This window comes from Novosphingobium sp. HR1a, assembly GCF_015594425.1.
GTDB classification, from domain to species: domain Bacteria; phylum Pseudomonadota; class Alphaproteobacteria; order Sphingomonadales; family Sphingomonadaceae; genus Novosphingobium; species Novosphingobium resinovorum_A.
Map to the genome: position 1 here is coordinate 1 of NZ_JABXWS010000110.1, position 53,809 is coordinate 53,809.

The window sequence follows — 53,809 nt, forward strand, 5'->3', positions numbered from 1 at the left end:
GGGAAATGCCTGCCAGCCTCTCCCTTCGTGGTTGACCCCCAGAAGCTGCTCTTCTCGCTCAGCAGCTTGCTGGCGGCGGCCGCTACGCTGGCTATCGCCTTCTCGGCCAGTCTGCCCCGCCCCTGGTGGGCTCTGTTGACGGTCTACGTTACCGCTCAACCCATGGCCGGTGCCTTTCGGCCCAAGGTTCTCTACCGTCTGGGCGGCATACTAACCGGTGCCGCTGTCACGATCCTGCTCGTTCCCAACTTGCAGAACTCGCCCGAACTCCTGGTCTTGTGCCTCGCGGCCTGGACAGGTTTCTGCATCTATCTTGCGGTTCTTGATCGCACTCCGCGTGCTTTCCTGTTCCAGATGGCGGCATTCAGCTCGGCGGTGATCAGCTTTCCCTATCTCGATGATCCGGGGAATATTTTCGAGACCACGGCCGCGCGGGTGCAGGAGATGACGGTTGCTATCCTGTGCGTGACGGCGGTTCATGCGCTGCTGCAACCTTGGAGCGCAACGCCGGCTATTCGCGCCCGTGTCCAGTCTTTTTTGGGCCACGCCCGCCGCTGGACCTCAGAGGCGCTTGGCAGTCACCATACCCGTCTCGAAGACGCACATCGCCGCGCACTGGCGGCGGACGTCACCGAACTCGGCATGATCGCGGTCCATTTGCCGTTCGATCAGCGCTGGGCTCCCGCGACCCGGCGACGGGTTACGGCCTTGCAACAGCAGCTCGCCACCATCCTGCCACTTGCCTCGGCTGCGGCGAACCGGCTCGACCGCCTGCGTGAAAGCGCCGATCTTCCGCCAATGCTCGAAGCTTTGCTGGCCGACGTCACCGACTGGCTGGATGATGAGCAAAGCGAGCTGCACCGGGTGGGATCGCTGGTGCGACGGTGCGAGGCGCTGGCGGCCGCCGCTGAGGCGCGCGGCGACTGGAACGACCTGCTGACCGCGAGCGCCTGCATCCGCATCGCCGAGTTCCTGACCGCATTGGCCGCGAGTCGAAGGCTGGCGGACAGGATCGGGTCACCGGGTCCGCCCAGCGCTAAAATTCTTGCCGCAGAATCCTTTTCGCTTGCCCGCGATCATGGCGTCGCTGCGCTCGCGGGCCTGGCGACCGCCACGGCAATCGGACTCTATTGCGCCGTCTGGATCCTGCTTGCCTGGCCTAATGGATCGGCGACCGCGGCCTTTGCCGCGCTCATTACCTGTTCTTTTGCCGCACAGGACGATCCGGCGCCGGTGATCGGTCGCTATCTCGTGGCTACGCTCAAGACCTTTCCGTTGGGGGCTCTCTACCTTTTCGTGATCATGCCTCGGGTCGATGGCTATGAGATGCTGATCGTCACCCTGGCCCCGGCCTTGCTGTGGATGGGCTATATCCAGGCCGATCCCGCACGTTCGCCGCAGGCCTTGCCGATGTTCTCCTGCTTTATCGTCGCCATGGGCTTTCTCGCGCGTTTTCAGGCGGATTTTGCACTGTTCATCAACACGGGGTTGGCCCAGCTCGGCGGAATTGTAGCGACGCTTGCCGTCACCCGCATGTTCCGATCGGCCAATGTCCTGTGGACCGCCCGGCGCATCCTGCGCGCGAACTGGGGTGAACTGGCCCTGCTTGCGGACATTCGCCGGCCTTTCCGTCCGGACCGCTGGACGGCAAGAGCGGTCGACCGGCTCGGGCAGGTGGCTGCACGAATGGCGGTGGCGACCGCCGGCGATAGACTCCATGCCGCTGACGGTCTGGCGGACCTCAGGATCGGCCGCAATATCATTCCGATCCGCCGGGCGTTGTCTCATGTCCCGCATAATGTGCGGCACCGCCTGGGCGCGGTACTTGCCGGGCTGGCGGTGTTTTATCACGAGCGCTGGCGCCATGGCCATGCGGATGCCCCGCCGCCAGGGTTGCTCGAGCCAATCGACCGGGCCTTGGAGGCGCTTCTGAGCCTGCCGCTCGATGAGCATCGTCGGCCTGCCTTGCGTGCGCTGGTAGGAATGCGCTGCAATCTCTTCCCGACCGCCGCTGCGCCCCATATCGTTTCATCAAGAGCTGGGGAAAGCGCATGATCGAGGAGATCAATGTGCTCGGCATTTATATGCCGGCGGCGCTCGCCTGGGGCGTGCTGGCCGCGGTGCTCGTCTATATTGTGCGCGGGCTCCTGCAGCGCCTGCCGGGCTATCGACTGCTCTGGCACCCAAGCCTGCTCGAGCTCGCTCTCTTCATTCTGCTGTGGTGGGGCCTGAGCGCGCTCGCCGATAGTTTCCTCTACCGATGGGTCGCGTCTTGACATGTTGCACCGACAAAATCTCCTGCGATCGCTCGCCACGCTCCTTGTCATACTCGTAGTTCTGGGGGGGATATATGCACTGTGGCTGCGCTATCAGGTCGAGCCGGTCACGCGTGATGGCAAGGTGCGCGCGGACATGGTGCCGGTGGCCGCCGATGTCAGTGGGCTCGTCACCGAGGTGAAGGTCGCCGACAATCAGAAGGTCCGAAAGGGCGAGATACTCTTTATCATCGACCGTCCGCGCTACCGGCTTGCGCTGGAACAGGCCGAGGCCAACGTGGCAAGCCAGCGCACCGCGCTCGCGCAAGCTGTCCGTGAGGATCGGCGCAACCGGGCCATGCCCGAAGTGATCGCCGCTGAAGTGATCGAACAAGGCACGGCGCGGGTCGAAGGACTGCGGGCGACGATTGGTCAGGCGGTGGCAGCGCGCGACCTGGCCCGCTTCAATCTGGAACGAACCATCGTGCGTGCACCGGTGGACGGGACCGTGTCCAACATGTCGCTCCAGCCCGGGGTCTATCTGACGGCCGGCAAAGCCGCGTTAGCGCTCGTCTATGACCACTCGCTCCGGGTGGAAGGTTATTTTGAGGAAACAAAATTGCCGGCGATCCGCGTCGGCGACCGTGCAAGCATCTACCTGATGGGCGTTGCTGACGAGATCGAAGGCCATGTGCAGAGTATCGCGGGCGGCGTCGAGGATCGCGAGCGGGCCGGGACTGACGGGCAACTGGCCAATGTAAACCCATCCTTCACCTGGGTGCGTCTGGCGCAGCGCATTCCGGTACGTGTCACGATTGATAAAATACCGGCTAATGTGCGGATGATTCCGGGCCAGACGGCCACGGTTGTCGTTCATCCGCGCGATGACGGACGCAGCGTGCACCGGAGCCTGCCATGGTGAGGCGCGCGCTGGTGCTGGCGGCCGCTACCGCTCTGGGCGGCTGCACGGTGGTCGGACCCGACTATCATGTGCCTGACACCGCGATGGTAAACGCGCCTGCGGCGCAAGGTGCGTTTCAGTCGATAGGCGCGGCCACGACGCAGGAACCGCTGCCCGATCATTGGTGGCGGCTCTACGAGAACCCGACCCTCGACCGGCTGATCGAACAGGCATTCGCCGCCAATACGGATCTGCGAGTGGCCGAGGCCAATCTCGAACGCAGTCTGGCCTTGCTCGACCAGCGCAATGCGGGCCGGGAAATTCAGGGCAGCGCGAACGCCGAAACAAGCTGGGCCCAGCGCTCGGCGGAAGCCGAGTTGAGCCATGTGAAGCCGCCGACGCGGCAAATCTACAATATGGGCATCGGGGCCAGCTATGATCTCGATCTGTTCGGCGGAATAAAGCGCGGGATCGAGGCAGCAAGTGCCGATGCCGACGCTGCCGTGGCGGCGCGCGATCTGGTGCGTGTGACCGTCGCGGCCGAGACGGCGCGCGCCTATGCCGACATCTGTAACGCGGGCTATCAGCGCGATGTGTTGGGTCGTGCGATTGCTGTCCTAGAGCAAAGTGTTCGATTAACCCGGATCATGGTGTCGCATGGACGCGCGGCACCCTATGAACTGGACCGGCGACAAGCGTTGCTCGAAGCGAGCCAGGCCCGGCTCCCACAATTGGTGGCGCGCCAACGCAACGCCCTTTTTCGTGTCACATCGCTGGCCGGTCGCACGCCGGGAGAAGCGGATACCAGCCTGTTGGCGTGTCACGCACCGCTTGCGTTGACACGCATGATCCCCGTTGGCGACGGTGCCGCGCTGCTCAAGCGTCGGCCCGACATCCGCATATCCGAGCGCCGTCTCGCCGCGACGACAGCGCGGATCGGCGTCGCCACGGCGGACCTCTACCCTGATATCCGTCTGGGAGCATCGATCGGCTCTACGGGGGCTGCTGCCGATTTCCTGTCACCGCTTACCAACCGTTTCGGTCTCGGCCCGCTGATCAGTTGGACGCTCAACCGACATGCTGTTCGCGCCCGCATTGCGGCGACCGAGGCACAAAGTCGCGGCGACCTGGCCGCGTTTGACGGTGCAGTGATCAAGGCATTGCGGGAGGTGGAAACGGCGCTGACCAATTATCAGGCCGGGCTTGAGCAGCAGGAAGGTCTCGATCGTGCATCCGCAGATGCCATGCGAGCAGCGATGCGGATGGGTCAGTTGCGGCGTGGAGGCAAGATCGCCGCATTGCCCGCGCTCGAGGCTGAGCGTGATCGGGTTGCGGCGGATCAGGCTGCCGCCGAAGCGCGCGCGGCGATCAATGACGATCAGATCACGCTATTCCTGGCGCTTGGCGGGGGATGGGGCAACGGAAATGCGAACGAATTGGGCGCAGATTGATTCCGCAGATCCATTCCGCGCGCATGGCACAACTGACCGATCTTAGGCCGGTTTCTGAACTTTGCTTGGCGGGCGCTTGGTTCCGACATGACGCGAGCGCCCCAGTTCCGCGTGACGGTTTGCGCTGCGGGTCTTGAGCAGATCCTGACGCGAAAGAATGCCGAGCACGCGGCGGGTTTCAGGGTCAATAATCGGGATGCGGCCAATCCCGGATTCGACGATGAGATCGGCGACTACGCCGGTCTGCGTATCGGGATAGGCAATGGGCTGCGCCGCATCTGAGATTGCATCGACGAGCGGTGTTTGATCATCGTCGCGATCGCTCTGCCAGCGCAGGGCATCGGTGCGGGAAACGAGACCCAGTAGCCTGCCTTGCGGATCGATCACCGGATAGCTGCGATGCACAGCCTCATTCGCGAAGAAGGATACCGCCTGCTCCACGGTCATCGTGCCAGGCAGGGTAGCCGGATCGCGCGTCATGATCTGACCAGCCTGGATGAGGTCGAGGGGATCGACTGTATATTCCTGCAGGATGTGGCGTCCGCGCCGCGCAATCTTCTCTGTAAGGATCGATCGCCGCATCAAGAGCACGCTGACGGCATAGGCGCTGCCCGCAGCCGCGATCGTGCATGGAATGGCGCTGAAATGTCCGGTGAGTTCGACCGCGAAGATCGCGCCGGTCATCGGCGCGCGCATAGCCCCGCTCATGATCCCCGCCATGCCGATCATGGCCCAGAACCCGGGATCGCCCGGTAGAAACTGCCCAAGCAGAAAGCCGGCGGCGCCGCCCAGGATGAGGAGCGGCGCCAGCACGCCGCCTGATGTGCCCGACCCCAGGGCGACCAGCCAGACGATGGCCTTCACGACGAGGAGCGCGGCAACGACCCGGAGCGATAGCGAGGCGTTGAGGAGAGCCTCGATGCTTGCATATCCTGCACCTAGCACATGAGCATCGATGAGACCGCCCAGACCGACGACGACCGCGCCGATTGCCGGCCACCACATCCAATGAAATGGCAGGCGATGGAAGAGATCCTCGATGCGGTAGAGGGATGTCGACAACAGCGCGGCTTCGAGACCGACGATGAGACCGATCCCACCCGAAGCGAGCAGAGCCCAGCTTGCTTGCGGGGCGATCGCCGTCATGGGGAACATCGGTCCCGATCCGAGCAGCAGTGGCCGCCAGGCGAAGGAAATAAGCGCTGCAACGAGAACGGGGACGAAGCTACGCGGCTTCCATTCGAACAGGAGCACTTCGACGGCCAGCAAGATCGCCGCGAGCGGCGTACCGAAGATGGCGGTCATGCCGGCTGCTGCACCGGCCACGAGGAGCGTCTTGCGCTCGGCCGCGCTGAGATGGAAGCATTGGGCGAACAGCGAACCGATGGCCCCGCCCGTCATGATGATCGGTCCCTCTGCGCCGAAGGGACCGCCACTGCCGATCGAGATCGCCGAGGACAGAGGTTTGAGCAGCGCGACCTTGAGCGACAGTCGGCTCTCGCCGAACAGGATCGTCTCGATCGCCTCGGGAATGCCATGGCCGCGGATCTTGTCCGACCCGAACCGCGCCATCAGACCCACGACAAGGCTGCCGACGACGGGGATCACCACCACCAGCCAGCCCACCGATGCATCGGTGATCACCGAATGATCAGCAGAAAGACGACCGAACCAGAAGAGGTTGGTGGCGATCGCAATGAGTTTGACCAGCACCCATGCGCCAAAGGCGCCGCCCGTTCCGACCACGATGGCCATGATTGCCAGCATGACCATGCGGCGATCGACACTATGGTCGGCGAGTTGGTGGCCTTCGACGGAACGTGGAGGTGTCAGCGACATGAATCAGCATTATCCTGTGAAAAGCAGTGCACGCCGACTATATCGCATTGCGATGTAATTCAATCAGTGAGGATCATTTGGGGCAAAAGGATAAATTGCTGGGCGATGCCGACTATGTGGCGCTGGCCTCTTTTCGCCATGCCATTCGCCGCTTCCAGGCGTTCAGCGAGGAAAAGGCCATCGAAGTCGGGTTGACGCCGCAACAGCACCAGGCGCTCCTCGCGATCCGGGGCTGTCCGCCGGATGAAGCCACCGTCGGTCATGTCGCGGAACGTCTGATATTAAAGCCGCACAGCGCCACGGGCCTGATCAATCGCCTCGAGGCGTTGGCGCTTATTACGCGCGAGGCGGCTGCTACCGATCGCAGGCGGGCGCTGGTGCGCCTCACACCCAAGGCCTATGCCCTGCTCGACGCCCTGTCCGCTGTCCATCGCGAGGAAATCCAGCGCTTGCGGCCGGTCTTCACCGGCATCTTCGAACAACTGGGGTGAGCAAGTGTCATTTTAATACAAATATTATGCGCTGAACCAGAAATAACATTCATTTGTCTTCTGACATTCTAACCGGCACAACGCGATGTGCAGAGTGAAGACGCTTCACGACAACAGCGCCCGGAGAGGATCCCGCGAAAGCAGGCCGGAGCGCGGGAACGGAGACGGCAGCCAAGGACGAGTGCATGACGCAGACGGAGTATCCGGGGAATCCCCTGACCCTGGAGCAATGGCGATCGGTGCAGGATATGACCGCATCGCTGACGGCAGCGCAGGCGTCTTGGATTAGCGGCTACTTCACCAGGTTAGACGCCGGCGCGCGGTCCACCTGCCGCAGCCGGCGTCTTTCCGAAGTTCGGTCAGGCCGGTCACCTACAAAATATTGGGACGCGCACGGGCCATTCGACCGAGCTGGCATCGTGCACCAAGTAACAGAGGTTCGTTGATTCAATGACTGAACCCAAAGATCAGGCCCCTCGCGCCCAGACGATCGCCGCCGCGCACGGCGTTGCCAGCGATGTGGCCTTTGGAGCTGTCGCTCCGCCGCTTTATCTTTCGAGCACCTATGAGTTTTCTGGCTACGATCAACCGCGCTCCTATGACTATGGTCGGGCGGGTAATCCCACCCGCGATCTTCTCGGGCAGGCACTTGCGAAGCTGGAAGGCGGGGCAGGCGCAGTCATCACGGCGAGCGGCATGGCCGCGCTCGATCTTCTCGTCGGGAGAATGGGTCCCGGCGATCTCATCCTCGCGCCGCATGATTGCTACGGCGGTACGATGCGTCTGTTGATGGCGCGCGCGAACCGGGGGCATTGCGTCGTCCGGTTCGTTGATCAGGGTAACGAGAGCGCCTTTGCCGCCGCGCTGGAGGACGTTCCGGCACTCGTGCTTATAGAGACGCCGAGCAATCCCTTGATGCGGGTCGTCGATATCGCGGAACTCGCCGCGAAATCGCGGGCAGCGGGGGCTGCGGTTGCCGTCGACAATACGTTTCTTTCGCCGGCCATCCAGCAACCGATCGCGCTGGGTGCGGACTATGTCATCCATTCCACGACCAAATATCTCAACGGCCATTCCGACGTGATCGGCGGCGCGGTTGTCGCGGCTGATCCGGGGCAGGTCGATGAATTGCGTCACTGGGCAAATGTCGTCGGGAGCACAGGCGCGCCGTTTGATGCCTGGCTGACCTTGCGGGGCCTTCGCACGCTATTTGCCCGGATGGAGCAGCAGCAGCGCAATGCGATGATCGTCGCCCAATATCTCGAACGACATCCGGCGGTGTCCCAAGTCCACTATCCAGGTCTCGCCGCCCATCCTGGCCACCGGATCGCCTCACGCCAGCAGCGCGGTTTCGGGGCGATGCTGAGCTTTGAACTCGCAGGAGGGGCGGACGCGGTTCGACGGTTCGTCGCCTCGGCCGGCTACTTTACGCTCGCTGAATCGCTGGGTGGGGTCGAGAGCCTCGTTGCACATCCGGCAACCATGACCCACGCCGATATGGGCGCGGAGGCGCGCGCAAGGGCGGGCATCACCGACAGCCTGCTGAGGCTTTCGATCGGTCTCGAAGCCGAACTGGATCTGATCGCCGGGCTCGAACAGGGATTAGCGGCATGCGCGGGATGAGAGCGTCCGGCAATCCTGTGAACTTCAGGAGAGAAACGTGCCCGGTTATGTGTGGGTCGTAGATGTTTTCGGACTTCTCCTTGTCTTGCTCGGTTTCAACATGGCGTTTCGGCAGGCCAGCTTCAGGCGGGCTATCGGACGTCCGAAACCGCCCGCGAGCCGGTCGCGAGCAGGAAATGATGATGAGGATCCGCTTACCTATATTCTGCGGATCTCCGGTGTCATGATGATGGTTTTCGGGATCGCGATTGGCGGAATGCTGACGCTATTCCATCTGGCGTAACCAGGATTGAAGGGCCAAGCGGAGATGCTCATTGGACGAGGCTCAAGCCCACCTCGCTCCCGATTGGCATCGCCCGCCCTTCGAACCATGGTCCAATCCCACAAACCATGGCAGCCTATGCCATGCAAGAAATGCCATCGCTGGTCTTGATCGATCAAAGCGGTCATCTGCGCCAACACAGCTTTGGAAACGAAGACGACATGAGTGTCGGCGCCGACATTGCTCTCCTCCTGGCGGAGCCGGAGCGGATTTATGACGCACGAATATGATGATCCGATAGATCCCGAAAGGGTCGCTGCGGCAGTGCGATATATCGCCGAACGTCACCGTGCTGAAGATCGACCTGTTGAATTACTTGTTGACGACGTCGTGCGCGAACGCTTCGGCGGTTGCGTGACCTCGGTCAATGAACGCCGCAGCGCTTCAATCCTGCCCGGCCTCAAGCTGGAGATCGCGCGCCAAGTGTTTGAGCTCGTCGCAAGCGGCGAACTCATTGATGAGATCGATGAGGCTTCGATCGAATCTTTCCCGGCCAGCGATCCTCCAGCCTAGATCGGACACAAGCCTGGCAACGGCAGCTGATGGCTACGATCCATTTCAAGCGGATCTATGTTGCGCTTTTTCAGCAGTGACTTCAACGATAGCTCCAGGGCGTGGCCTACTGAGTGCCAGACGGGTGCTTCACACTGGCCTGCGTCGACCAATGCGCGCGTAGCGCGGCCGTATTCAAGCGCCATCCGCAGATACCGGATGCCCAAATCACTTTCGTTGCGGGATTGCTCACGCATTGGCTTCTCCTCAGGGCTGGTGGGATCGCCGCATGCATCGTCAGTGTTGACCTGCAGCGGACGGCGACCTAGAACGAAGTTCGCTCTACGTGTCTGATATTTAACATAATTTCTATTATCGCGCCAAAGCTATGCCCGTATTGCAGGGGACGCGGGCGCGTGTGATGATCGCCCTGTCGATGCAGGAGCAACGCGGATGATGGACCCGAAACAGATGACCGACAAACAGTTGGTCGATGAATGGGATAAAGTCGAAGACGGTGAAAACCTTACAGATTTCGAACAGGCCGTGCTCGATGAAATCGAGAGGCGTAACATCGACTTGTAAAATATCGTTAGATTAGATTTAAGACGACTCGTCCAAGTGCACCGCAGGCATCTTGAACATGGACACGATAATGCTAATGGCCGCGACAGGTGCCGGGTAAACGCGACCGCCCGGCACCGCCATCATTATCGTCCAGCCCCCAAAGAAGCCTTCAGGTCCTCAGCACCGGTTGACCGATCGCCCGCTGCGACTGAGAAATTCGGTGACGATCTTCGTAAAGAACCCGGGCGTTACCATTCCGAAGCGGTAGTCGCCGTTGGCTCGCGCGCGGACATCAAAGCCCATCCAGTCGAAACTGTTTGCCTCTGAGACGACGACAAAGCTCGATTCAGGGTACGGTAGGCCCATCGCCTTCCCGACGTCGCCGGGGATCTTGATCGTGTTGGACGGGTTGATCTCGCCTTTGGTCGTAACGGCCAGGACGATGTAGCCTTTGCCATCGGCAGCGATAACGATGACAGGACGTTCCTTGACGCCCTCGTCTCGGCCTCCGGCTTGCTCGGCTGCAAAAAGGTAGACGTAGTTTATGACCTCACCGCGCCGCGGCGGCAGATCGTTACTGCTGCCAGTCGAAGCGGCCTGCTGCGATTTCGGCTTCGCTTGGGAGGCTGGCTTCAATACGCGCCGCGTCGTCATCGGTCATGGTCTCACTGGTGAACACCCGGCGATTGGCGTGCAACGCTTCAAGCGCAGCTGCAGCACGATCCAGATAGTCGATGCTGACCACGGCCGCATAGCGCCGCCTGTTCTTCGTCAGCACGACTGGACCATGCTGGCTTTGATCGACAACAGTGCCAGGGTGGTTATGGAAATCTGTAAGAGCAACGGATGCAAAGCTCTCGGCATTGGTGGCCATGATAATCTCCGTCGAAGCCTTACAGCCAATATAGCCAGAATGGCCAGAATGGCAATGCCGCCTAAAGGTCGCCGCGCACTATGAACGTCAAGTCGCGGCCTTTGCTACGCGACTCGCCATTTGCAAATCTCGCAATAAAAATCGTTCCTGATTTCCTCGGCGATCCATTTCCTTGCAGTCTGCAAACGGTAGACTAATGGTAGACCTCAAATCCGTCGCAGCCAAATCTGCCGGGATTATGATGATTTGCTCCACCGGCTGACCGCCGAGTTGATCTACCCGATAGATGTTCGGTGCCAAAAGGCAGAGGGCAAACGCGGCCGGCCCGTCGCCGGCAACTTATTTCAAGCGAGCAGCAAGCCTGCTGCGATCAAAATTACGCCCGCCAGACGCAAGGACCATTTCCCCAACGGGGTTAGGCCAAAGTTGCCGATGATCGTCGCGGCTACGACGATGATCCCGAAGGCGCTGATGGTCAGGAATGAGGCCGTTTGCATAGACCTCATTCCGTCCGGTGCGTGATCTTCACCCGGCGCGCAAGGATGTTGGCAGCGACCTGGCGGTAGATTTTCTCGGGCATGGCGCAAATTACCGGGGTGCCGTTGGCGCCGGATCGAACGTCAGGCCCTACCCATGTGAATTCATTCACATCGTTCCAGACGATACGGCTGCGCGTATCCAGGCGAAGATGCTCGATCACGCGCGGGGTAAGTTCGAGGGAGTGCTCGGGCGAATAATCCCGCGTCGTCAGCGGCACCGTGATGACGCGCAAGTGCCCATGCTTCAGGTACGTGCCAACGACCATGCATGGCCGAATTTTACGGCCCTCTTCCTCGCCCCGGTCGTGCTCGTGCCGCCAGAGGTAGAGATAATTGATGACCTCGCCGGGACGCGGCTCAGTCCAGGAGCTTGTTGGCATCGTAGGACTCGGGCACAGGCTGGGCATTGGCGATCGCGTTGAACGCATCGTCGCTCAGTTCTTCGGGAGCGAGCGCGATGTGATCAAGGCGCGCCAGGCGTTCGTACTCTCCGGCAGGAAGCATCACGACACGAGCGGCGCCATTGCGTTCGACCGCGATCGGGTGGGTCATGGCTTCATCGTAGTAGAAGCCGAAGCGCTTCGAGACTTCGCTCGAGCGGAAGGTTTCGATGGACAAGCTCATGGCCTGATCTCCTGCTATCGCGCAGATACCGCGCAATCCGTACAATTATCGGCATTCCGTATAATACGGAATGCGCGAAATTGCAATTGCTGTTCAAATGTCCTTGCGGGCGTTGATCGTTAATGCTCCGCAGCATTGAAGCGCTCGATCAAGCTGGGCATGCCCGGGTGGTCGTCTAATCCTCGCCTTCCCTTTCATCCCTTCACCCTCCCTTTCCCTTTCACTTTCCCTTTCAGGGCGTCGGCATGATTCAGGATGTCAGCAAGTGTCCGAGGTTTTGCCTCCCAAGCGCTACGGCCGAAGACGAGACGCTGCTACCTGCCCATATTTGCGCATCTGGGGGAGCTAATGTTGCAGGGCAAAAGCTTTGCTCGTTTTCGATCAAAATATTCAATTCAGCGGATAAATCCCATGCAGCACCGTATCGAAATGCTCCTCGATGGTTGTGGTGCAGTCGCACGCGGTATCGCGCAGTACCTGCTCATCCTTGACGATGAACACACCGCGGCGAGTCTCGATCGTTCCGGCCTCCCGCAGCTTTGAAATGACACGGGTCACAAATGATCGACCCACGCCCAGCATTTCCGCGAGTTGCTCGTGCGTGATGGCAAATTCAGCTGAATGCGTTCGGCTGATCGCTGCAAGCAGCCATTTTGCTGTACGCTGCGCGATTGTATGGGTGGCATTACAGGCGGCGGTCTGAAAGACCTGTGCCAGCAGACAGTCCGAGTAGCGGGAGAACCAATGGCGTAAGGTCAAAGAGTCCAGCTTGGCTTGTTCCAGCGCGGCCGTCTTGATGCGCAAAAAGCGCCCACCATACATGACCTGCGCAGTCGCAAAAGCGGGGACATTCCCATTTGACACGATGCCTCCGATAGCCCCTTCCCTGCCAACCAGCGCGACCTCGACGGCCGGACCGTCTTTCAGCCTGACACAGAAGGCCGCCATCGCCGGGCCACACGGGAACCATGTGTCCACGACTTCACCCCCTGCCTTTTGCAGCACCGCATGTGGCTTGAGGTCAAAGACCAGCATGTGCGGCATTAGACGCTCGCGATCACTATCGCTCAGAGTTGCTAGTAGGGCATTGCCTGCCAATTCTTCCGGGGTAGGCGCCGACATGGTCTCTCCTGATCAATCTGCATTAAAATTGGGCGCCTTGGTGCACTTATGCACAAAGCTCATGGTTGACCAATGTTACTCGCACGCATAACTCGCGTTCTGAGCGTTTTTCGGTGAATGGCTGTGGAGTGTGCATTCCCCTGCCCGTGGCCGGAAACGCCACCCAGCTCGGATCTAGAAGTGCCTCCTTTTACAGACAAATTTGCAGCGGCGTTTGACATCGAAACGACCTATGTCGTTTTTCGTTTCCCCGTGATGCGTATCGTAGCCAACGCGTTCCAACGCGCGCAAGGGGCCGATTGATATGGCGAAGCTACCTGCCATGACCGTCGATCTGACAAACTGTGATCGGGAACCGATCCAGATTCCCGGCAGCATCCAGCCCCACGGCGCTATGCTGGTGGTGTCACCGACAGATTTCACGCTCTTGTTTGCGTCTGTGAACGCTGGCGACCTTCTTGGCAATGGCGCAGCAATCAAGCCCGGTATGCCCCTGGCAGAGATCATTGGGGCCGAAGCTGCCCATTCGGTCCGGAATGCCAGCGCCAAGGCCGGCGGTAGCGAGATTGCCGGCGTCGAGCTTGGCATGACGGTGCTTCATGGCACCGATCCAGTCGACATGATCGTCCATAGCCATAAAGACAGGTTGATCGTAGAGTTCGAGCCCTCGCTGGATGGCGCGAAAAGCGCAAAGGACGCGCTCGACCTGACTCAAGGGCTGATGCGGCGGGTGAATGTGGAGACCGAGGTCGGCGCCTTGGCGAAATCCGGTGCCCGCCTAGTTCGGGCGATGCTCGGTTTCGACCGCGTCATGGTCTATCAGTTTTTGCATAATGGTGCCGGGCGCGTCATCGCCGAGGCGAAGCAGCCAGAGCTTGAGAGCTTTATGGGGCAGCATTTCCCCGCGTCAGACATCCCCTACCAGGCGCGGCGACTCTACAAGCTCAATACAATCCGGACCATCGCAGACGCCAGCTACGCGCCGGTGCCCTTGGAGCCGGCGATCAAGCCAGGCGAACTGCCGATTGATATGTCGTTCGCGCAGCTGCGATCCGTGTCGCCCATACACTGCCAGTATCTGCAGAACATGGGCGTTCACGCCTCCATGTCGATCTCAATTTTGATCGATGGCGAACTTTGGGGTCTCATCTCTTGCCACCATGAGAGCCCCAAAGTGGTTCCGGTTCCTTTGAGAGTCGGCGCCGAGCTGTTTGGGCATTATTTTTCCCTGCAAATCTCCGTCGCCGAGCGGCGCGCCCACATCGTTGCTTCAAGCCTAGCCCGTGAACGGCTCGACAAGATCCTCGCTGGACTGGCGGTTGATGAAACCCTGATGGAAGGGTTGCGTGACCATCTGGACGCCTTCTCCGAGCTTTTCGACTGCGATGGCGTGGGGCTGTGGGCGGAAAACCAATGGACGGCGAGTGGCGTCACTCCGACGCATGATGAAGCGCTCGAACTGGTGCGTTATCTCGCTGGGGAGGAGCAGGTGCATCCGCGCTCCGCGTCATCGCAGCTGGCCCTTTGGCATACCCAGGACTTGCGTAAGCTCACAGGACAGGTCAATTTCGGACAATCGGTTGCTGGCGTCATTGCTATTCCGCTGACCTCGATGCCGCGTGATTATCTCTTGATTTTCCGTAGCGAAGAGGCCCATGAAATTGAGTGGGCGGGCAAACCTACCAAGCTCGTCATCGATACTCCAGACGGGCAGCGGCTGACCCCACGCGGAAGCTTCGAGACATGGCGCGAAGAGGTACGGGGACAAAGCCGTCCCTGGAGCGAAACTGATTTGACTGCGGCCGATACCGTGCGGACCTATTTGCGCGATGTTTTCCTGAAGCAAAACGAAATCACTGCCGAAGAACGCGGGCGGCTCGATCAGCGGCGACGGATGCTGAATGACGAACTTAATCATCGCGTCAAAAATATCATCACGCTGATCAAGTCTATTGCGGTGCAGACTGGCGCCCATGCCGGTTCGGTCGAGGATTATTCCTCGTCGTTCGAAGGGCGCCTGCGCGCTCTTGCCTTTGCGCATGACCAGTCGCTGAGTGCTGCTGTGGGCGGCGATCTTGCAACCTTAATAGAGGCCGAGGCCGGGTTGCATCGCTATGGTTCTGAAACAGAGCGGGTGATCGCCGCAGGCGCAAAAATTCGGCTCAACGATCGGGCTTTCGGAACCCTGGCATTGGTGGTCCACGAACTGATGACCAATGCCGCCAAATATGGCGCGTTGTCAGTACCCACAGGTCGCCTCGACATTAGCTGGACGTTCTCAGAAAGCGAAGGGTGCAAGATCCGCTGGACCGAAACAGGCGGGCCGCCAACGCTCGCTCCTAGTCGCCAGGGGTTTGGCTCGAAGCTCATTCAAACGACGATGGTCTATGATCTTGGCGGTCTGGTCGATCTTGATTATCTGGAAAGCGGCCTAGTCGCTCGACTGGTCATTCCTCCGAAATTTGCTTCTCTGGTTGCCGAGGGATCTCCGCCAGCACCATCGGAAGCTGTGGACGCTGGAACGGGCGCGGCGGTACCTGGACTGGATGGTCTTTCCATCCTTCTGGTCGAGGATCAGTCTCTGATCGCGCTGGATACCGAAGAACTGTTGCGCCAGCTTGGCGCTAAAGAAGTGCGCTTATCGCCGGATGCTGCGCACGCCATGCGCAGCTTAGGTTCTTACAAACCGGATGCCGCTGTCCTGGACTTCAACCTGGGCGACGACACGTCGGAGCCGATTGCGGATCATCTTGTCGCACTGGGGATCCCATTTGTCTTTGCGACAGGTTATGGGGACAATGTCATGATCCCCGAACATCTGCGCGATGTTCCAGTTGTGAGAAAGCCTGCCGGCGCAAAAAGCCTCCTCAATCAGCTTGCGGAAGCCTATGAGAATCTTAGGACTGGCGAATAAAGTCCTTCGCGATGGCGACTTCGGCCTCGTTCCGAGCAACTAGATTTCGATAAGTTTGAGTTAGCGCCCGAGGTCTCAAGGCCGCTCTTGTCGAGGCCAGCATGGCAAGCGCGCAGTTCGTAGCACGTTGCTTCCGGAGGCGGTGCCCCGGTGCGGCCATCATCATAGTTGAGGATGGACGAGGCAGGCTGCGCGCTCTACAAGATCGGTGAAGACAGGGCATGGCGTATCAACCTCGTGGCACACCCCTTCGCGGATTGGTCAAGGGAGATCAACAAGCCCCCGCCTGCCGATTGAAACAGAAAGATCGGGGCCGGTTGAGGCCGGCCCCGATACTGTCAGTAGTCCATGGCCGGCATCGGCGCGGCCTTCTCCTCTTTCGGCAGCTCGGCGACGAGCGCCTCGGTCGTGATCAGCAGCGATGCCACCGAGGCCGCGTCTTGAAGCGCAGTACGCACCACCTTCGCCGGATCGATGACGCCCGCCTCGACGAGGTCCTGATACTCAGCGGTGGCCGCATTGAAGCCCCAATTATAGTCGGAGCTTTCGAGCAGCTTGCCGACGATATAGGCACCGTCCTCGCCGGCATTCTCGGCGATCTGACGCGCGGGCGCGCGCAGCGCCCGGCGTATGATGTCGATGCCGGACTGCTGGTCGTCATTGGCGGCCTTCAGACCATCGAGCGCCTTGATCGCACGGAGCAGCGCGATGCCGCCGCCCGGCAGGATGCCTTCTTCTACCGCAGCCCGCGTCGCATGGAGCGCGTCGTCGACGCGATCCTTCTTCTCCTTGACCTCGACCTCGGTCGCGCCGCCGACCCGGATCACCGCCACGCCGCCCGCGAGCTTGGCCACGCGCTCCTGCAGCTTCTCGCGGTCATAGTCGGACGTCGTGGTCTCGATCTGCTGGCGCAGTTGCGCGACGCGACCATCGATATCGGTCTTCTGCCCAACACCGTCGATGATGGTCGTGTTGTCCTTGTCGATCACGACCTTCTTGGCGCGACCGAGCATATCGATAGTGACGGAATCGAGCTTGATGCCGAGATCCTCGGAGACCACATTGCCGCCGGTCAGGATGGCGATATCCTCGAGCATCGCCTTGCGGCGGTCGCCGAAGCCCGGCGCCTTGACCGCAGCGATCTTGAGCCCGCCGCGCAGCTTGTTGACGACGAGCGTCGCGAGCGCCTCGCCCTCGACATCCTCGGCGATGATCAGCAGCGGCCGTCCCGACTGAACGACCTTCTCGAGCAGGGGCACGAGCGCCTGCAGGTTCGAGAGCTTCTTCTCGTGGATGAGGATATAAGGATCGTCGAGGTCGACCTTTAGCTTCTCGGCATTGGTAATGAAGTAGGGCGAGAGATAGCCGCGGTCGAACTGCATGCCCTCGACCGTCTCGAGTTCGGTCTCGAGGCTCTTGGCCTCCTCGACCGTGATCACGCCCTCGTTGCCAACCTTCTCCATCGACTCGGCGAGGATGCGACCGACTTCCTCGTCGCCATTTGCGGAAATGGTGGCAACCTGCGCGATCTCACTGTTGGCGCCGACCTTCTTGGCGTGGCTCTCAAGATCCTTGATGACCGCGCCCACCGCGAGATCGATGCCGCGCTTGACGTCCATCGGGTTCATGCCGGCGGCGACAGCCTTCGAGCCCTCGCGCACGATCGCCTGGGCGAGCACGGTGGCGGTGGTGGTGCCATCGCCAGCCTTGTCGTTCTGCTTGTTGGCGACCTCGCGCAGCATCTGCGCACCCATGTTTTCGAACTTGTCGGCAAGCTCGATTTCCTTGGCGACGGTGACGCCGTCCTTGGTGATGCGGGGTGCCCCGAACGACTTTTCAATGACAACATTGCGGCCCTTGGGTCCGAGCGTCACCTTCACGGCATTTGCCAGCGTATCCACACCGCGTAGCATACGGTCGCGTGCGTCCGACGCAAACTTCACTTCCTTGGCAGCCATCGCTGCTACTCCTTTCTATTTCCTTCCTGAATGTTCGAGGGATAAGGGCGGTCGATCAGGCCGCCTGCTTGAGAGGCACGACGGTGTCGATCACGCCAAGGATGTCGCTCTCCTTCATAATGAGCAGATCCTCGCCATCTATCTTGACCTCGGTGCCCGACCATTTGCCGAATAGGATGCGGTCGCCGGCTTTGACGGACAACTCGACCAACTGGCCGCTGTCGTCGCGGGCGCCGGGTCCGACGGCGACGACTTCGCCTTCCTGCGGCTTTTCCTTGGCGGTGTCAGGGATGATGATGCCGCCCGAGGTCTTCTCCTCGGCTTCGATGCGACGGACGACCACACGGTCGTGCAAGGGGCGGAAATGCATGGCAAAACCTCCAGATGCAAAACAGGTTGTGATGTCCCTGCCGTTCATCTGAACGACAGGTTCGCGTGAACTAGGAAATGAGATTTTTGGGGTCAAGAGGGCGAACGAAATCTTTTGGCACTCATCTCTTCTGAGTGCCAATCCGGACATTCTCAGTGACGTGCGATGACATCATCCCTCTTGACGCGACTCGGATCAGCACCAAAATCTTGAGCCGCGTGCGGGACCGCACGCATGAGAAAGGAGCGACACAAGGAAAGGAGCCACGGCCATGTCGCAGCCATTTTCGCGTTTCTTGCACCCCTTCGACGTTGCGCGCCACCCGAGCCTTGAGCCGGAGGTCAAACGCGCCATCCTCGCCTCCTGGGCATCCGACCACTCTGCGGTAAAGAACCAGCCCTCGATGCGAAAGCCTCCCGGCGCCAGGCAAGCCGTTTCGATCGATGAGGTGTTCGCCGCCATGCGATCACTTGACGAACCACGAAATGATAATCGGTCGCTTCAATGAGCGATCGCGGATTCATCGCTCAGCTGGAGGGCTACGGTCTCACCACCGCCGAGATCCATTACTACCGGCCCGATGCGCCGTCGCTTCTCCAGCTGTTCGTATGGCAGGAATACGATCTTGCGCCTGATTTCCCCATCTTGTTCGATTTCCTGGGTCACTGGCGGCTTGAAGTCGAGGCCGCGCTCCATTCGGTAAGGATCGCCCATGGCCGACTGGTCGGACCCACCGAATGGCGTGCGGTCGATCGCATCATCCCACTGCAATGACGAACGGTCTTGGCGAGCGCTGGCGCGGGCGGGGCGGACGGACGGTCCGCCTCGTCCTCGCCTTCGACGACATCATGGAATTCGCGCTCGCTCTGCTGTCGGTGCCACCCGATGAGCTGGAAGCGCTGGGCTGGAGTTTTGCCGACCGCAAGCGACTCCTCGATCATTTCCTAAAATCGGGCAAGGCAGCGCAGCGCGTACCTCGGGATGAGTTGGGGCAAAGCCTGATCACGCTGCGGCTGCCGCAGCGGGACCTCGCACCGCTTCAGCGCTTCGCCCGCCGCGAAATGCCCAAGGCCGCTTCCAACGCCGCCATGCTCGATCGAGTTCTTCGGGTGCTCGACGAGACCGCATAGCGGCGGATTCAACTGGCCAGGAACGGCGCGGCCGCGAGACCGTCGAAGACGAACTGGACAGCGAGGCCGGCGAGAAGCACGCCGGAAATGCGGCCGACGACGTCGGCACCGGTGCTGCCGAGCAGCAGGACAAGGCGGTCGGCCGCGAGCATCGCGAGCCAGGTCGACAGCATACAAACCATGATCATCGCGAGCACGCTGCCGCCCTCGATCCAGTTCTCGGTGCGGCCCATGACGAGCACGGCGGCCGAAAGGCTTCCGGGGCCCGCGATCAAGGGAAACGCCAGCGGGAAGACCGCGATATCGCCGGGCTCTTCGGCTTCCCGGCGCTCGCCTTCGCTGATGGATGAGAGTCCAGGACTTGAGAAGGTGAGCGACAAGGCCTGCAGAAACAGCAGCACGCCGCCAGCCACCCGAAATGCGGGCAGCGAGATATGCAGGAGCGAAAGAACGACGCCGCCCGCAACAGCGAACAGCAGCAGCACGCCAGCGGCGATCGTGACCGAGCGCGAGGCGAGACTGATCCGCTCGCTGCGGTGAATTCCGGCCGTCAGGCCGGCGAAGACCACCGCCGTCTCGATCGGACCGATGGTGACGAGCAGGGTGATAAAGGAGGAAAGGATGCTGGGTGATATGTGCATGGGTCAAGCAACGGAAAACTAGTAAAGGGAGCGGCGCCCACGCCGCTCCCTTATGACTCAGGTGGCTTTGAATTAGCGGCCGGGATGGTCGACGGAGGCTGCGTCATGTGCGGCGCATTGCGTCCGTTCGGTTCGGGTGCGAGGCAGTTGCCGGCCGCGCTGCGTGGCAGTCACCCGAGCTGTTAGACACGGCCTTCGGTGGCTGCCCCGAGCCAAGCGAGGTGACCTGAAGGTTGCGGCCGCAGGTGCTTCCGCCGTTGATCGTCGAGACGAAGCTGTAGCTGACGGTCCCAGGAGGCAGGCTGCGCAACGCCGTCAGGTCGATCTTCCCGTCATCGGCCATTGCCGGGAGCGGCATGGCGCGAGCCTGACGCATCATCAGGTCGCTCTGCCGGTCCATGTCGGCCGCGATGCGATCGAACAGAGCTAATGAGACCGGCTCGAATGGATCGAGCCAGGTGATTGGTGCAACGCTCCCGGCAGGCGTGACCGTCACCTTGGGCGCGACATCTCCCTCATATTCTATGCGCGCGACCGTACCGACCGGCAGGCCGACCTTCATAACATGGTTGCCATGGCTCGCCGCCAGCGCGGTACCGATGGCGGCGACCGCCGCCACGCCGACCAGGACGGCTGTACGAATTTTTCGCATCAATCGTCTCCTCTGATCATGGGTGAATGTGAAAATGCCATCATCCCGACGCCAACCGCGCTTCCCGAGCCCAAGGCGTTTTCAAGCGCGGCCGGATAGCGGCCGCAGCACCGTGCGTGCGGACCTGTTGGCCAGTAGCACACCACCGGCGTCGGTTCCGCTGGCAGGCGACTGGGAAGCGGATGCTGGCGACCCGGCGCGCCATGGAGCGAGAAGTCCAATCCATGGCGCCGGCAGTAGTTCGCTGCGGTCTCTGCGTCTAAAAAACGCAGCTCGATCGTCTCGAGCGGATCGCCGCCGCCGGTCCATCCGGTCAGGGGATCGGCAACGGGCCGCCAGCGCGGCGCGAACCGCACCCGCCATTGTCCACGCCCGCCGAGCCCGCCCTGATTGGTCGCGCGCGGCACCGGCTCGATCACCGCTCGCGCATCTGGTGGTAGCGCGCTCGACGCGCCTAGTCCGGGGTGGTTATCGTTGGCGGATGGCCCGGAACCGAAGTTCCGGGCCAGATCGTCAGGCCGCCTTGCCATTGACCGGGATGCGGCGGACATTTTCGTTCGCCGCCTCCGTTTTTGGCAGGGTGACCGTCAGCACGCCGTTCCGGAAAGTTGCGGCGGCGTGGTCGCGTTCGATGCCCTGGGGCAGTCCGATACGGCGTTCAAAGCGGCCGTAGTTGCGCTCGGTATAGCCACGATCCTTGTCTTCGACCTCGGACCGCTTCTCACCACGAAGCGTCAACGCTCCGTCTTCGACGGTGATTTCGACGTCCTTCTCGTCGAGACCCGGCAGTTCGGCCGTGACGCGGATTTCCTTGTCAGTCTCGCCGAGCTCGACATGCGGCCAGCCAGCAGCGCGGTCGAACCCGGTTAATGCGGGCACGCCGAAGCCGCGGAGGGTATCGTCGAACAGCCGGTTCATCTCGCGGTGGAGCGAGAGCAAAGAGTGGGTATTAGTGTCGCGGTCGCGCTCGGCGCTGACCGGGACAGGAAGCCGGTTTTCCTGCCGGCTCGAGGGAATGAGATCACGAAAAGCCATGATGGTCATCTCCTTTTCTGGCTGGAAGGGTGAAGGCCTGCCGGCCCGCCGGGGGCGGTGCCGGCAAACCTTTTAATCATGGATCAGGCCGCTTCGCGGGCCTCATCCCTTGGCGCTTCGATCTGATCCTGGGCAGCCTTGCCGCCGCTGATCTCGATTCTGCGCGGCTTCATTGCCTCGGGCACGACTCGCTTGAGCGCGATGCTCAGTAGGCCGTTCTCGAAACGGGCGTCCCCGGCTTCCACGAAGTCGGCAAGCTGAAAGCGCCGCTCGAACGCGCGTGTGGCAATGCCGCGATGCAGATATTCGCCCTGCCCGTTGTCGTCGGCTCGCTTGCCGGTGACGGTGAGCAGGTTCTGTTGGGCCACCACCTCGATATCCTCAGGGTGGAAGCCAGCCACCGCCAGCGTTACGCGGTAGCTGTCATCGCTTTCTCTCAGAATGTCGAAGGGCGGATAGCCGTCATCTTCGCGGGTGCCGGCTTCGAGCAGATTGAACAGCCGATCGAAGCCCACGGTTGAGCGCCGATAAGGTGCAAAGTCAAAAGCAGTGGTTCTCATTTCCAAATCCTCCTATTGAGCAATTCGGGCATGAGACGTGCCGGAGAGAGCCGGCACTCTCAATGTCCACCAGACCCGGTTTTCAGCGTCCGGCGAGAAAAAGTTAAGAAGAGAGGATGGGGTTTCAAGAGATTTTTTTGGGCAGGTCCGGCTCCTCCCCCCGTCTGCCGTGCGGCGATCCAGCGCTGGCTTCGGTCCATTGAAATCCTCACCTCCAGATCAAGAAATCTCGTGCTTACCGGGCCCTTCTGACGGTTGGTGGCCTTGCTGTCTTAGCCCTGATCGCCCCCCAGGATTGCGCCATTGAGAAAGGTCTCAATCAAGGCCTCGGCTTCGCAGGCATTTTGAACTTGCGCGCTGGTCAGCCTCAGGCTGTCAGCGCATCCTTCAGTATCGACAAGAGCGGAGAGTTTACTGGCAGGGATCGGACGATCACGAGAGGTCCGCTTCGGCACCAACGCACAAGCGCCAAGAAGGATGGCTAATCGACCACGACACGAACAGGCTGACAGGCGTCGATGGCATCCGCCTATATTTATAATGTCCTTGACGCCCACTGCCGCGCCTCACATGTGGCCAGCCACCACGTTTTTTTTGAAATGGCCACTGGCAAGTTCGCTAACGAGGGAACGTGAGGCATTCGACGATGTATGATCCCAAATTCGACGCCGGTTTGTGGCTTTCCTCGGTGGTGGACAATTCCGGCGACGCCATCCTCAGCAAAACGCTCGACGGCGTCATCACCAGCTGGAATGCGGGAGCCGAAAAGCTGTTCGGATTCACCGCCGCGGAGGCGATCGGCCAGCCCATTACGCTCATCATCCCCGAGGACCGGCTCCAGGAGGAAGCCGACATCATTGGCAAACTGCGGGCAGGCGAACGCATTGATCGCCTCGAAACGGTGCGCCGGCGCAGTGATGGTGAACTTGTCTATATTGAGGTTACCATCTCGCCGGTGCGCAACGCCGCGGGCGAGATCATGGGTGCGTCGAAGATCGCGCGTGATATCGGCGAGCGCCTTCGTCATGCTGAGAATCAGCGAATCCTTGTTTGCGAGATGCATCACCGCATCAAGAACCTGCTTTCGATCGTGCAAGGGTTGGTCAGAGTTGGCCGCCGAAGGGCCGACGATGTCGATCACTTTGCTGACGACCTGAGCAGTCGGATCACCGCGCTAGGCGCTGCGCAGCAACTTGTACTCGGCCTTCCTGGCGAGGAGCGACCCAGTGCGGCGCTAAGCGAGGTCATCGGCGCGGTACTGGAGCCCTATCGAAACGGGGCTCAGATCACCGTCGCGCAGTGCGACACCCCCGTCGGCGCTAACGCCTCGACGTCACTAGCGCTGCTTCTGCATGAACTCGCCACCAACGCCGTCAAATATGGCGCTCTTTCCCATTCCGACGGCCAACTCACGGTCGATATCACCGTGGCGAATGCAACCATTACTATCGCCTGGCGCGAATACGGTGGCAGTGATGACAATGGCGATCAGGGCTTCGGGACCGAGCTTATGTGCGCGGCTCTGCGTGGACTCGGCGGGACGATCGAAAAAGCGTGGCATGGCGGCGAGCGGGTCGTGACCATATGCCTCGCCCGCGACCAGCTCGCTCACTGACCAACGAATTGTTTGCGGTCAGTCGAGACCGAGGCTCGCCTTGATCATGTCGATGCGGTTTGCCGCTTCGGCCTTGCTCAGGTCGGCAGGCGGCGGCGCTTGGCCTGCTTCCTCGCACAGCGTGGTCAAATAGGAGCCTTGCGCCCCCGTCATCGGGTCGTCGCCGGACACCCAGTCTTCGGGATTCTTTTCGGTGTTCGAGCCGGGATGCTCGTCGAGCTTGGGATTGTGCAGCTGTTCGGTCATGGCAATCTCATGTTCCCATATTGTTCTTTTTAAGAACGGCGTCATGAACCGCCGGTTCCCGTGGCGGCATCTGCGACGAAGCGAGGGCGCAAAGTTGCCGGTTGTTCGTTCTCGCAAAATTCGGGGATTAGTGTTCAGGAGAGTAGCAATGCCGCAGGGCGACAAGTCGAGCTTCACGGACAAGCAGAAGCGCAAGGCCGAACATATCGAGGAAGGCTATGAGGAACGCGGTGTCGGCAAGAAGGAAGCCGAACGCCGTGCGTGGGCGACGGTGAACAAGAAATCAGGTGGCGGAAACAAGTCCGGATCGGGGCGAGGCAAGCCCGAGAACCACAGCGCGTCACGCAAGGGCGGTCGCCAAAGCGGATCGTCCCAAAGCCATGAGAAACGGTCAGCCGCCGCAAAGAAAGGCTGGGAAACGCGCCGCAAGCAATCGCGTGGTTAGACTTTCGCGATCGCCTTAATCGTCAGCCTTCAGACCGGCATACCAGTCGGCATAGGGACCGGTGTGCGCCATCTGGCGGTTGAGATCGGGGGCACCGTCGCTCCACCAAACCGGGCCGCGCTCGCCTAGCGCGCGTTTCACCTGATCGACAGCGCCGTGGGCCGCATCCTCGGCCGCCATATCCCCATCCCTTCTGGCCTTCGCGACCGCGCGCCGGGCTGCCATCAGTTGCCGAACCATCTGCTCGCGCTCGTTGGGGTCGAGTGATGGATCGGAGGTGCGCCAAAGCCGTCCGCGCACGACGAAATAGCGTCCGTCAGGCGTGACGGGATGATGCCCGGCCTTGGCAGGCGATGATCGTTCGTTCGCCATGCTCACTTTCACGACTCCTCTCGCGAAACCCTCTCCGCGCCGAAGGCGTTCCTCAACCGGACAGGAGCGACGGTGGTGACCGCGGAGTCTTTCAAACCCAACCTGAGAATGGTCTTAGCGTCCAGCCTGTCGAGGTTGCGCCGATCTGCGTGCTGTTGATACTAGTTTTTTTGAAGCCACAAGGGGCCCTGGCGTTGCCGGACGCCCATTTTCCGGGGCAGGTAGCGCTCCTTTTCGCATTCGCTTACGAGTAGGAGGACGAGAGTGTCTCAGGCCGAAGATGAAAAGTGGATGCGCAAGGCCATCGAGATTGCACGGTCCAAAGGATCCAATCCCTCTACGTCTCCCTTGGGCTGCGTGATTGTTCTGAATGGCAAGATCATTGCCGGCGAGCGCAACCAGACCAAGGAACTGCCCGACGCTACGGCGCACGCAGAGATGATGGCGATCAGGCGAGGATGCGAAGACACCGGTGAAATGGAGCTGCGCGGTGCAACGCTTTACTCGACGCTTCAACCATGCGGGATGTGTACGATGGCCTCGATCTGGTCGAAGGTCGGCAGGGTTGTCTATGGCGCAGGGCGTGACGATGTGCATGCAATGTATTTCGAGGCCAAGCATGTAGATACATTGGCGTTCATCGCTGATGCCTATCGCGATGACATCGTGATTGAAGGCGGGTGCCTGCGGGAAGAATGCGCTGCCCTTTATTACCCGCCCGACGCCGATGTGCCGCTAGAGGAGCAAGGCAACCTATGACGCAGATCAATGTGAATACGGCGAGCGCTGACGAGCTCGATGCGATACCCCGGCTCAAGGGCCATGGTTTTGAGATCGTGCGCTACCGTGAAGATCGCGGCGCGTTCACCGCGCTGCGTCAGTTGGAAGAAGTTCCGGGAATGGCCGGGAATGCCGATGGGCTGGAAGATGCCCTGACGATCTGATCCACCTTGACAGATACAAAGACGCCGCCCCGTGAGGGGCGGCGTCCTGTAGCTCAATAGAGACTTATTCCTTGGCGCCGGTGCCCGGCTCGGTCGTCTTGGGCGCCTTGCCGTCTTCGACGCGACCTTCGTTGCGCAGATCGCGGCCTTCCTGGGCCTTCTTCTTTGCTTCGGGGGTGTCGCCGTGTTCGTTCATCTCTTCCTTGACGAAACCGGCAGCTTCCTTGGCTTTGCCTTCAATGCTCATGATGCTCTCCTTCGAATGGAATGACTGTAAAACACGTGCCGGAGTGACGTGTTCCCAATCGATGCCTATGCCAGCATGCGGACCTTTGGTTCGCGCGCCCAGATGCGGGTCGCAGCAGTCTTGATGAAGGTCGCACCTAGGTCGGTGATACCGTCGTCGGGTTCAACGCCCGCCTTGTCGAGCAATGGCTGTGCCTCTGCCGTATGGCCGATGGCCTTGAGATGCCCGAAAGCATCCATCACGAACTGAACGGCAGCCGCTTCTTTAAGAAGCTGCGTGCAGCCGTCTTCCGACAGAATGACGGCAATAGCATCGAACAGCACAGAGGGACCGCCAGCGAGCTGGAAATCGGCTTCCAGCACCGAACCATCGGACATCTTCGCGCCGCCGATCTTGGGTGCGACGATTACAGGGCGGCCCCCGGCATCACCGATCTGGCTGGTCAGCTCGTCGACAACGCCCGCATCAGAGCCGTCGGCAATGAGGATTGCGATGGTGCGCCCCTCAATCGACTTTGGCGCCCGCGGACCCTCAATGATCCGCAGCGCCGGCGAAGGCTCCATGTCCTTGACCGGCGCTGCGGATGGTGAAGCCTCGGGAACGTCCATATTGAGCCCGTCCGCAACGCGCTTGGCGAGCTTGGGATCGACATTTACAAGGTTGGCCATCATTCGCGTGCGCACATGGGCCAAGCCGACCTTACTGAGTTCGAAGACCAGGGCTGAAGCCAGATGCGCCTGCTCCGGCTCGGCGAGGGAACGGAAAAACAGCCTCGCCTGGCTATAATGGTCGGCAAAGCTCTCGGCGCGAATACGAAGCTTGCCGCCTTCCTCGTCCGGCCCGGTTGCAGCGGCGATGCTGCGATAGCCAGTAACGGGGCATTCGCGCGGGCCGGGCTCATCTCCGGGCCGCGTCTCGGCACCTTCAGACAGGCCATTGGGCTCGTAGTTCGTGCGCCCATTTGGCACCGCCATCTGAAATTGGCCGTCGCGCTGGAAATTCATTACCGGGCATTTGGGCGCGTTCACGGGAAGCTGATGGAAATTGGCCGTGCCAAGCCGCGACTTCTGGGTATCGAGGTAGGAGAAGAGCCGGCCCTGCAGCAACGGATCGTTCGAAAAGCCGATGCCAGGCACGATGTTGCCCGGGCAATAGGCGACCTGCTCGGTTTCCGCGAAGAAATTGTCGGGATAGCGATCGAGGATCATGCGGCCGATCACGCGAACCGGCAGCATTTCTTCCGGAATGATCTTGGTGGAATCGAGTACGTCGAAATCGAGGCTGTCGGCAAACGCTTTGTCGAAAGCCTGGATGCCCAGCTCCCATTCCGGGAAGTCACCCCGGTCGATCCGCTCGAACAGATCGCGGCGCTGATGATCAGGATCGGCGCCGGCGATCTTCACCGTCTCGTCCCAGATCGTCGACTGGAGACCGGCCTTGGGCTTCCAGTGGAATTTCACGAAGGTCACGTCCCCCGCTTCGTTTTCCATCTGGAACGTGTGGATGCCAAAGCCTTCCATCGTGGCGAACGAGGCCGGCAGGGTGCGATCACTCATTGCCCACATGATCATGTGGGTGGATTCGGGCATCAGGCTGATGAAGTCCCAAAAGGTGTCGTGGGCCGTCGCCGCCTGGGGATAGCCGGTCTGGGCCTCCATCTTGGCGGCATGGATCAAATCGGGAAACTTGATCGCGTCCTGGATGAAGAACACCGGGATGTTGTTGCCGACCAGATCCCAATTGCCTTCGGTCGTGTAGAACTTGACCGCAAAGCCCCGCACGTCGCGCGGAGTATCGACCGAACCTGCGCCGCCCGCAACCGTCGAGAAGCGCGTAAAGACCGGAGTCTTGGTGCCCTTGGCAAAGACGGCTGCCTTGCAGATGTCCGAGATGTCGTCGGTCGCCTCGAAATAGCCATGCGCCGCAGAGCCACGGGCATGGACGATGCGTTCGGGAATGCGTTCATGGTCGAAATGGAAAATCTTTTCGCGCAGTACGAAATCTTCCAGCAAGACAGGGCCGCGCGCGCCTGCCTTGAGCTGGTTCTGGTTGTCGGAAATCCGGATGCCCTGGTTGGTGGTCAGGACATTATCGTCACTTGCTTGCTGATGTGTTTCCCCGCCACTTCCCGTGCCGTTTTCGATTGCGTTCTTACTGGCCATGTCGGTCCCTTTCGCGCTGATCGTGATATGGTTCACTCGCAACGCATCAGGGGGGAAAAAGTCGGCACCTCAAAATCAAAATCGGAAGAGTTTGTTCGTAGCGCCCCGAATAAGCGGGCGGGATGAAAATTATACCTTAGAAACATAAGGATATTTAATCACGACCTTAGCCGCACTATAATGTCCCTATAGTCAAGATTTATCTCTAAGATTATTACCCGCATGTAAAATGCCTCTATGTGGTCATCTTATTTTCGCCTGTTAGCGGCGCAATTCTGCAATCACTATATTGATCGAAGTTAACCTGCACTCGCTGCAGAAAAACTCTGCCGGCTTCGGGAAATAAACCTTTCATATAAGCGTTAACGGCTTGGCGATTGTGAAACATATCCATTATCGCTGGGAGCCCGTTGAATGCGCATTGCCATCATAGCCCATTTGAAGTTTGCCATAGGTGAGCCTTTTGCAGGCGGGCTGGAGATGCACACCCACATGCTCGCGCGGTCACTGCGCGAACGCGGGCACGACGTCACGCTTTTTGCTTCGACGCGCTCCGATCCCGCGCTGGGGGTGGAAGCGATCTGCGATGAGACCTCGCTCCTAGAAACGGGCATTGCCGAAGCCAATGATGTTGCCTTCTTCCGCGAACATCATGCGTATCTTGGGCTGATGACCAAATTGCGGTCGCGATCGTTTGACGTGATCCACAACAATTCGCTGCACTATCTCCCTGTCAGCATGGCCGAGACGCTTGCTACCCCCGTCCTGACCACACTTCACACCCCGCCCTTTTGCTGGCTGGAAAGCGGAGTTCGGCTCAACCGCGGACCGATGACCTATGTCGCCGTTTCGCAGGCGACGGCCGACATGTGGAGCCACGTGGCCAAGACCGATCATGTCATTCCAAACGGCATCGATCTCACACACTTCCCGTACCAGCCTGTCGCAAGCGAAACGCCGTATCTGGTCTGGTATGGCCGGATCGTCCCCGAAAAGGGACTGGACTACGCAATCGATGCGGCGCGGCTTGCGGGATTGCCGCTGCGTATCGCCGGCCCCGTCTCGAACCAAAGCTATTTCGATGAGAAGATCGCGCCGCATCTGGGCGCTAAGGTCGAATATGTCGGGCATCTGTCCCACCGCGAGCTCGCTCGCCTCGTGGGAGGGGCTATCGCCGCGCTTTGCACTCCGCGATGGGAAGAACCCTATGGCCTGGTCGTGGCAGAGGCGCTGGCTTGCGGCACCCCCGTCGCCGCGTTCCGGCGCGGCGGGGTGCCTGCGCTCTTGAGTGAAGATTGCGGCGTTCTTGCGCAGCCGGACGATGTCGCATCGCTCGCATCGGCGGCACTGGCCGCTTCAGTGCTGAGCCGCAGCGCCTGCAGGGCTCATGCGGAGCGATATTGCGACGCGCAGCGCATGGTCGATGAGTATGAAGCCGTGTACCGTCAGCTCGCGCTTGCTTCGGTTGTCGCCCACGAGCCCCAGACTGCAACTCTCATTGCCAGCGTCGCATGAGGGCTCCAGTCTGCGTCTGCATACCCGCTCGTAACGAGGCGGAGCATATCGGTCGCCTGATCGAAGCACTGGCACGGCAAACCGTTCAGACGTTCGCTGTCGCGATATGCGTCAACAACAGTAGCGATGCCACCCATGCGAAAGCCGTTGAGGCTACGCTTCACTCCAAAGCCGGGTTTGCGCTTCACATCGTTCAGCGTGTGTTCGAGCCGGAACTTGCCCACGCCGGATCTGCCCGCCGCGCGGCGATGGACATAGGCGCTGATCTTCTGGCGCCCGGCGGCCTATTGCTTTCAACGGATGCGGATTGCCGGCCTCCCGCCGATTGGATCGATGCCAATCTGACACATTTTTCGCCGGAGCGGATCATTGGCGGTCGCATCGAACTGGACGAACTGGAAGCGGACATGGCCCCGGCGATCTTCAGGCTGCGCCGCCGGTTCGATGCCTATTGGGAGGCCGTGCGCGCGATCGAGGACAAGATCGATCCCGTCGCGTGGGATATGCCGCCCCGACACGGCGATCATACGGGGGCCAGCCTCGCGCTGTCCGTCGACCTTTATCGCCGTGCGGGCGGCGTTCCGCTTCTGCCGACCGGCGAGGATCGTGCCCTGGTCGAAGCGGCGATCAAAGCGGGGGGCAAGCTCGTCCACCCGAATGCGGTGTGGACCCGTGCATCCTCCCGGACTGCAGGGCGTGCCAATGGCGGCATGGCGGCCGACATGCAGCGGTGGATCGACTGCACCGTAAGCGGTGAAATTCCTATGGTCCCAGCTTTCTCCCATTGGGAGGAACGCGCACGCTGGCGACTTCGAACGAGGGCTAAGATAGGCATGGCGGCCTGGCTCGAAGCAGAGCGTGCTCTTCCCCCCATGCCCTGCGACATGCCGCTTCCCGCGGCGGAGGCCGAAATGGCAGCCGTCCAATGAGCCGCCCGATCGGATATTATGTCCATCATCACGGCGATGGCCATCGCCAGCGCGCGATCGCAATCGGTCAATCGCTAGACAATGTCATGCTCATGGGTAGCGGGCTTGCCGGCAGAACCGGAAACCTGCCTTTCCTCGATTTGCCTGACGACCGTCTCGACGACAGCTTCGCTGGCATCGATCATGTCGATCGCCCTTCTTCCCTGCACTATGCGCCGCTTGATCATGAAGGCCTCCGCCAGCGCACGGCGCAAATGTCAGGCTGGATCGCCAAGTCACGTCCGCGCCTGATGGTAGTGGATGTCTCGGCCGAGGTGGCGATGCTGGCGCGGCTTGCATCGGTGCCGACGGTGTATGTCCGGTTGAGCGGGCGCCGGCTCGATGCGGCCCATCTGGACGCCTTTCGCGCAGCTACCGCTCTGCTCGCTCCTTTTCATGATGCGCTCGACGATGATGAAACCCCAGGCTGGGTCCGCGAGAAGACCCTCTACGCGCCGGGCATCGTCCAATCTGCCAACCAGAATATCAGCGCGAATGATGACGTTGTGCTGGTCGCCCTTGGGCGCGGGGGCGGGGTATCCAATGGCGAGCACTGGGCAGCCGCAGCCCGAGCAGCGCCCGCATGGCAATGGCGCATCATCGGTCCCTGCACCGTGCCCGCTGATTTGCCACCCAATCTTGAATTGCGGGGGTGGGTCGATGATGCGGAAGCGCAGATTGCTGCAGCCAGGGTCGTCATTGGCGCTGCAGGCGATGGCGTCGTCAGCGCCGTCCTGGCGGCGCGGCGCCCATTCATCTGTCTGCCCGAACCCCGCCCGTTTGATGAGCAGGCATCGAAGGCCAACAGGCTGGCGGCAGTGGGCGGAGCAATCGTGCGACATGACTGGCCCCAGCCTCACGAATGGTCTGGCCTTCTCAGTCGGGCAATCGCGCAAAACCAGCAATGGCCGGCTTGCCTTGAAGGTGAAAGCGGGCCGGAACGGGTCGCGCGTTGGCTCGATGGCCTTTGTGCTCCGGCAGTCTCAAACAGGAGTGATATCGCGTGATCCCCGACCCTCACGACCAAGCTTCTAACCCGATCGATATCGTCGACCGTCTTGCGATGCTTGGCGCCCGCTATGACGCCGCACCCCATTTTCCCAGTGATAGCCTGGCAGCGCTGATCCATAGCGGTCATCACCGTCGGTTCGCACCGCAACTATGTGGAGGTGACATTTTTGAAAACGAGGCGGCCCGCGCACGCGCGATGGCAAAGGCCTTTCGTCAGGTCGGGCGCGGCGATCTCAGTATCGGTCGCTTGTATGAGGGCCATGTCAACGCGATGTCGCTGTTCGACTGGTACGGATCGCCTGACCAGCTTGAGTGGCTCACGCAAGTGCTGGATCGCGGTGCGTGGTTCGGTGTGTGGGCGACCGAGCCGTCGCCCGGTGTCCGGCTCGCTGGCGAAGCGACCCTGTCGCTGATCGGCGAGAAGATGTTCGCAAGCGGAGCCGGCGGTCTCGATTATGCCCTCGTCACGGCGGCCTGCGAGGACACCGCCCGGCGCTTGGTCATCGTTCCCGCTAATGAAAAGGCACGGACGGACCTGTCGGGCTGGCGTGTTCGCGGAATGCGTGCGAGCGTGAGCGGTCGCTATTCGCTCGACGACATGGCTGTCGAGCCGCTCATGCTGCTGGGTAAGCCGGGCGACTATGACCGGGATCCCCGCTTTACCGCAGGCGCCTGGCGCTTCTGCGCGGCGCAGCTTGGCGGCATCGAGGTGCTTGTCTCGGAAATCCGGTCGGCCATGCGCGATAGCGCCCGCGAAGATCCGCTGCAGCGGGCACGGTTTGCCGATGCCGTCGTAGCGGTGCGAACCGCAGGCTTCTGGGTGGAGGCAGCAGCGCAGCGCTTCGCCTCGGATGATGCAGATGCCGTTGCCGTCGCGCGGCTGACACGCGGGGTCGTCGAAAATGCCGGGTTCACCGTGATGGAGGCCGCTGCGCGCATCCTTGGCACGCGCAGCGCCTTTGACGGTGAACGCGCGGACAAGATCATCCGCGACCTTTCCCTGTACCTGCGCCAGGCCGGACCCGATCATGCGCGGGACGAGGCTGCCCGGACGCTTCTCGATCACGACATCTGGGATGAAAGCGACCGGCTGTGGTGAAAGCCGAGGCTTTGGCCCAAAGCCCTTGGGCGCAGGCGCGCTGGCTCGTGCTCGCCCCCCATCCCGACGACGAAACGCTCGGCGCGGGTGCGTTGATCAAACACTGCGCCGCTCATGACCGGCTAGGGGGCATCGTCTTCCTGACCGATGGCACTGGCTCCCACCCCGAAGGTACGCCCCGCGTTGCTGCGACCCGGCGCAAGGAAGCCCGCAATGCGATTGGCAGGCTAGGTGCCAGAGCGATTCCGACGATCTGGATGGGATGGCGCGATGCTCACCCCTATCCCACCGACAGTAAAGCCTTCGCACGGGGGGCCGATCGGCTTGCTGCGCTGCTGCGCTGGCACCGGATCGATGCCATTGCCGTCTCCGATAAGAGCGAGGCGCATTGCGACCATGTTGCGGCATACAGGCTGGCCGAAGCGGCCTTGCGAAGGGCGAGGCGGCCGATCGCCCTGTTCGCCTATCATGTCTGGAGCGATACGCCGCGCCGTGCGGGACATATCACAACGCCGGCCATGCCCGTTGGGCAGCGGCGTCATGCTCTTCTGGCCCATCGTAGCCAGCTCTCGCCGGTGATCGGCGAGGGTTTCCGCCTTCCACCGGAGAAGTTGCGCATGGCCGCGCAAGACGTTCTGACATTGAGAAAGGATTGCCGATGACCGGCGCCAGCCTGACCGCACAATATTTTGATGACATTTTCGGGTCGGACGATGATCCATGGAATCTTGCGTCGAGCGACTATGAAGCCGCCAAATTTGCTCACACGCATGATGTTCTGGCCGACCGACGATATGCCCGCGCGCTGGAGATAGGCTGCGCCCATGGCGTGCTGACCGGGCATCTGGCTCCCATGTGCGACAGCCTGCTTGCCGTCGACATCAGCACAAAGGCATTGGCAAAAGCTCGGGAACGGGTCGGCGATCGGCCTGGCGTGTCGCTGGCCCAAATGGCGTTTCCCCGCGAAACTCCTGAAACCGAAGATTTCGACCTCGTGGTGCTGTCCGAAGTGGCCTATTATTGGGGTTTGGTTGATCTCGACCGTGCAAGCGAATGGCTCCGCGATCACGTTTCTCCCGGCGGCCGGATCATCCTTGTCCATTACACAGGCGAAACCGACTATCCGCAAAGCGGCGATGAGGCGGTCGAAGCTTTATGGTCCGAACTTGCTGCGGACTTTGACGTTGAGCTCGCCGAACGGCGAGACACATATCGTCTCGATTTGTGGAAGCGACGTTGATGGGAATCTCGGTCCTCACCATTGTCCGTAACCGGAGCGCGCATCTAGAGCAGCTCGTCGAGGGCCTGCGCCGGAGCGATCGCGAACCCGACGAGCTGGTTGTCGTCGATATGAGTGACGATCCGGTCACAGTGGGACCGACAAGCTTCCCCGTCCGCATCGAGCGGTTCGAGACAGTCGGCCTTCCATTGGCCGCCGCCCGCAACCGCGCGGCGGCCTTGGCCAATCACGATATGCTGGTGTTCCTTGATGTCGATTGCATTCCACTGCGTGATTGCGTCGGCCTCCTGGCCAAGACTCTCACCGAGCATGACAGCCTGCTCTGCGCGGATATTCGCTATCTTGGCCCCGATCATGCGCGCGGATCTTGGGAAGAAACCTACCTACTGAAGCATGGCCGGGCTCATCCCGTACGGACGTTTCCCACCCGAGGCGTGCGAGAGGAAACCAATGCTGGGCTCTTCTGGTCGCTTGCCTTCGCGCTGCGTCGATCGACATTCGCGGCGTTGGGCGGGTTTGATGAGGGGTTCACCGGCTACGGCGCCGAAGATACCGATTTTGGTTTCCGGGCTGCTGCTGCCGGACTGAAGCTACTATTTGTCGGACAGGCGATTGCCTGTCATCAGTATCATGACAGCTACGAGCCACCCGTGCAGCACGTTGCTGACATTGTGCGCAATGCACGGATGTTCCATGCGCGCTGGGATCGGTGGCCGATGGAAGGCTGGCTTGCCGGCTTCGAACGGCTTGGACTCGTGCGCTGGGAGGAGAACGCTTTGGATCTCTTGCGCCTGCCGACAGCATGCGAAATGGCGGCCGCCCGCGTCGAACCAGCAAATTAGTGCAGAGCAGAAAAACGATACCGCGATCAAACGAACGGTGGCAGGAGCTGAGCCGCCGCACCTTTATTTCAATCCCAATCTCAGCCGTCAGGCAGGTGCTCGTAGATGACTTTGGACGTAGCAGGCATGGATAAGAACCGGATATGATCACCGGATGCCGGGTGGAGAGGCGGGAATGTGGATCCAGTTGAGATGCTTCTCGATCAATACCCAACAATCGGAACCCGTAGCCGTAGATAAGGGTTGCGCTATCGTTACAATTGGTAGGCGAGAGGTGTCCTATGGCAGACGATAAATCCCAGCGCGGAGAACCGGATCGCAGCAGGGTCGCGGGCGACGAGGAGTATGAGGTGGACTATTTCGCGCAAAAGCATGGGCTGACACGCGATCAGGTTCAGGAGCTCATCAATCGTCACGGAAACAATCGTGAAAAGCTGGACGCAGAAGCCGCCAAGATCGCAAAAGGATAGGAATAATATGGCCGCCTGCTTAGCGCGGATGGGCATTATCCTTGTAACTTCATGGCCAAAACAAACCGCAATAGCTCGATCAAGCCTGCTGAATTAAGCAACCCGGGCCTGCTCATTCTCGACATGGTCAACTGCTTCGATTTCGAAGGGGCCGGTGATCTCGAACCCGCAGCCCGGGCCGCTGCGAAATGCGTCCATCGCTTGCGAGCCGCATTCCGCGAGCGAGGTTGGCCGGTCATTTACGTGAACGACAATTTTGGCGAGTGGCACTCGGAAGCTTCCAGCCTTGTCGCCCGTGCGCTTGAAGAGCGAAATCCGGTCACTGAGCTGCTCAAGCCGGGGCCGAGTGATTATTTCATCATAAAGCCGCAATTCTCCGGCTTCTATGCGACAAACCTGCCGGTGCTTTTGCCCCAGCTTGGCGTCAGCAAGCTGGTCCTGAGCGGGATCGCCACGGACATATGCGTCCTATTCACGGCGGCGGACGCCCATATGCGCGAATATGACCTTTGGGTGCCGCGGGATGCCGTCGCTGCGGAAAGCGAAGAACGCGGGCGGTGGGCCTTGGAGATCATGGCACAAAGCATGGGCGCGCAGACGTCAGCCACTTCCGACCTCACGATCGACGAATGGCTCCATAGCTTAGATCGCTAAACTGGCCCTGCTCCGAACCGGATTGTTTCCCACGCGTTGCTATGGGCGATAATAAGGATTGGGAGGCGTCGATGCGGTGGCTGAAGGATAACGGGCTGACGATTGCGCTCCTTTCTCTCTTTGCGCTCTGCATCGTCGGGCAATGGATTTCAGGATGGCATGTCGCATTGGAGGATGCCCGAAGGCATGCGGAGCCCGGCCTGTCTCTATTTGCCTATGCCGCCAGTCCGCAATTTCTATCATCGGTTTTCGAAAACTGGGAGAGCGAGTTTCTGCAAATGGCAGCCTATGTGGTCCTAACCGCCTTGCTGATCCAGCGCGGTTCGGCTGAATCCAAGGACCCTGCCGATCCCGATCGCGACGAACACCTGGAGCGTCAGGCCTATCAGCCTGGCGCCCCGACCATCTTGCGCAAAGGCCCAGTCTGGCGCGCCCTGTACGCGCGATCCCTCGGCCTGGCGCTCGCGCTACTGTTTGTTGCCTCTTTCGTCATGCATTGGCTGCACAGTGCGCGCGCTGCGGCCGAAGAGGCGCTGGAGTATGGCGAGGCACCGCTATCTGTCCTGGCTTATCTCGGTGACGCGCAGCTATGGTTCGAGTCTTTTCAGAACTGGCAAAGCGAGTTCCTTTCGACCGCGGTCTTGGTCGTCCTTTCGATATTCCTGCGCCAGCGCGAATCCCCTGAATCCAAGGCTGTCGCGGCACCCAACAACCAGACGGGCGAGTAAGGGGAACGGTCGCACCGTCCTGCGAATTCAAGAAGTCTTGATCGGAACGGACATGGCAAGAGCTTCAAAAGCAAAGGCGGCATCGACAGAGGCAGAAAAGCGTCTCGCAAAGTATCGCGAAAAGCGCGATTTCTCGCGAACCGCTGAGCCAGCAGGAGCATCCACGCCGGCCGCGGGCAACGGATTTGTCGTCCAAAAGCATGCCGCGAGCCGCCTTCACTATGATTTCCGCCTCGAACTGGACGGTACGCTGATCAGCTGGGCGGTGACACGGGGACCAAGCCCCAACCCTGACGACAAGCGCCTTGCAGTCCGCACGGAAGATCATCCCCTCGACTATGCGCGTTTTGAGGGTACGATCCCGAAAGGGGAATATGGCGGCGGCACCGTGATGCTGTGGGACAACGGCACCTGGGAACCGGTCCCGGGAAAGGATCCGAACAAGACGTTAGCCGAGGGCCACCTCCATTTCACTTTGCAGGGACGTCGAATGCAGGGCGAGTGGATCATGTTTCGTCTCAAACCGCGCGGACGCGAAAAGGGCGAAAACTGGATTCTGCGCAAGATCGAGGATGAGTTCGCGGGTGGGTCGGATGATCTTATCGGGCTGCATCTCACGAGTGTGGACAGTGGCCGCACGATGGAAGAGATTGCCGAGGGCAAACCGATCGCGAAACGAAGAGCCAACGCCAGAACGACGGCGAAAAAGCCATCGAGGGGTGCCGCCGCGACGAGCCGACACAAAAAGAAGGGCAAGCTGGCCCCCTTCCAACCAGTCCAGCTTGCAGCTCTCGTCGATCACGTGCCGTCAGGCGACCGCTGGCTGCACGAGCTTAAATATGACGGCTACCGAACCCTCATCGCCGTCGGCGGCGGCGAAGGTCGCGCCTATACCCGATCGGGGCTCGACTGGTCGGATCGCTTTGCGGGTCTGATCGCCGAGGCAACCCTGCTCAACGTCGATAGCGCGCTGATCGACGGAGAAGCGGTGGTGACGCTGGCCGATGGTCGCACCAGCTTCCAGGCGCTGCAGGCCGCGCTCAAGGATAATCCTGGCGCGATCGACTATTTTGCCTTCGATCTGCTGGAGCTGAACGGCGAGGATCTGACTGGTTTGCCGCTGATCGACCGCAAGGAAAAACTCGCCGCGCTCCTGACCGGGCAAAAGGGCCGCCTTCGCTATTCAGACCATATCATCGGCAATGGAGAGAAACTGCTGACCAGCTTCTGCGATGCTGGATTAGAGGGGGTGATTTCGAAGCGTGTCGATGCGCGGTACAGCGGCTCGCGCAGCGGCAGCTGGGTGAAGACCAAGTGCATACGCCGGCAGGAATTCGTGATTGTTGGCTGGACGCCCTCGGACAAGCAACGCGGATTCCGCTCCCTACTCCTCGGCGTCAACGAGGATGGACAGCTTCGCTATGCCGGGAAGGTCGGCACCGGCTTCACCGGCGACGAGATCGAGCGGCTATTGAAAATCATGGCCCCGCTCGCGCGAAAGCAGCCAACTGTCGAGGCGCCGCGTGCCGCCTTGCGCGGGGCGCGCTGGATCGAGCCGAAGCTTGTCGCGGAAATCGCATATCTGGAGTTCACCGTTGAAGGTGTCTTGCGTCACCCCAGCTATCTGGGGCTTCGCGAGGACAAGAAGCCGGAAGCGGTGGTGATCGAGAAGGAGGTAGCGGTAGACGTGGCCACCGCTGCGCCCGCCACCACGGTGAAGATCAGCAACCGCGACCGGGTGATCTTTCCCGAAGGCAAGCTTACCAAGGGACAGCTGGCGGATTATTACGAAACGGTCGCGCCGATCATGCTGCCATGGGCGGGGAGCCGCCCGATCAGCCTCGTTAGGTGTCCGCAAGGCCGGGCGAAGAAGTGCTTTTTCCAGAAGCACGATGCCGGCAGCTTTGGCGATGCAGTAAAACAGGTGGGCATCCGCGAGAAGGATGGGCATCAGGAAGCCTATCTGTTCGTTGATACGCCCACTGGCCTGCTTACCTGCGTACAGATGGGCACCATCGAATTCCATGGCTGGGGCGCGCGGATCGAGGACATCGAGAAAGCGGACAGGCTTGTTTTCGACCTCGATCCTGATGAGGGCCTTGGTTTCAAGGATGTCGTGTCGGCCGCCTTCCATGTGCGTGATCTTTTGGCCGAAATGAGCCTTACGACGTTCCCGATGGTGACCGGCGGGAAAGGCGTTCACGTAATTGCGCCGCTCACGCCATCGGCGGAGTGGCCAGTGGTGAAAGACTTTGCCCACCGCTTTGCCATGGCGCTGGAGCAGTCGGAGCCAGCCCGTTTCACCGCCGCCCTTTCAAAGGCCAAACGGACAGGACGGATCTTCATCGACTATCTGCGAAACCAGCGCGGCGCGACCGCCGTCATGCCCTATAGCGCGCGCAACCGCGAACACGCCCCGATTGCGGTCCCGGTAACCTGGGACGAACTGCGCAATCTGGATAAGCCGTCACGCTGGCATATCGGCGATGGTGCCGAAATGCTGAAGCGGGCATCCTCGAAAAATCTCGCGCTGTGGGGGCGGGCAGATCAATTGCTCCCGGATCTTTAATCTCACCGAGCAAGGCAAAAGAAAAGGCCAGCGAAGACGGCCTGAAGTCTGGAAGAGGATGCCTGAAACGCTTTGCCATATTGCGCCTGCGAAGGCGTTTGTTCAAGCGGGAACGCCTTGATTATGGAAACGCACCGACCTCATCGGTGATATCGGCGAACGGTTTTCAATACGGAATGGCGTGACGCATGTGCGCGTATGAATTGCCTCGGCAATGGAACCGGAGGGGCCACAAGCTCTTTGATTCTTGCCTTCCCGCCTGTGAAAGGCGGGCGAAATCCAAAGGACAGGAGCGCTCATGACCGACCGCCTTGCAATGCAAGATCCGCGCACACAATATCCGCAGCCTCCCTTCCCGGAGCAGCCGCAAACAGCGCCGGGTGTAGCCGCGGAGATGGACCCCAAGCCCGACCATGGCGAGGAAAGCTATGTTGGTGCAGGCAAGCTCAAGGGGAGAAAAGCTCTCATCACGGGCGGAGATTCCGGTATCGGGCGAGCTGCGGCGATCGCCTACGCCCGCGAAGGCGCGGATGTCGCCATTGCATACCTGCCCGACGAGGAGAAGGACGCGCGAGAAGTCATTGCCCTCATCGAAGCAGAAGGACGCAAAGCCGTGGCATTGCCAGGCGACATTGCTGAGGAGCCCTGGAGCAAGCAGCTTGTCGAAAACGCGGTGAGCGAGCTTGGGGGCCTGGACATCCTGGTCATCAACGCGGGCCGCCAGCAATTTCGCGAGAGCGTCGAGGAGGTCAGCTCAGAGGATTTTGACAAGACCCTTAAGACCAACCTCTATGCGCTGCACTGGATTACGCAGGCGGCGGTGCCGCATCTCCCCGCCGGCTCGTCGGTCATAACCACGGCTTCGGTGCAGGCTTACGAGCCTTCCGATATCCTCTTGGACTATGCCACGACCAAGGCAGGCATCGTTGCCTATACAAAGGCTCTCGCAAAGCAACTCATCCAGAAAGGCATCCGAGCCAATGTCGTGGCTCCCGGCCCGTTCTGGACCGTTCTCCAGCCAAGCGGTGGACAGCCCCAGGAGAAGGTCGCCAGATTTGGCGAGCAAAGTCAGTTTGGTCGCCCCGGACAGCCGGTTGAAATTGCGCCGGTCTATGTACTGCTCGCATCCCAGGAAGGCAGTTACATAACCGGTGAAGTGTATGGCGTTTCTGGTGGCGCCGGCATCGCTTGAATTGATGGCGGCTCGGCGCAACGCTGCGCCGCCAGATGCACATCCGGTGTGTCCGACTTTAGACCACGCCCATATTGCACATTGAGCAGCGTCGGGGCAGGCGCTTCGGCTATTACTTCCGGAGCGCAAGGTCTGATAAGCCATGGTATCCGGGCACCAACAATAGTTCTGCGTGTTTAATGTTTCGAATTGCGACGGAGGACACCATGACCCCGAATGTTCGATTCTTTCTGGCACTGCCATTTTTAGCCCTGGCGGTGCTGCTATCGATCCCCAGTACGTTATGCATGTACACCGCCGCCTTCATCGAGGGGCAGGATTGAAACGAACCATCTCGGCTCTATAGTAAGGGCTTGCGAGGATGCCGGGCCTATAGTTTATGGCTACTGCAACGTGTTAGCTCGGGGCCTAAAGGATAAAAAAATGCCCCAAGAGCCAAGATCGACTCTCGAGGCAAAAGTTAAAAAGGGCTAGAATCGCCCTTCGGATCGCACGTGACAAATGTCACACATCTGATATTTGTGCACTGCAAAAAATAAATTGCTCGGAAAAAGGTACCCTATCATCATTGGGGATTTTTTATCTACCGCATCTTATTGCGCGCGCTGATTGCAGCGACTATCCAGGAGAGGCGCTACGGCAGAAGTCCGTGAAGACGCTCACTGAAACTGGGTCGTTGTCGAGAAACGCGATAATATGGGGCGCACGCTAGCGATCAGGGGGTCTAATCGTGGTGGCGTTGGTTCCATTACTGTTCGCCACCGGCTTCTGGAAAGCCGACGTCTCCGATGGCGACATGACCGGAAGTCGGGCGTCCGCGTTCCGCGCAAACTCCTAACGCACGTTTCACCGCTGGACGGGGAGCATGTCAGCCTCATCGGCGAATATCTCTGGCCAAATCCTCAGCGTAGGATTTCGCACCCTCCCGCAAACGCCCACATCGCCGGCAAGGCGCGCGCGGGCGGCCTCGGCGAGTTTGGGAAATGCGGTCGAAAGGTTGGTGTGGATGGTCTCGAACACGGGGGTCGCGAAGTGGCCGTTGGCGCCGGGGCGTGTCGTCAGCAGCGCGCCGATCGTCACCTCGTCGAGTTCGGGCCTCGGAATGGTGGCGACATTTCCGTCATATTCGAGGGGCACGCAATCGCAGCCTCGATCCAGGAGCGAAGCCCGTCTTCCGTGGATCGCGATGATGCCGATGCGGTAGGCGTCGATCTCGAAGCGATTGACCCGCTCGAAATCTGAGGTCTGGCTAAGCTGGGCGCAATGGGCGTTCGCGGGCGCTGCGCCAATGTTGATGGTGTAGGACAAGGGAACCTCCGTCGATCCTCCATGGATCGCCCGTCCCCTTCCCCCTTCTCTCTATGGGTTATGGATGTCCTTAGGGGGGCAGCGGTAAATGCCACTTCGGTGGCCAACGGTCAGCACAAGCACGACAAGCCTGCCATCCTCGATCTCGCAGACAATCCGGTAGTCGCCAACGCGGTAGCGCCAGCGACCTGCCAAGGGCCCGGACAGTGGCTTTCCTGACGCGCGGGGATCTTCACCGGCTGCAACCCGCTCGCGCGGGAACGTAATGATCCGCTTTGCAGTCTGGCAATCGAGTTTGGAAAGGGACTTTTCGGCGCTGGATGACAGTTCAATCCGCCAGGCCAAGGCGCTTCTCCACATCGTCCAGGGAACTTGCGGTTTCGCGGCCAGCACGAATGTCCTCGAGCACCTTGTCCGAGAGGTAGATGTCTTCCATGTCCTCAAGGCCGCGCTCGATGATTTCGCGCAGGTAATATGCCTTGGTGCGCCCGGTGGCGCTCGCGAGATGATCGAGGCGCTGCTCTACTTCGGGTGCGAGACGTACTGACGTCGCCATGGCATTGTCTCCGGATGAATACGTGTATTCAAACTATCACAAGATTGCTGCCACGTCACTCCGGCTCGATCGTGAAGCTCCAGCCATGGATATGGAGCATTTCGTTCTCACTGCGGTCGAAGGCGAGGAAGATGGAATCGAGGTCGGCACTGGGTTCGATCAGCAATTCTAGCGTGTGATGCGTGCTGCCTGCGACCACCGCGCGCGTATAGCCGGCTTCGCGGGCTTCGGCCTCGGTGTGGATCGGCGGCGGTGATGACTGGATGAAGGGCTTGGCGGCCAGCTGGGCGGGACCGTCGAAGGTGCCGAGAGTCTTCAGGCGATCGGTTTCCAGCTTCGCGCCAAGATCCTTGGGCAGATCGGCATAGTCAGCCGCAACCGCGATTGCGTCTGCAGCGGTTGGCAACTCTCCGGGGGCGCTGCCCTTCCAGATGTAGGTTGCCTCCTCGCCCTCGATGCGGGGATGTGGCTGCATGACCTGCACGAAAAATGTCGACAGGGGCCGGTCGTATCCGATGGCGACGCTGCTCGCGACGCCCTGCCCGGGGAAACTGTATCGGCTCATGATGATGGATCTCCGGTCAGTTCACCAATGCCAGCCATTCCGCGTGCCAAGGGCGCGGGAACGGATTGTAGCGGATGAAGGTGGGGACAAGAGGAAGCCCCATCGCGGCGAGGCTTTCAACCATGGAAACCCGCTGGGGGGCTTCGGCAAGGTCATCTTCCAGCATGAAGCCCAGCATGGCAGCTTAATGGACCTGTTCACAAGTGAGCATTATTTAGTCCAGTGTATCAAGGAAGGTCTCCCGGCGCTGCACGAAGCATTCGATCCGTGCGACGTCGGTGCGAACCTGATCGGCAACCTGTTGTGTGGGGAGCATGGGATGTCTCCCTAAGCGGCGATGGCTTCGCGCTGATCGGCGCCGTTGTCTCGAAGGGCGCGGGCGACCCCACGATGGCATCGAGGCGCAGATCGCGACGGATGCGGGCGGCAAAGCGGGTACGCCGGACGAAATCGCGCATGGGGGCAAAGCGCAGTTTCTGACCGGATGCGGGACCGCGCTTGGCGAAGTATTGCACCTCGTTGCCTTCATGGGGCGGGCCCACGCTGAGCATGATCGAAATGTCATCGCTCGACAGCGCGACATATCCTGCAATCGCAGGATCGCTGGGCGTGGAGCTGATGGTGAAGCTGTCAGGGGAGAGGCCGATTTCCAGCGCCAGCGCCTTCATGGCCTTGCGCCCGTCGGCGGGGAAGCGCTCCTTGGCAACCCGGTCATGGGCGATGCCACGAACTGCGAGGGTGAGAAGCGCGGGGAAGCGTTCGAGTTCGGTGACGGGGCGGCTGCAGGCGAAGCGCAGAATGTCATCATCGCCGCGGTCGGCGGTGACAGTCGCGAAGTGGCGCGCGAGCAGCGCGATCGCCGGGTCGTGGTCGGGATCAACGCCAGCCATGCGGCAATCTTCCATTGCGCGGTTAAGGGCATGGAGCGTGGCGGTGATGGTGGTCAGGCTGCTGGGGGCGATCGCCTGCATGTGACGGAACGGGACGTCGTAGGTCATGGTAGGGCTCCGGGTTAGACCGAGCGCATTCCCGCGCTCGTTCTTTCCTTTCCCCTCCTCTCTGGGGCGGCGAATCTTGGGCCTATCATGCGTCAAGTGGACCGTTCCAGGCGCCTTACCCCTCGGGATCGAATGCAAAGAGTTCACTTGTACCCATTTCTGCAATCCGGTAATTTTCCTGTGGTGGGGAGGGAGGCAAGCTATGCTCATAGAACGTGCGGCGCGAGCTTTGACGCGATCCGAAAGCGGCCACGATGATTTTGAATACCTGGACTTCTGCCTTCAGGAGGAGCTGCGTGAGAACGTCAGGGCCGTCATGGAAGCTATACTGGACCCTACTCCAGTGATGATCGACGCAGGGGCAACAACACTTTGCTCTTGTTCGGCCGAAGATAACCCAAGCGAGGTATCGACGAGAGTCTGGCAAGCGATGTTGGGCGCAGCTCTGGCACAAACCCGCAAAGACATTCCCCACTGAGATTGCTGCTGTTCCGTCATGGGGTGGGCATTTGCTGCCCGGCTTCGAGTGCCTCGATGTTGGCGCTTGTCCTGCATTTGAGATCAGCGCCATGGTGGCATGGCAAGCGTAGTTGCGGCCCTGGTGCTCGATTAACTGCGCGTAGTCGGGCTCGGTCCCGATGCGCCCTTCAAAGAGAAGGTGGGACGCGCAGCGGTGCCATTTTCGTCCCATCAAGGGGACATAATTGAGAGGATTGCACACCAATCATGGTTAAATTTCGTTCATCACGCCATTTTAGCAGTGCACAATTACAAAATATGTGGAACTTTTCATGGCCGGCCGAAGGGCGATTCTTGCCCTTATTTTTCTTGCTGCTCCGAAGGGCTCCGGCGGCTCTTGGGGGAAGCCCTTAATCGTCCCTGCCAAACTTTATACCATACTGGTTTGCTAATTTTCCGGCATGGGGATGATGCACGCTTTTAGAAAGGCGAGTGTGATCGTGGCGATATCGAGACCTTGGGCGGCAATAAAACAGCCAGATACGATGAGAGATCGCGTTACCCATTCCCGGCTAAACGTCGCAGTACGGGCGCATTCGATGATTTCGGGAATGACTCTATCGGCGAGCGAGGAGCATCTGAAGAATGCTTTTCAACAGATTAGCGGTCACCTCTCGAAAATTCATTAGCCCAAGAGGTCGAGTGGATACGCGCGGTTCCATATGATTGACTGGTGGCTTGGAATGGCAACATGGACAGCCGGAAGGCGGAAAATATCCATTGCAGGCCGCCAGACGTTCGTGTCGACCGTCGGAGGCCAAAGGCTACGGTTCATCCATCGATCTCGACCGGCCGTCACGCGCAGCAACAGGCTTTCATGGCACGATTGTCAATCCGAAACTCTTAAGGGGCGCTGTGAGAATCACGCGAAGGCCCGGAAGGTTGTCATCGTCTTCCAGCTGCCCTGCCAATTGATCGACCATCACCTTCAAGACGCGCGACCCAAATCCTACTCGCCCCCCATTTCGCCCGACCCCACGGTCGGCCACTATCAAGGCAAGCGGTAAAGATCCCCCACATTTTCAATTGCTCCGAGGTTGGTAATTTCGCCGTAATGAACGGCGAGGTTACCAGTGAGTGATGAAACTGATTTCGAAACATGTTTCGAAATGAACGACCGGGGTCAGGTGCAGCGGCTTGACGTGATCGAAAGCGCGCAGGGCAAGCGACAATGGACGCCCGAGGCGCGGGCGCAGATCATCGCGGAAAGCCCTGAGCCGGGCGCCAATGTGTCGGCAATGGCGCGCCGCCACGGGCTGTTTCCTCAGCAGTTGTACACCTGGCGAGTCGGATTGCGGGAGCGCGCGGAGCCGATGACCTTTGCGCTGGCAATGGTCGAGCGTGGGAAGGTCGAGGAGCTGTCCAGCGCGGCAGTGCCACCAGTCAGCGGACAGATCGTCGTCGAGGCAAGCGGGCTGTTGATCCGCATCCCGCCCGACGTGAGCGCGGATCACATCGAGCGGGTGTTGTTGGCCGCGCGGGTGAGCGCGTGATTATCCCGCCCGGCCCCCTGAAGGTACTGGTCGCAACGCAGCCCGCAGACTTCAGGAACGGAATGGTGGGCCTTGCCTCGCTAGTCGAGCGCGAACTCAGGCTCGATCCCTTCTCAGGGATGCTGTTTCTTCCGAGCGCGCAGGGCGGACCGGATCAAACTCCTGGTCTGGGACGCGAGACCGGACTTGCAAGGCGATCTGATTGCATATCAAATTGTCGTTTCACACGTAGGCGGGGACAGCAAATCGACACCTCATAACGGGCCCTCAGCGCTGCCAAGGGCCCGACCAAGGCATAACGGAAACTTAATTTTCGCCGTTGTCCTTCACGCCTACGGTAGGGACGTCGACCTCCGCCTTCTTTGTTCCTACGACGACCTCCTTCGAATCGACGTCAACCTTCGGGAGGTCTCCCCCTTTTACGCTGACCTCGGGCATGTCACCGCCAGAAACGTCCGCTTTCCAGAAGCCTGTTGCGAACAGGAGGCCCACTACCGCGACGACGATTAGCGCGATAATCGCAATTGTGCGACCAGCATTACTACGCTTCTCGACAACTCGAGTGCCGTGAATATCCCGGTGAACTTCTACCATTATACCTCTCCTGTACGCGATTATACGTTCAACTGGTATCCTCTGTCTCAGTTCCAATTGAGAGGCATTCTCAATACCCACTGCGCCATATTCAGTCCAAGAACGCGCAGCGGCTGCTGCGTTCCGCCCGCATGGGAACCAACTTCGCCTTCAGTCATCGCCGTAACCGGCATGTTCCGAAGCCGTCAGACCTTGGTGGACGCTCGTGCGAATAGTCAAAGCTGCATCGGACTCTGTACGTGCGGAACCGTAATGTGCCGGAAACGGGCTTCCACGAGACTGAAGACGCCGAACAACGCCAGCCCAGCTCCAATTATCGATAGAACCGCCACGCCTTCCGGTTGCGCGCGCAGTTCTGTCAATGCGTCGCCTAAACCACCCGCTCGGGCGGGGTCGTGGTGAATGGCAGCGGCTATCAAAAGCCAACCGATCACAGCAAAAACAACTGCCCGAGAGCCGTATCCCAACCTGCCGATCCAGCGCACATAAGCCGGGGCTGGCACATCGCTGTTCAGTTCATCAAAGCTTGCTTCATATGCTTTGTGCGCCTGCGCGGCGGCCACAATGAATAATACGATACCCACTCCGACCAGCAGAGCCAGGCCGCCCGGCAAGTCGAGCAACCAACCAGACCAGTTTTGTGCGGCCTCATCCCCCGGGCTACCGTGTCTTGCGGATGTCTGCTGTAGAGCCAGTCTTGCCGCCACGAGGCAGAGCGAGACGTGAGCAGCCCCGCTGATCAGATAGGAGATGCGCTCCATTTTGCCTTTCAAGGTATTGCCTCGTCCTTCCGGATCGAGAACTCCTTCAGCAATTCTCCAGAAGGCATAGCCTGCGAAGCCGACCGCGCAAATCGCCAGTATGACATGGCCCAATGGCTTTTCGCTGAGGCTGCCGAGCGCCCCTTGGTTGTCACTAGGTTCTGCCCCCGTCCGCGCCGCGTTAAACGCAAGCCATCCAATCAAGATGTAGACAAGCCCGCGAGCAGCGAAACCGAGCCGGGCAAGCGCCGTCATTTTATCGCTGTATGCCATGCTGATCTCCCAACGCATCCCAAATGCATCGATGCGACCCGCGTTCCAACCGCGCGCATCAACCAGACCGGAATGCTTGCTGGAAAACCCGACGCCCGCGAACGGCTAAGAGATCGCTGATGAGACCCTCTTTCCGCCAGCGGCCGAGACATGAGCGTAAATGATGGAGTTATCGAGGCTGAAGTGAACGCTGTCAGGCGTGAATCCGGCCAACATGACCAACACCGCCTTCCAGACCCAAGCCCCGATCCAGGGCCGCAACCGACGGTTCATCATTTTCCACTTCACGGCAGTTGAAGCTGACGAGCCAGCGGAGATGGGAACCATCGCTGTAGTCCACCTGGGTGTCATCCACCAAAATTGCACTTCCGTGGAAACTGACAAGAATTAGGAACGCTCAGGCGTTTCGCCACGTTTCCCCTACGCAACTGCGTCGACGGGAAATGAGAAATGAGAGTGACCTCTTTCATGGCAGGCGCCCTGATAATCGGCGTCGCTGGCGCGACCTCACTCGGATTGATTGCCGCGACCACCGTCCCCACACAAATCACCGGAGTCGAGGACACTTGGCGCGACCGCTATGGCTGGAAGGGCGATGTCGCTAGCGATGTCGGTTCGCAGGAGACCGATAGCTACGCCCTCGCTGACAATGTGACGCCGACCTGGCTTTTCAATTCCGCGTCAGTGCCGGACGACTTTGCGAAAAGCGATAACGATCGCTCCTACAACGACTATGCGCTGTCGCCGGATCGCTATGATTACGCCGACTTTTCCGTCGATGAGCCGCCCGGGACAATGTCGGCCAGCTACAATGCCGAACCGCAGGCGCTGGATAATGGTGGGCCCGAGGCTGCCGCCCGGTCGGCAAATCAAGTGGCACTCGAGGTGCGCGAGGTAGAAACGGCCCCTACGGATGCGCATTCAGCTGAGCAAACGGCCAATTTGGGAGCGGACGAACCTCCGGGAGTGGTGTTGGGAGCCCCGCAGCCCTGAGAACGGGGCGTGCGCTCCAGGCAAAATCGAAGGCTGATCCGCGCGGCCCGGTGTCGGATGCAATCCCAGTTCATAAATCTCAGGACGTAGCAAGTCAGTTACGTTCGCTACGAGGCGGAAGTCATAATGCCGCCGCTACCTTTCGCGGCTCAGGGTTTCAGGCAACTTGGAGTGTTTGCGGTAGAGGTGGCCCGCCGATATTTCGATCCATCCAGCGGTCACTTTGTCGGGGGCGAGGTTGCCGCTTTCGATAAGCGCGTGGATCTCGGCCTCTGCTTGCTGTATTACGGCTTCCCATGGATCGGACGGCATCTGTGAAGGTGCAGGTCCATCGGGCGTTGTTCCGGCGTTCTATGTGGTCGGCTGCAAGAGTGTCGGTTTTCGGTACCTGCCGACGCCGGGCATCGCGCCGCGCTTCTGTGCCGCATGCCTGGGAATCGAGCGAGGCCACGCGATGGGCATACGGCTGCAGGTAAGGGATGGCCGCTCCCTTGACGCCGAAAAGGTGGAGGCGCGGGCCGGGATCGGGCAGCACCTTGTCGGTGGGCGACAACCGCGACCAAACCCTCAGGGCCATGAATATCGCGCTGGCACATGGAGCCGACGCCGACGACGGTGCTCGGATTCATGGACCAAGCCAGCGCTTCAGCGCAGCGTTCGTAGTCATCAGGACGCGCTACCGCGCGTCTTTAGCGAGCCGGGGGGCTTGTGCGGGGGAAGTTTCAGGATGGTTTTGGACGCGCTTAAATGCATAATGGATCGGCATGCTCCGAACCGCCGACAGGTGACTTGGGACGGTGCGGCGTATATTGGAACTTGCATGCGGTGCGGTTGCAATATTATTCGAAAAGGACGAAAAAATGGCGTAGTAACGGCCCGGTGGTCGAGTGATGGTGGACGTTGTACGGGAGAGAATTGTTAGAACCAATTTTTTCATTGTTCTCTCTGCTGGTCTTTATGGCACGCATCTGGAAGAGGTTGCGATTACTCATTCCAGCCCCACGCGGAACGGGTCGTCGGCCAGTCGAGGTAGGCCGCGCCAGACAAAGGTGTCACTGGGCGGCGGCTAACTTCCGCGCTCGTAGTGTAATTTCCGTGGTAGATTGCGGATTCGATCGTAAGCGCCGACGGAAGACGGCGTTGACGTAGGGTTATTTGGTTTTCCGCGGGCGCGGCGCGCATTTCTTGGTGAGACCGCGAAGCGAGCCTGTATCACCTCAATGTGGGGTTGAGATCCTATGGGGATGTGAATATCGACCGACACCCTGCCACGATGAAGTCGGCAATAACCACCAAGAGACCTACAATGCAAATCGCGAAACGGCGTTTCGAGGCGTCGACCACTATTCGCGTTGATCTTGCCGCAATCTTCGTTCGTTAGCGCGGATTATCAAACCGCTGGAAGTCGCCAACTTCGGCCACTACCGTGCCTGCCACAATTAAGGCTACACCCCTCATCGCCTGCACGGCTGTTGTTTGGCGCATTGGTGAAGGTGAATTGGGCGTCGAGGTAGGACTTGGGGGTATCGTGCCCGCCCATGTGGTGCCTGTTCATGAAGAGCCAGCCCATGGTGATGTCTCCTGCTGATTGAAGTCATGCCGCTGCGTTCAGGGCATCGCCGGCAGGCGCAGTCGCCTGGGCAAGGCTGAAGGCGCGCAGATAGTTGAAGGCTTGTTCGGCCTTGGCCGAAGCAGTGAAGATGGCGCTGTGGTCGGCGCGGAGCACCCTGACCCAATGCGCGAGGTAGCTGGCATGGCTGTCGTGCAATTCGGTCGGCAGGCCGAGTTCGGCGCAAATATAACTTGCTGTAAGTTCGGCACAAAGTTCTTCGACGCAGTAAGCATCGTCACCGAAACGCTTGCCGAACGTCCGGTTGAGCCGGTCCTTGCTCCCGCTCCAATGTGCGCTTTCATGCCCTCGGGTAGAGGCGTAAGCGTCACCCGACTTGAAGCTGCCGGGACGGGGTAGCTGGATGTAGTCGCCCAGCGGGCTGTAATAGGCTTCGTCGCCGCCATGGCGTACCCGCGCAGGAATTGCCGCGAAGAAGGCATCGATCGCGTCCTGGCGCTGCGAAAGCAGGGTCGGTGTCGGGGGAACGTCGCGGGCGTAGTAGTAGTCGGGCAAGCCCTCGATCTCGTCCGCGTTGTAGACGATGTAGTGGCGCAGGAAACGGATCAGCTGGCCGGTGGCCTCGCCCATCAACCCCGGCTGTCCGGCCTTGCGGAAGCTGGAGGCATAGATCGACATGGAAGGATCGGCCTTGCGGCGAACACGCGCACCGAGTTCTTCGGCCTGGCGGGCGGTCATCCAGTAGCGGCTGCGGTATCCACGCGCGTCGGCGATCGTCCAGAGCCAAAGGCAGTTTATCCCGTTGTACGGGGTGCCTTCGTGGCGCAGAGGACGGCCGCCCTCCCCGGTCAGCGACCAGGACCGGGTCCATGGGGTGGTTCCGGCCTCGAGCCGGGAGACGATGGCGTTGGTGACTTCGCGCGCGATGTCACGTGAATTGCGTGGTTTAGTGGACATGAGGCGCTGCTCCCGATAGCAAAAATGGCTCCACCGTCGGCGTCTCTGGGGGGAGACGTCGGCGGTGGAACCTTCTGAGCGGCGTTATTCCGCCGCTTCCGCCCACTGACTGACGTCATCGTCGTCGCCGTAGACAGCGGGCGAACCGTCATCGACCTGCTGATCGTCGTCGCCTTCGGCCTGGCCCGCATCGTCGATCGAAACGCCCTCGCCGTCATCCCCGTCGTCGGGCCCGGCAAGGGCTGCGTCGATCAGGCTGGCCAGATCGTCCTCGGCTTCGCCGTCGGAGCCACGTTCGCCGGCTTCTTCGGGCGTGTCGTCATCGTCCTGATCGATCGTCGTCTCGGCGGGGGTGAAGCGCATCGCTGCGGGCACCCAGGCGAGCGCCTTCTCCTTAACGTCGGCCTCGATCACCGCGTCGCCGGCGAACAGCTTCTCGCAGGACGTCGAGATTTCGCCCTTCTTCTGGCTTGCATGGCGGCTCGAGAGAGCAGGGCCGCCAACCTCGTCGAGGAGCGAGAGCAGCGCGCCCTTCGATACGCGGTCGAAGAAGTTTGCCGAGGTCGGGCGCCACCACTTGGCAACATCGACCTCGAGGAGCCCTGCAAGGTGGTTCTGAAGGGCGTTCTGGCGATGGCTGTAGGTTTCCTTCGACTTGAAGGACTTGGCGACCGTCCAGGCCAGCCACGCGGTCTTGGACTCATCGCCGAGCGCACGGAAGGCGTCGAAGCGTTCGATCATGCTCTTGTGTTCGGTCCAGGAGGCGTCGAGGCCCTCGCGCACTTCGGCCAGATAGTCGTGCGCGACCGACTGCGGATAGGCGTCGAAGCGAACCGGATCTTCGGGATGCGGAGCATGGATGCTGGTGCCGCAGCTCTCGCGCATGATGTCGACCTTATCGACCATTGCGAACAGCATGTAGTCGAGCGCGAGCGCCGGATTGGCGATCATGGAAGCGCCCAGAACGTCGCGGCGCTGCACCGCAAGCTGGTCGAGGAGAACCTGGCTAAGCGCCTTGCCGCCCGGTGCGGCCTCGTCGGGAGACACATCCTTGGTGCCTCCGGTGACGGTGGCGGTCTCGCCTTCCTCGATGCGGAAGGTCGGCACGCGCGGCGCAGCATCGCCGGAAGTTTCGCCCTCGATACCGTCTTCCCCGGTTTCGGGCGCGTCCTCGTCGTCTTCGTCGGGCTCGACCATGGTGACGCTGAGCGGCGTCTCGCTGAAATAGGTGTCGTCGAGTTCCATGCTGCCGTCCTGCGAGAGCGTCAGGAACAGGCCGACACGCGGGGCGAGTTCGGGAGGAAGGATCTTTTCCTGTCGACCGGCATCGCGCAGTTCGTCGCTGAGAGCATCGTGTTCGGCATCGAGGGCCTGCCAGGCTTCTTCCTCGAGTTCCTCGTTCTCCATTTCGAGGCTCACGATGCTGAGGCGTGCTTCGATTTCTTCGATGCGGGTCAGCTGTGCTTCGCTCAGCGGAAGGTTCGGCAGGCTGACGCGGAACAGGCCGTTCGCGACTTCCCAGGTCGAGGCCGAGGCGACGGGACGAATCCAGGCCAGGCCGCGTTCTTCCCCGATCCGCTTGGCTTCGGCTTCCATCTTGGCGGCCGCGAGCGTCTGGGCGATCTCGGGGTTGGTCCAGCGATCGCCGTTGTCGCTGAACAGGTCGCGATCGACGACGCCGCCCGCCGCAACATAGGCTTCCTCGCCGACGAGGCGCGCGATCGGATCGCTCGACTTCATGGAGTCGTTGGCGATGACGCGGCGGATGGTGTCGGCGCTGGTGTAGTAGCTGTTGGCGCCGTAGCTCTTCCAGACCATCAGCTGGCGCTCATGGCTCTCGGTGGAGGCATATGCCTTGGCCATGTCGAGGGTCATCTCGCCCGACTTCAGGGCGTCGAAGATCGGCTCGGCAAGGTTCGCGAGCCGCAGCCGCCCTTCGACGAAACGGCGGGTGATGCCGAAACGCTTGGCGACCGCGTCGATGTCGCCGCCCTGCCCGAGGCAGTACTGGAAGGCGCGGCATTCGTCGGCGGGCGACATATTGAGGTGATGAAAGTTTTCAGCGAGCGAGGCTTCGGAAAGCTCGTCGTTGCCGCCGCTCAGGATCAGCACGGGCACGTCGTATTCGGCCGCGCTGATGTCGCCGCGCTCGGCGAGCAGCGTGAGGGCACGAAAGCGGCGGCTGCCGGCAATGACGCCATAGGAGCCGCGCGGCTTCTTCACGGAAGTCACGACCAGGTTCTGCAGGATGCCGCGCGCGAAAATGTCGGCGGCGAACTGTTCGATCAGGTCTTCGCCGCGGGTACGCACATTGATGTCGGAGAGGACCAGCTTAGCCAGCTTGACGGTCTGGATCATGGGAACAACACCTTCTTCTCATCGTCCGGCCAATTCACGGACACCTCTTCCCTTCCCCCTCCCCTCACATGGGCAATTTGCGGTCAACGGCTGGTTGGGACGAACCTGACGTCGTTCATTAGCGGCGGCCGCACCTGGCATGCCGCCGTCTCAAAAAGGGTGGTGAACGGAAGCCGGTTTTCGTA

64 protein-coding genes are annotated in these 53,809 nt (G+C 60.6%); 34 read left to right on the forward strand and 30 right to left on the reverse strand.

Annotation, left to right across the window (positions count from 1 at the left end):
• Positions 1-9: 9 nt before the first annotated feature.
• Genes HWN72_RS28215 through HWN72_RS28230 form a run of 4 tightly spaced genes read left to right on the forward strand, consistent with a single transcriptional unit; the run spans position 10 to position 4,607 of the window.
• A complete protein-coding gene (locus HWN72_RS28215) occupies positions 10-2,055 on the forward strand; it encodes an FUSC family protein (RefSeq protein WP_248006427.1) in 2,046 nt (681 codons plus the stop codon).
• Positions 2,052-2,276, forward strand: a complete 225-nt coding sequence (locus HWN72_RS28220; RefSeq protein ID WP_008828027.1) for a DUF1656 domain-containing protein — start codon at positions 2,052-2,054, stop codon at positions 2,274-2,276. The genes HWN72_RS28215 and HWN72_RS28220 overlap by 4 nt, the downstream gene beginning before the upstream one ends.
• Position 2,277: 1 nt before the next feature.
• On the forward strand, positions 2,278-3,177 hold the full coding sequence (locus tag HWN72_RS28225) for an efflux RND transporter periplasmic adaptor subunit (protein WP_211152035.1): 900 nt from the start codon (positions 2,278-2,280) through the stop codon (positions 3,175-3,177).
• A complete protein-coding gene (locus HWN72_RS28230; RefSeq protein WP_211152036.1) occupies positions 3,171-4,607 on the forward strand; it encodes an efflux transporter outer membrane subunit in 1,437 nt (478 codons plus the stop codon). The genes HWN72_RS28225 and HWN72_RS28230 overlap by 7 nt, the downstream gene beginning before the upstream one ends.
• Before the next feature lie 42 nt (positions 4,608-4,649).
• On the opposite strand, the gene HWN72_RS28235 is transcribed toward HWN72_RS28230, so the two are convergent.
• Entirely contained in the window at positions 4,650-6,446 is a 1,797-nt protein-coding gene (locus tag HWN72_RS28235) for a chloride channel protein (RefSeq protein ID WP_069709975.1), read from the reverse strand.
• 95 nt (positions 6,447-6,541) lie between these two features.
• Here HWN72_RS28235 and HWN72_RS28240 point away from each other — a divergent pair, with 95 nt between their 5' ends.
• The 5 genes from HWN72_RS28240 (at position 6,542) to HWN72_RS28260 (ending at position 9,395) form a co-directional block, all read left to right on the forward strand.
• On the forward strand, positions 6,542-6,937 hold the full coding sequence (locus HWN72_RS28240; RefSeq protein ID WP_008828024.1) for a MarR family winged helix-turn-helix transcriptional regulator: 396 nt from the start codon (positions 6,542-6,544) through the stop codon (positions 6,935-6,937).
• Between the two features lie 450 nt (positions 6,938-7,387).
• Entirely contained in the window at positions 7,388-8,560 is a 1,173-nt protein-coding gene (metB, locus tag HWN72_RS28245; RefSeq protein WP_008828023.1) for a cystathionine gamma-synthase, read from the forward strand.
• 37 nt (positions 8,561-8,597) lie between these two features.
• A complete protein-coding gene (locus tag HWN72_RS28250) occupies positions 8,598-8,843 on the forward strand; it encodes a hypothetical protein (protein WP_008828022.1) in 246 nt (81 codons plus the stop codon).
• Between the two features lie 107 nt (positions 8,844-8,950).
• A complete protein-coding gene (locus HWN72_RS28255; protein ID WP_156800009.1) occupies positions 8,951-9,112 on the forward strand; it encodes a hypothetical protein in 162 nt (53 codons plus the stop codon).
• Positions 9,096-9,395 (forward strand): hypothetical protein, encoded by a 300-nt coding sequence (locus HWN72_RS28260; protein WP_008828021.1) that lies wholly within the window; start codon positions 9,096-9,098, stop codon positions 9,393-9,395. The genes HWN72_RS28255 and HWN72_RS28260 overlap by 17 nt, the downstream gene beginning before the upstream one ends.
• Here the strand turns inward: HWN72_RS28260 and HWN72_RS28265 are convergent.
• Positions 9,392-9,631 carry a hypothetical protein gene (locus tag HWN72_RS28265; RefSeq protein WP_008828020.1) on the reverse strand — a complete coding sequence of 80 codons (240 nt, stop codon included), beginning with the start codon at positions 9,629-9,631 and terminating at the stop codon, positions 9,392-9,394. The two genes, HWN72_RS28260 and HWN72_RS28265, sit on opposite strands and share 4 nt — an antisense overlap.
• 196 nt (positions 9,632-9,827) lie before the next feature.
• On the opposite strand from HWN72_RS28265, the gene HWN72_RS31690 reads away from it, so the two are divergent.
• Positions 9,828-9,959 carry a hypothetical protein gene (locus HWN72_RS31690; RefSeq protein ID WP_256434643.1) on the forward strand — a complete coding sequence of 44 codons (132 nt, stop codon included), beginning with the start codon at positions 9,828-9,830 and terminating at the stop codon, positions 9,957-9,959.
• 159 nt (positions 9,960-10,118) lie between these two features.
• Here the strand turns inward: HWN72_RS31690 and HWN72_RS28270 are convergent, their stop codons facing one another.
• From HWN72_RS28270 to HWN72_RS28295, 6 genes are all read right to left on the reverse strand, one after another.
• A complete protein-coding gene (locus tag HWN72_RS28270) occupies positions 10,119-10,577 on the reverse strand; it encodes a hypothetical protein (RefSeq protein WP_211152037.1) in 459 nt (152 codons plus the stop codon).
• On the reverse strand, positions 10,516-10,815 hold the full coding sequence (locus tag HWN72_RS28275) for a type II toxin-antitoxin system prevent-host-death family antitoxin (RefSeq protein ID WP_008830216.1): 300 nt from the start codon (positions 10,813-10,815) through the stop codon (positions 10,516-10,518). Before HWN72_RS28275 ends, HWN72_RS28270 begins: the two co-directional genes overlap by 62 nt.
• Before the next feature lie 344 nt (positions 10,816-11,159).
• Complete coding sequence (locus tag HWN72_RS28280; protein WP_211152038.1) at positions 11,160-11,312, reverse strand: hypothetical protein; 153 nt, start codon at positions 11,310-11,312, stop codon at positions 11,160-11,162.
• Between the two features lie 5 nt (positions 11,313-11,317).
• Entirely contained in the window at positions 11,318-11,734 is a 417-nt protein-coding gene (locus tag HWN72_RS28285) for a type II toxin-antitoxin system PemK/MazF family toxin (protein ID WP_211152039.1), read from the reverse strand.
• Positions 11,712-11,978: a type II toxin-antitoxin system Phd/YefM family antitoxin gene (locus HWN72_RS28290; protein ID WP_008830218.1), complete on the reverse strand. Its 267-nt coding sequence runs from the start codon at positions 11,976-11,978 to the stop codon at positions 11,712-11,714. The genes HWN72_RS28285 and HWN72_RS28290 overlap by 23 nt, the downstream gene beginning before the upstream one ends.
• 390 nt (positions 11,979-12,368) lie before the next feature.
• Positions 12,369-13,100, reverse strand: coding sequence for a Crp/Fnr family transcriptional regulator (locus tag HWN72_RS28295; RefSeq protein ID WP_211152040.1), 732 nt, complete (start codon positions 13,098-13,100; stop codon positions 12,369-12,371).
• Between the two features lie 322 nt (positions 13,101-13,422).
• Here HWN72_RS28295 and HWN72_RS28300 point away from each other — a divergent pair, with 322 nt between their 5' ends.
• Positions 13,423-16,014 carry an HWE histidine kinase domain-containing protein gene (locus tag HWN72_RS28300; protein ID WP_248006416.1) on the forward strand — a complete coding sequence of 864 codons (2,592 nt, stop codon included), beginning with the start codon at positions 13,423-13,425 and terminating at the stop codon, positions 16,012-16,014.
• A 338-nt stretch (positions 16,015-16,352) separates the two neighbouring features.
• Here the strand turns inward: HWN72_RS28300 and groL are convergent, their stop codons facing one another.
• Together groL and groES are read right to left on the reverse strand one after the other, a co-directional pair.
• Complete coding sequence (gene groL / locus HWN72_RS28305; RefSeq protein ID WP_211152042.1) at positions 16,353-17,972, reverse strand: chaperonin GroEL; 1,620 nt, start codon at positions 17,970-17,972, stop codon at positions 16,353-16,355.
• Between the two features lie 55 nt (positions 17,973-18,027).
• Complete coding sequence (groES, locus tag HWN72_RS28310; RefSeq protein WP_211152099.1) at positions 18,028-18,342, reverse strand: co-chaperone GroES; 315 nt, start codon at positions 18,340-18,342, stop codon at positions 18,028-18,030.
• Positions 18,343-18,613: 271 nt separating this feature from the next.
• Between groES and HWN72_RS28315 the strand changes: the two genes are divergently transcribed.
• From HWN72_RS28315 to HWN72_RS28325, 3 genes are read left to right on the forward strand one after another with little or no spacing between them, the layout of a single operon-like run.
• On the forward strand, positions 18,614-18,850 hold the full coding sequence (locus tag HWN72_RS28315) for a hypothetical protein (protein ID WP_008833307.1): 237 nt from the start codon (positions 18,614-18,616) through the stop codon (positions 18,848-18,850).
• A complete protein-coding gene (locus HWN72_RS28320; RefSeq protein ID WP_211152043.1) occupies positions 18,847-19,116 on the forward strand; it encodes an usg protein in 270 nt (89 codons plus the stop codon). Before HWN72_RS28315 ends, HWN72_RS28320 begins: the two co-directional genes overlap by 4 nt.
• The gene (locus HWN72_RS28325) at positions 19,113-19,472 is read left to right on the forward strand and encodes a hypothetical protein (protein WP_211152044.1); all 360 of its coding nucleotides are present in this window, start codon (positions 19,113-19,115) and stop codon (positions 19,470-19,472) included. Before HWN72_RS28320 ends, HWN72_RS28325 begins: the two co-directional genes overlap by 4 nt.
• Before the next feature lie 8 nt (positions 19,473-19,480).
• Here HWN72_RS28325 and HWN72_RS28330 read toward each other — a convergent pair whose 3' ends face one another.
• From HWN72_RS28330 to HWN72_RS28350, 5 genes are all read right to left on the reverse strand, one after another.
• Positions 19,481-20,113, reverse strand: a complete 633-nt coding sequence (locus HWN72_RS28330; protein WP_211152045.1) for a MarC family protein — start codon at positions 20,111-20,113, stop codon at positions 19,481-19,483.
• 103 nt (positions 20,114-20,216) lie between these two features.
• Entirely contained in the window at positions 20,217-20,765 is a 549-nt protein-coding gene (locus HWN72_RS28335) for a hypothetical protein (RefSeq protein ID WP_211152046.1), read from the reverse strand.
• Positions 20,765-21,184 carry an NADH dehydrogenase ubiquinone Fe-S protein 4 gene (locus HWN72_RS28340; protein ID WP_289357714.1) on the reverse strand — a complete coding sequence of 140 codons (420 nt, stop codon included), beginning with the start codon at positions 21,182-21,184 and terminating at the stop codon, positions 20,765-20,767. The genes HWN72_RS28335 and HWN72_RS28340 overlap by 1 nt, the downstream gene beginning before the upstream one ends.
• Positions 21,185-21,278: 94 nt before the next feature.
• Positions 21,279-21,800: an Hsp20/alpha crystallin family protein gene (locus HWN72_RS28345; RefSeq protein ID WP_211152100.1), complete on the reverse strand. Its 522-nt coding sequence runs from the start codon at positions 21,798-21,800 to the stop codon at positions 21,279-21,281.
• Between the two features lie 83 nt (positions 21,801-21,883).
• Positions 21,884-22,360 carry an Hsp20 family protein gene (locus tag HWN72_RS28350; RefSeq protein WP_008833438.1) on the reverse strand — a complete coding sequence of 159 codons (477 nt, stop codon included), beginning with the start codon at positions 22,358-22,360 and terminating at the stop codon, positions 21,884-21,886.
• A 646-nt stretch (positions 22,361-23,006) separates the two neighbouring features.
• Here HWN72_RS28350 and HWN72_RS28355 point away from each other — a divergent pair.
• On the forward strand, positions 23,007-23,975 hold the full coding sequence (locus HWN72_RS28355; RefSeq protein WP_211152047.1) for a PAS domain S-box protein: 969 nt from the start codon (positions 23,007-23,009) through the stop codon (positions 23,973-23,975).
• An 18-nt stretch (positions 23,976-23,993) separates the two neighbouring features.
• Here HWN72_RS28355 and HWN72_RS28360 read toward each other — a convergent pair whose 3' ends face one another.
• Positions 23,994-24,221: a DUF3072 domain-containing protein gene (locus HWN72_RS28360; protein WP_211152048.1), complete on the reverse strand. Its 228-nt coding sequence runs from the start codon at positions 24,219-24,221 to the stop codon at positions 23,994-23,996.
• Between the two features lie 148 nt (positions 24,222-24,369).
• Here HWN72_RS28360 and HWN72_RS28365 point away from each other — a divergent pair, with 148 nt between their 5' ends.
• Positions 24,370-24,666: a plasmid stabilization protein gene (locus HWN72_RS28365; RefSeq protein ID WP_211152049.1), complete on the forward strand. Its 297-nt coding sequence runs from the start codon at positions 24,370-24,372 to the stop codon at positions 24,664-24,666.
• A gap of 15 nt (positions 24,667-24,681) precedes the next feature.
• Here the strand turns inward: HWN72_RS28365 and HWN72_RS31395 are convergent, their stop codons facing one another.
• A complete protein-coding gene (locus HWN72_RS31395) occupies positions 24,682-25,038 on the reverse strand; it encodes a hypothetical protein (RefSeq protein ID WP_248006429.1) in 357 nt (118 codons plus the stop codon).
• Between the two features lie 264 nt (positions 25,039-25,302).
• Between HWN72_RS31395 and HWN72_RS28375 the strand changes: the two genes are divergently transcribed.
• Both HWN72_RS28375 and HWN72_RS28380 read left to right on the forward strand, forming a co-directional pair.
• A complete protein-coding gene (locus tag HWN72_RS28375; RefSeq protein WP_211152050.1) occupies positions 25,303-25,797 on the forward strand; it encodes a nucleoside deaminase in 495 nt (164 codons plus the stop codon).
• Positions 25,794-25,982 carry a helix-hairpin-helix domain-containing protein gene (locus HWN72_RS28380; protein WP_211152051.1) on the forward strand — a complete coding sequence of 63 codons (189 nt, stop codon included), beginning with the start codon at positions 25,794-25,796 and terminating at the stop codon, positions 25,980-25,982. Before HWN72_RS28375 ends, HWN72_RS28380 begins: the two co-directional genes overlap by 4 nt.
• 64 nt (positions 25,983-26,046) lie before the next feature.
• Here HWN72_RS28380 and HWN72_RS28385 read toward each other — a convergent pair whose 3' ends face one another.
• A complete protein-coding gene (locus HWN72_RS28385) occupies positions 26,047-26,229 on the reverse strand; it encodes a hypothetical protein (protein WP_211152052.1) in 183 nt (60 codons plus the stop codon).
• A gap of 65 nt (positions 26,230-26,294) precedes the next feature.
• Entirely contained in the window at positions 26,295-28,391 is a 2,097-nt protein-coding gene (locus HWN72_RS28390) for a catalase (protein WP_211152053.1), read from the reverse strand.
• Positions 28,392-28,805: 414 nt separating this feature from the next.
• Between HWN72_RS28390 and HWN72_RS28395 the strand changes: the two genes are divergently transcribed.
• The 12 genes from HWN72_RS28395 to HWN72_RS28450 all read left to right on the forward strand — a co-directional run bounded on the left by HWN72_RS28395 (position 28,806) and on the right by HWN72_RS28450 (position 40,679).
• On the forward strand, positions 28,806-29,906 hold the full coding sequence (locus HWN72_RS28395; protein WP_248006417.1) for a glycosyltransferase family 4 protein: 1,101 nt from the start codon (positions 28,806-28,808) through the stop codon (positions 29,904-29,906).
• Positions 29,903-30,835, forward strand: coding sequence for a glycosyltransferase family 2 protein (locus tag HWN72_RS28400; RefSeq protein WP_211152054.1), 933 nt, complete (start codon positions 29,903-29,905; stop codon positions 30,833-30,835). Before HWN72_RS28395 ends, HWN72_RS28400 begins: the two co-directional genes overlap by 4 nt.
• Positions 30,832-31,881 carry a glycosyltransferase gene (locus HWN72_RS28405; protein ID WP_008828904.1) on the forward strand — a complete coding sequence of 350 codons (1,050 nt, stop codon included), beginning with the start codon at positions 30,832-30,834 and terminating at the stop codon, positions 31,879-31,881. Before HWN72_RS28400 ends, HWN72_RS28405 begins: the two co-directional genes overlap by 4 nt.
• Before the next feature lie 200 nt (positions 31,882-32,081).
• Positions 32,082-32,984, forward strand: coding sequence for an acyl-CoA dehydrogenase (locus HWN72_RS28410; RefSeq protein ID WP_248006418.1), 903 nt, complete (start codon positions 32,082-32,084; stop codon positions 32,982-32,984).
• Positions 32,981-33,646, forward strand: coding sequence for a PIG-L deacetylase family protein (locus HWN72_RS28415; RefSeq protein ID WP_211152055.1), 666 nt, complete (start codon positions 32,981-32,983; stop codon positions 33,644-33,646). The genes HWN72_RS28410 and HWN72_RS28415 overlap by 4 nt, the downstream gene beginning before the upstream one ends.
• Positions 33,643-34,224, forward strand: coding sequence for an SAM-dependent methyltransferase (locus HWN72_RS28420; RefSeq protein WP_008828900.1), 582 nt, complete (start codon positions 33,643-33,645; stop codon positions 34,222-34,224). Before HWN72_RS28415 ends, HWN72_RS28420 begins: the two co-directional genes overlap by 4 nt.
• On the forward strand, positions 34,224-35,066 hold the full coding sequence (locus HWN72_RS28425) for a glycosyltransferase family 2 protein (protein WP_037518254.1): 843 nt from the start codon (positions 34,224-34,226) through the stop codon (positions 35,064-35,066). Before HWN72_RS28420 ends, HWN72_RS28425 begins: the two co-directional genes overlap by 1 nt.
• Positions 35,067-35,347: 281 nt before the next feature.
• Positions 35,348-35,536, forward strand: a complete 189-nt coding sequence (locus HWN72_RS28430) for a DUF3606 domain-containing protein (RefSeq protein WP_211152056.1) — start codon at positions 35,348-35,350, stop codon at positions 35,534-35,536.
• Between the two features lie 51 nt (positions 35,537-35,587).
• The gene (locus HWN72_RS28435; protein WP_211152057.1) at positions 35,588-36,190 is read left to right on the forward strand and encodes a cysteine hydrolase family protein; all 603 of its coding nucleotides are present in this window, start codon (positions 35,588-35,590) and stop codon (positions 36,188-36,190) included.
• 71 nt (positions 36,191-36,261) lie between these two features.
• Positions 36,262-36,918: a DUF6766 family protein gene (locus HWN72_RS28440; RefSeq protein WP_211152058.1), complete on the forward strand. Its 657-nt coding sequence runs from the start codon at positions 36,262-36,264 to the stop codon at positions 36,916-36,918.
• Positions 36,919-36,970: 52 nt separating this feature from the next.
• Positions 36,971-39,487: a DNA ligase D gene (ligD, locus tag HWN72_RS28445; RefSeq protein ID WP_211152105.1), complete on the forward strand. Its 2,517-nt coding sequence runs from the start codon at positions 36,971-36,973 to the stop codon at positions 39,485-39,487.
• A gap of 298 nt (positions 39,488-39,785) precedes the next feature.
• Positions 39,786-40,679: an SDR family oxidoreductase gene (locus HWN72_RS28450; protein ID WP_211152059.1), complete on the forward strand. Its 894-nt coding sequence runs from the start codon at positions 39,786-39,788 to the stop codon at positions 40,677-40,679.
• 846 nt (positions 40,680-41,525) lie between these two features.
• On the opposite strand, the gene HWN72_RS28455 is transcribed toward HWN72_RS28450, so the two are convergent.
• The 6 genes from HWN72_RS28455 to HWN72_RS28480 form a co-directional block, all read right to left on the reverse strand.
• Positions 41,526-41,987, reverse strand: a complete 462-nt coding sequence (locus tag HWN72_RS28455; protein ID WP_008828892.1) for a hypothetical protein — start codon at positions 41,985-41,987, stop codon at positions 41,526-41,528.
• Positions 41,988-42,038: 51 nt separating this feature from the next.
• Positions 42,039-42,347 (reverse strand): type II toxin-antitoxin system RelE/ParE family toxin, encoded by a 309-nt coding sequence (locus HWN72_RS28460; protein ID WP_248006419.1) that lies wholly within the window; start codon positions 42,345-42,347, stop codon positions 42,039-42,041.
• Positions 42,316-42,543: a DUF6290 family protein gene (locus tag HWN72_RS28465; RefSeq protein ID WP_021235306.1), complete on the reverse strand. Its 228-nt coding sequence runs from the start codon at positions 42,541-42,543 to the stop codon at positions 42,316-42,318. Before HWN72_RS28465 ends, HWN72_RS28460 begins: the two co-directional genes overlap by 32 nt.
• Before the next feature lie 55 nt (positions 42,544-42,598).
• Positions 42,599-43,108 (reverse strand): hypothetical protein, encoded by a 510-nt coding sequence (locus HWN72_RS28470; protein ID WP_211152061.1) that lies wholly within the window; start codon positions 43,106-43,108, stop codon positions 42,599-42,601.
• A gap of 16 nt (positions 43,109-43,124) precedes the next feature.
• A complete protein-coding gene (locus HWN72_RS31400; protein WP_248006420.1) occupies positions 43,125-43,274 on the reverse strand; it encodes a hypothetical protein in 150 nt (49 codons plus the stop codon).
• A 61-nt stretch (positions 43,275-43,335) separates the two neighbouring features.
• A complete protein-coding gene (locus tag HWN72_RS28480; RefSeq protein WP_211152062.1) occupies positions 43,336-44,106 on the reverse strand; it encodes a hypothetical protein in 771 nt (256 codons plus the stop codon).
• 202 nt (positions 44,107-44,308) lie between these two features.
• Here HWN72_RS28480 and HWN72_RS28485 point away from each other — a divergent pair, with 202 nt between their 5' ends.
• The 3 genes from HWN72_RS28485 to tnpB all read left to right on the forward strand — a co-directional run bounded on the left by HWN72_RS28485 (position 44,309) and on the right by tnpB (position 46,378).
• The gene (locus HWN72_RS28485) at positions 44,309-44,584 is read left to right on the forward strand and encodes a hypothetical protein (RefSeq protein ID WP_008830594.1); all 276 of its coding nucleotides are present in this window, start codon (positions 44,309-44,311) and stop codon (positions 44,582-44,584) included.
• 1,150 nt (positions 44,585-45,734) lie between these two features.
• The gene (locus HWN72_RS28490) at positions 45,735-46,118 is read left to right on the forward strand and encodes a transposase (RefSeq protein ID WP_008830595.1); all 384 of its coding nucleotides are present in this window, start codon (positions 45,735-45,737) and stop codon (positions 46,116-46,118) included.
• The gene (tnpB, locus tag HWN72_RS32115; protein WP_008830596.1) at positions 46,115-46,378 is read left to right on the forward strand and encodes an IS66 family insertion sequence element accessory protein TnpB; all 264 of its coding nucleotides are present in this window, start codon (positions 46,115-46,117) and stop codon (positions 46,376-46,378) included. Before HWN72_RS28490 ends, tnpB begins: the two co-directional genes overlap by 4 nt.
• A gap of 46 nt (positions 46,379-46,424) precedes the next feature.
• On the opposite strand, the gene HWN72_RS28500 is transcribed toward tnpB, so the two are convergent.
• The 3 genes from HWN72_RS28500 to HWN72_RS28510 all read right to left on the reverse strand — a co-directional run bounded on the left by HWN72_RS28500 (position 46,425) and on the right by HWN72_RS28510 (position 48,101).
• Entirely contained in the window at positions 46,425-46,712 is a 288-nt protein-coding gene (locus HWN72_RS28500) for a hypothetical protein (RefSeq protein WP_008830597.1), read from the reverse strand.
• Positions 46,713-46,927: 215 nt separating this feature from the next.
• The gene (locus tag HWN72_RS28505) at positions 46,928-47,746 is read right to left on the reverse strand and encodes a DUF1206 domain-containing protein (RefSeq protein WP_172705074.1); all 819 of its coding nucleotides are present in this window, start codon (positions 47,744-47,746) and stop codon (positions 46,928-46,930) included.
• Between the two features lie 193 nt (positions 47,747-47,939).
• Complete coding sequence (locus HWN72_RS28510; protein WP_211152063.1) at positions 47,940-48,101, reverse strand: hypothetical protein; 162 nt, start codon at positions 48,099-48,101, stop codon at positions 47,940-47,942.
• Positions 48,102-48,202: 101 nt separating this feature from the next.
• On the opposite strand from HWN72_RS28510, the gene HWN72_RS28515 reads away from it, so the two are divergent.
• A complete protein-coding gene (locus HWN72_RS28515) occupies positions 48,203-48,739 on the forward strand; it encodes a hypothetical protein (protein ID WP_156800013.1) in 537 nt (178 codons plus the stop codon).
• A gap of 1,594 nt (positions 48,740-50,333) precedes the next feature.
• Here HWN72_RS28515 and HWN72_RS28525 read toward each other — a convergent pair.
• Both HWN72_RS28525 and HWN72_RS28530 read right to left on the reverse strand, forming a co-directional pair.
• Positions 50,334-51,266: an ArdC family protein gene (locus HWN72_RS28525; RefSeq protein WP_008833248.1), complete on the reverse strand. Its 933-nt coding sequence runs from the start codon at positions 51,264-51,266 to the stop codon at positions 50,334-50,336.
• 84 nt (positions 51,267-51,350) lie between these two features.
• A complete protein-coding gene (locus HWN72_RS28530) occupies positions 51,351-53,624 on the reverse strand; it encodes a ParB/RepB/Spo0J family partition protein (RefSeq protein WP_069709981.1) in 2,274 nt (757 codons plus the stop codon).
• Positions 53,625-53,809 lie beyond the last annotated feature (185 nt).

Excerpts from the sequence above, each read along its gene's own strand:
- HWN72_RS28260 (WP_008828021.1), top strand. The coding sequence starts at position 9,096 with ATGACGCACGAATATGATGATCCGATAGATCCCGAAAGGGTCGCTGCG.
- HWN72_RS28490 (WP_008830595.1), top strand. The coding sequence starts at position 45,735 with ATGAACGACCGGGGTCAGGTGCAGCGGCTTGACGTGATCGAAAGCGCG.
- HWN72_RS28335 (WP_211152046.1), bottom strand. The coding sequence starts at position 20,765 with ATGCGAAAAATTCGTACAGCCGTCCTGGTCGGCGTGGCGGCGGTCGCC.
- HWN72_RS28300 (WP_248006416.1), top strand. The coding sequence starts at position 13,423 with ATGACCGTCGATCTGACAAACTGTGATCGGGAACCGATCCAGATTCCC.
- HWN72_RS28220 (WP_008828027.1), top strand. The coding sequence starts at position 2,052 with ATGATCGAGGAGATCAATGTGCTCGGCATTTATATGCCGGCGGCGCTC.
- HWN72_RS28365 (WP_211152049.1), top strand. The coding sequence starts at position 24,370 with ATGCCGCAGGGCGACAAGTCGAGCTTCACGGACAAGCAGAAGCGCAAG.
- HWN72_RS28395 (WP_248006417.1), top strand. The coding sequence starts at position 28,806 with ATGCGCATTGCCATCATAGCCCATTTGAAGTTTGCCATAGGTGAGCCT.
- groL (WP_211152042.1), bottom strand. The coding sequence starts at position 17,972 with ATGGCTGCCAAGGAAGTGAAGTTTGCGTCGGACGCACGCGACCGTATG.
- HWN72_RS28425 (WP_037518254.1), top strand. The coding sequence starts at position 34,224 with ATGGGAATCTCGGTCCTCACCATTGTCCGTAACCGGAGCGCGCATCTA.
- HWN72_RS28290 (WP_008830218.1), bottom strand. The coding sequence starts at position 11,978 with ATGAGCTTGTCCATCGAAACCTTCCGCTCGAGCGAAGTCTCGAAGCGC.
- HWN72_RS28265 (WP_008828020.1), bottom strand. The coding sequence starts at position 9,631 with ATGCGTGAGCAATCCCGCAACGAAAGTGATTTGGGCATCCGGTATCTG.
- HWN72_RS28295 (WP_211152040.1), bottom strand. The coding sequence starts at position 13,100 with ATGTCGGCGCCTACCCCGGAAGAATTGGCAGGCAATGCCCTACTAGCA.
- HWN72_RS28430 (WP_211152056.1), top strand. The coding sequence starts at position 35,348 with ATGGCAGACGATAAATCCCAGCGCGGAGAACCGGATCGCAGCAGGGTC.
- HWN72_RS28405 (WP_008828904.1), top strand. The coding sequence starts at position 30,832 with ATGAGCCGCCCGATCGGATATTATGTCCATCATCACGGCGATGGCCAT.
- HWN72_RS28505 (WP_172705074.1), bottom strand. The coding sequence starts at position 47,746 with ATGGCATACAGCGATAAAATGACGGCGCTTGCCCGGCTCGGTTTCGCT.
- HWN72_RS28400 (WP_211152054.1), top strand. The coding sequence starts at position 29,903 with ATGAGGGCTCCAGTCTGCGTCTGCATACCCGCTCGTAACGAGGCGGAG.
- HWN72_RS28330 (WP_211152045.1), bottom strand. The coding sequence starts at position 20,113 with ATGCACATATCACCCAGCATCCTTTCCTCCTTTATCACCCTGCTCGTC.
- HWN72_RS28500 (WP_008830597.1), bottom strand. The coding sequence starts at position 46,712 with ATGGTAGAAGTTCACCGGGATATTCACGGCACTCGAGTTGTCGAGAAG.
- HWN72_RS28470 (WP_211152061.1), bottom strand. The coding sequence starts at position 43,108 with ATGAGCCGATACAGTTTCCCCGGGCAGGGCGTCGCGAGCAGCGTCGCC.
- HWN72_RS28485 (WP_008830594.1), top strand. The coding sequence starts at position 44,309 with ATGCTCATAGAACGTGCGGCGCGAGCTTTGACGCGATCCGAAAGCGGC.
- HWN72_RS31400 (WP_248006420.1), bottom strand. The coding sequence starts at position 43,274 with ATGCTGGAAGATGACCTTGCCGAAGCCCCCCAGCGGGTTTCCATGGTT.
- HWN72_RS28230 (WP_211152036.1), top strand. The coding sequence starts at position 3,171 with ATGGTGAGGCGCGCGCTGGTGCTGGCGGCCGCTACCGCTCTGGGCGGC.
- HWN72_RS28350 (WP_008833438.1), bottom strand. The coding sequence starts at position 22,360 with ATGAGAACCACTGCTTTTGACTTTGCACCTTATCGGCGCTCAACCGTG.
- HWN72_RS28385 (WP_211152052.1), bottom strand. The coding sequence starts at position 26,229 with ATGAGCATTGAAGGCAAAGCCAAGGAAGCTGCCGGTTTCGTCAAGGAA.
- HWN72_RS28460 (WP_248006419.1), bottom strand. The coding sequence starts at position 42,347 with ATGTGGAGAAGCGCCTTGGCCTGGCGGATTGAACTGTCATCCAGCGCC.
- HWN72_RS28225 (WP_211152035.1), top strand. The coding sequence starts at position 2,278 with ATGTTGCACCGACAAAATCTCCTGCGATCGCTCGCCACGCTCCTTGTC.
- metB (WP_008828023.1), top strand. The coding sequence starts at position 7,388 with ATGACTGAACCCAAAGATCAGGCCCCTCGCGCCCAGACGATCGCCGCC.
- HWN72_RS28345 (WP_211152100.1), bottom strand. The coding sequence starts at position 21,800 with ATGGCTTTTCGTGATCTCATTCCCTCGAGCCGGCAGGAAAACCGGCTT.
- HWN72_RS28255 (WP_156800009.1), top strand. The coding sequence starts at position 8,951 with ATGGCAGCCTATGCCATGCAAGAAATGCCATCGCTGGTCTTGATCGAT.
- HWN72_RS28320 (WP_211152043.1), top strand. The coding sequence starts at position 18,847 with ATGAGCGATCGCGGATTCATCGCTCAGCTGGAGGGCTACGGTCTCACC.
- HWN72_RS28360 (WP_211152048.1), bottom strand. The coding sequence starts at position 24,221 with ATGACCGAACAGCTGCACAATCCCAAGCTCGACGAGCATCCCGGCTCG.
- HWN72_RS28420 (WP_008828900.1), top strand. The coding sequence starts at position 33,643 with ATGACCGGCGCCAGCCTGACCGCACAATATTTTGATGACATTTTCGGG.
- HWN72_RS31395 (WP_248006429.1), bottom strand. The coding sequence starts at position 25,038 with ATGGCGAACGAACGATCATCGCCTGCCAAGGCCGGGCATCATCCCGTC.
- HWN72_RS28380 (WP_211152051.1), top strand. The coding sequence starts at position 25,794 with ATGACGCAGATCAATGTGAATACGGCGAGCGCTGACGAGCTCGATGCG.
- HWN72_RS28325 (WP_211152044.1), top strand. The coding sequence starts at position 19,113 with ATGACGAACGGTCTTGGCGAGCGCTGGCGCGGGCGGGGCGGACGGACG.
- groES (WP_211152099.1), bottom strand. The coding sequence starts at position 18,342 with ATGCATTTCCGCCCCTTGCACGACCGTGTGGTCGTCCGTCGCATCGAA.
- HWN72_RS28280 (WP_211152038.1), bottom strand. The coding sequence starts at position 11,312 with ATGCAAACGGCCTCATTCCTGACCATCAGCGCCTTCGGGATCATCGTC.
- HWN72_RS28315 (WP_008833307.1), top strand. The coding sequence starts at position 18,614 with ATGTCGCAGCCATTTTCGCGTTTCTTGCACCCCTTCGACGTTGCGCGC.
- HWN72_RS28390 (WP_211152053.1), bottom strand. The coding sequence starts at position 28,391 with ATGGCCAGTAAGAACGCAATCGAAAACGGCACGGGAAGTGGCGGGGAA.
- HWN72_RS28410 (WP_248006418.1), top strand. The coding sequence starts at position 32,082 with ATGGCAAAGGCCTTTCGTCAGGTCGGGCGCGGCGATCTCAGTATCGGT.
- HWN72_RS28285 (WP_211152039.1), bottom strand. The coding sequence starts at position 11,734 with ATGCCAACAAGCTCCTGGACTGAGCCGCGTCCCGGCGAGGTCATCAAT.
- HWN72_RS28530 (WP_069709981.1), bottom strand. The coding sequence starts at position 53,624 with ATGATCCAGACCGTCAAGCTGGCTAAGCTGGTCCTCTCCGACATCAAT.
- HWN72_RS28465 (WP_021235306.1), bottom strand. The coding sequence starts at position 42,543 with ATGGCGACGTCAGTACGTCTCGCACCCGAAGTAGAGCAGCGCCTCGAT.
- HWN72_RS28480 (WP_211152062.1), bottom strand. The coding sequence starts at position 44,106 with ATGACCTACGACGTCCCGTTCCGTCACATGCAGGCGATCGCCCCCAGC.
- HWN72_RS28355 (WP_211152047.1), top strand. The coding sequence starts at position 23,007 with ATGTATGATCCCAAATTCGACGCCGGTTTGTGGCTTTCCTCGGTGGTG.
- HWN72_RS28525 (WP_008833248.1), bottom strand. The coding sequence starts at position 51,266 with ATGTCCACTAAACCACGCAATTCACGTGACATCGCGCGCGAAGTCACC.
- HWN72_RS28435 (WP_211152057.1), top strand. The coding sequence starts at position 35,588 with ATGGCCAAAACAAACCGCAATAGCTCGATCAAGCCTGCTGAATTAAGC.
- ligD (WP_211152105.1), top strand. The coding sequence starts at position 36,971 with ATGGCAAGAGCTTCAAAAGCAAAGGCGGCATCGACAGAGGCAGAAAAG.
- HWN72_RS28450 (WP_211152059.1), top strand. The coding sequence starts at position 39,786 with ATGACCGACCGCCTTGCAATGCAAGATCCGCGCACACAATATCCGCAG.
- HWN72_RS28275 (WP_008830216.1), bottom strand. The coding sequence starts at position 10,815 with ATGGCCACCAATGCCGAGAGCTTTGCATCCGTTGCTCTTACAGATTTC.
- HWN72_RS28235 (WP_069709975.1), bottom strand. The coding sequence starts at position 6,446 with ATGTCGCTGACACCTCCACGTTCCGTCGAAGGCCACCAACTCGCCGAC.
- HWN72_RS28440 (WP_211152058.1), top strand. The coding sequence starts at position 36,262 with ATGCGGTGGCTGAAGGATAACGGGCTGACGATTGCGCTCCTTTCTCTC.
- HWN72_RS31690 (WP_256434643.1), top strand. The coding sequence starts at position 9,828 with ATGATGGACCCGAAACAGATGACCGACAAACAGTTGGTCGATGAATGG.